Origin of the sequence: Burkholderia sp. KBS0801, assembly GCF_005937855.2 — a bacterium.
Lineage (GTDB): Bacteria > Pseudomonadota > Gammaproteobacteria > Burkholderiales > Burkholderiaceae > Burkholderia > Burkholderia ambifaria.
Genome location: NZ_CP042179.1, coordinates 403,536 through 459,702 on the forward strand (window position 1 = coordinate 403,536; position 56,167 = coordinate 459,702).

Sequence of the window (56,167 nt, forward strand, 5' to 3'; positions counted from 1 at the left end):
GTGGGCCCAAGGTCGAAGCGGTCGATCGCGTCCGCAGTGAAATTGGCGTCGGGTGAGGCCTGTCCCGGGCCTGCGACGGAGACGATCCGGCCGCCGAGCGTATCGCGTGCTTCCAACAGCACGTAGTCCCGGATGCCCTGGCGCTCGAGCAACGAGGCGGCATAAAGGCCGCTCAATCCTGCGCCGATGATGGCAATGCGAGCTGTTTGCATGGCTATACTTCCGCTCCGATGGCGACCGGAAGACCAGTCTTGAGATAAACAGTGGCTCCCTGAGAAGCAGCAACGACGTGGAGGGAGTCCTCGGCGGGAAGGCGGATCCAGCTGCCGCTACCGTAAATTTCGCCCTCTGCCACCACGGCACCCGTCAGGACGAGTAGTTCGGCACCGTCTCCCTGCGCCGTGACGAGAGCATCGTTCGGCGCCACGCGGTGCAAGCAGACTTGTTCGGTCTCGCCGGCAAACAGTGGACAGACCTCGCGGCCGTTCTGCCTGCGCCAAGCGGCGGGATCACGGGTGTCCACGCGGACACGGCGCGCCTCATGTAACGGCATCTGACGTAGCTTGACGAAGATAGTGGCGCCGTCACGACTCGAGGGCTGATGACAGGAGCCGGGCGGATTACGGAGATACCAACCGGCCGGATAGTGGCCGCCTTCGTCAGAGAAAGTGCCTGAGAGCACGAGGATTTCCTCGCCGGCTGGGTGCTGATGTCGCGGGAAATGTGAACCTGGGGCGTAACGTACGATACTCGTTGCTCGCGCTTTCTCTGCGCCCACACGATCCAGCATGACGCGTTCGACGCCCCCTTGGGGCGACGCGACCCATTGGTATTCATGTGGCGTGACGATCGCGCGGCGCGAGAAATCGGCGTTGATTAGCATGGATTCTTCCAGACATCGGATCGAAAAATGTGGGCTGGCCGTCTCATCGTCGAGCGGCCAGCTCATTTTCGTACGGCTTACTTGTTGGGCAATTGCTGATAGGTCTCGATGACGCGTGCCGAATAGGTCAGCGCAGCACCTGCGTTGAGGGCGATCGCAACGCCGAGCGCCTCGGAGATCTCCTCCAGCGACGCACCGGCCTCGACGGCCTTCTTGGTGTGAACAGAAATACAGCCGTCGCAACGCGTGGTCACGGCCACGGCCAGCGCGATCAGCTCGTGCATCTTCGCTTCCAGATGGCCGGTCTTCGCGGCGGCGTTGTCGATTGTCATCAGACCGCGCACGACCTCGGGGCTCTGCTTGGCATAATCGCCCACGCGCTCGAGCAGGTCGTCACGGTAGGAATTCCAGTCTTGCATCATGGCTTTTGCTCCTGTTGAGAATTGAGACGCCGGGTGTCAGCATGGCCCGGCGACATGGAATTACACCGTCTGGTAAATGCGCACATCGGGTGCGGCATCCAGCAGCGGTTTGAGGGCGCCCACGACGTCGGCGTTGAACAACTCGCTTTGCAGATAAGCGCTCGCATGCGCTTCGGTATCGAAGCCGTGCAGCACCTGGACATCGTCGTCACGCACCAACAGTTCCTTGGATTTCGCACCCTCGATGGTCTCGAGGAACGGCGCCTTGTATTTCTGATAAATACCGGCAGCTGCAGCGCGATTGCCTTGGGCGACCTTCAGCGTAATTTGCAGATAGACCATTTGCAGTTCTCCTTGATAAGTGGAAGTTAATGCGAACCTGCGCGGCGCTCGTGTGCGCCGTACTTCAATTGCGGCCGGCCATCACGCCGCCGTCGACATCCCAGATCGCGCCGGTGACCCAGCTCGCCTTGTCCGAGAGCAGGAAAGCGACGACTTCCGCGACGTCTTGCGGCGTACCAACGCGGCCGATCGGATGGAACGTGTTGAACCCTTGCAGTGCGGTGTGGACTTCGGCCTTCGGGATGAAGCCCTCGTAGATGGGGGTCTGCACGACCGCCGGCGACACGGCATTGACACGGATGTGCTTGGGCGCGAGTTCCATCGCGAGGTGCTGTGTCAGCGAGTGCAGACCGGCCTTCGCCATCGAATAGGCGGACGACGGCGTGGCTGCGATGGCCTGCTTTGCCCACATCGAACCGATGTTGACGATGGCGCCCGGCTTCCCGTTGGCGACCAGGTTGGCGGCGACCTTCTGCGTGATGAAGTAGAACGCCTTGTTCAGCTTCATGTATTGGTCATAATCCGCGCCGGTATGCTCGAGGAAAGGCTTGGGGAAGAACACACCCGCGGCATTGACCAGCAGATCGATGTCGGCGTGCTGTTCGTCGATGGTTTTGAGCAGCGTCGCTACGCCGTCGTCGCTGGACAGGTCTGCGGTCACTGCCCATACTTTGCCGAGCTTGGCCAGTTCCGCTCGCGCTTCTTCCGTTTTCTCCGGACGATTGCCGACGATTACTGCGCTGCCACCTTCGGCCAGCACCATGCGCGCCGACTGCATGCCCATGCCGCTGGTACCGCCGACGACCAGCAGTTTCTTGCCCTTGAATTGGTTGCTCATCTCGAAACCTCTGTTGTATACCCGCCGATGGGCAGGTGTTGGACTAGAAGAAAAACTCGCACGGCGCGGGTGGCTCGCTACTTCGATGCCCCGCCGGTGCGGCAGACTGCGACTGTCCGGGCTTCCGCCAACCCGCCATCGGCACCAATGCGAACGGATAAAAGGGTGCTGCTTTTTCCCGTATTTGCATTGCGACCACGTCGCGGGCGGAAGCCACTGACCGTCGACATGGGCATAATTCTTTGCCTGTTTGCATCCGCCGACAAACGAGATAAAGTGTCCGACGTTGAAAGAAAAACTTTGTCTCCATGAAATCTCCCGTCCATCTCAACGCATTACGGGCCTTTGAAGCCAGCGCTCGCCATCAGAGCTTCTCTGCGGCTGCGGTGGAACTGAACGTCACACCGGCAGCGGTCGGGCAATTGGTGCGCACACTCGAGGATTGGTTGGGCACGCCGTTGTTCCTTCGAAGCACCAGCGGGCGAGCGAGGCTCGTCCCGACGGAGATGGCCGCGCGCGCGTTGCCGGATATCAGGGCGGGTTTCGACCGCCTGACGCTGGGTTTGGAGCGGTTGCAGGAGATCTCGACCAGCGGTGTGCTCACCGTGACGGTCAGCCCGGCCTTTGCCGCCAAGTGGCTGTTACCCCGCATCGATCGGTTCCAGGCCGCATGGCCCGACACGGACGTGCGCCTGGATACGAACCATAAGTCAGTCGATTTCGTGGCCCAGCGGATCGATATCGGTGTGCGCTATGGGATGGGAAGCTGGTCGGGCCTCAAGGCGGACAAGCTGATGGACGAGGAGGTTTATCCGGTCTGCTCACCGGAATTGCTGCGGCAGCGTTGGCGTCTGCGCAAACCGGCAGACATCGTGCGCGAGACCTTGATCCACGACTTGTCGATGGACGGCCACGCAGGCTTTCCGACCTGGGAGGTATGGATGAAGAAAGCCGGTGTGACGAACGCGCCTCCCACGCGCGGCATGCAGATCAACAATTCCGCCGCGGTGCTCCAGGCTGCGATCGAGGGACACGGCATTGCGCTCGCACGCAGCGTCATGGCGCGGGATGATCTCGCGAGCGGACGATTGGTTCGATTATTCCCGGATGTCAGCGTTGCATCCGAGTTGGCCTACTACGTCGTTTATCGGCCGGAGTGCGCCAGCTTGCCGAGATTGGTCGCCTTTCGTGACTGGTTGCTCGCCGAGGCGACGCAGCATGACGGAACAAGTCCCTGATCGAAAGAGCCAGCACTTACCTGCGTCCACATCCTTCCATCGGCGCATACCGTGGCGGCGGGTTTATTGTTTGGGCGATCGGCGATTACAGCTTTCCACCGAAAATCCGAAAAACCGTAACCACGGAGCAGCGGCACAAATCACGAGGCGCATAAAACGGTCGCGCCTGAATGCCAATTACCTCGCGGTCGCCGGAAACCGACATCTCAGTTTGGAGCGCAGCGTTCTTGTATGCGCGCGCAATCGTCGAGTGTTTTTGGTTTTAACCAATCCAAACTGAACTTAATGAAACGAAGATCCGGATAATTCCATATTCCTGCCTCCAACGCCAATGAGGCTCAGTTGCGGCGCGATCCGCGGGGATAATGTTAAATATAGATTCAATCGCGATCTTTTCATAAAGAATTAAAAAAGCAACGCCGATTACTTATCTGTCAGGATTTACAGGTTTATTTGAGTAACCATTCTGTGTAAATTTCAAATCGCGGGACAACTTGATGGGTCAAGTTTTCATACGCATCGTCAACTGCTCGACGATTGAGGATCGTTTTGAAAAGTCCGCGCAATGGCCGACCCATTTATTTCAATTGGAGATACTATGTCACGCGTTACCGATGTGCTCGTTTCGATCGATACCGAAACAATTCTCCAGAAGTATCCGAACCCCAGCCGGGATCCGAAAAATCCGACGCTGATCGACTGGAAGCACGTGTACATGGTCACGAACCAGGACAACGTGGTCTCCGGGCAGGCGGGCGGCGAACTGGATCTGAAAGCGCAAGTCGGCGACCTGATCCGCTGGCGCGAAACGAGTCTGTCGCTGGGCTTCGAAAAGCAGGTGGTCTTCTATGGCTTCATCGCCAATCAGGGCAAGGACCTGATCTCGACGCCGACGCCGCGCAAGGCCACCGCATCGATCCCGATTCCGAACCCGAGTTCGCCGTCGACGCCGACCTGCCAAAAAGTCGACAACTACTACTGGTCGTCGGAAACGCTGTCCGAAGGGCGCGTTACCTACCACTTCTACTTCCAGATCATCGACCGCAATTGCCAGTCGCTGGGATGCTATCAATGGGATCCGTTCATCTCGATCCATAACTGATCGCGGCACGCGGGTGGCCGCATGGCGGTCGCCCGTGTCAATGTCTTGTCCCGGAGGAAGCGCCCATGTCTGGACTTCGTTGCGATGTGCTCGCGATCGTCGACGCAGCCACGTTGCTGTCGGCTTACCCCGAGGCAAGCCGGAACGCGGACAAGCCGACTGTGATCGACGGCCGGCACATTTACGTTGTGAGCCCCGGCGATACCGGAGCGCTCGGCCACAACGACAGCCGGCTCTTTGCCGGCCTGCAGCCAGGCGACCAGCTCAATCTGCGCGAAACGGCGCTGGCGCTGCGTGCCGAGCTGAGTGTCCTGTTCATCCGGTTCACAGTGAAAGACGCCGGCATCGTCGCGCCGATCGTCCCGGAGGTGCGCGACGGAGCGGTGCCGGTGCCGAATGCCGACGATCTGCTCAATCCGGAGTGCCGCCCACAGCAAGACCACTATTGGCGCAGCGACGTGCTGGCTTCGGGCGCCACGTCGTGTACGGCTGATTTCGCCGTACTTGACCGCGACGGTGCCGTTTCGGGTTATTACCGCTGGGAGACGTCGATCGAGATCGGCGGCGGCAAGCAGGCTGCCACGCGGCCCGACCCCAACTAGCCGGATTTCGAGCCGTCGCCTCACCGCGGCGGCAATTTCCATCTGCCGCCCGATACCGACGTCAGCTCGCTCGGAGATCGGAGATCGGCGCAGCACTCCCATGCCCGCAAGATGCTGACATCGTCGCCCGGATCATCGACAATCCGGCGTGTGCGCCGCGCCACCCGCGCGCGCCAAGCCGCCCGAGAGACGCTTCCATGTCCGGACTATCCATCCGATCCGCCAGCCTCGCCGATGCGCAGGCGATCGCCGATTTTCACGTCAACGTCTGGCGCCATACCTATCGCGATCTCGCGCCGGCGCAAGCGCATGCCGTCCTCGACGCGCACTATCGCGGCCGGAAATGGCGGGAGAAGCTGGCGTCGAACGATGGCGACCAACTGGTGCTCGTCGCGGAAATCGACGGCACGATCGTCGGAATCGGCGCGGCCGGCGCACCGTCGGAGCCGATCTTCGGCGGCCGTGGCGAGATCAAGTTCCTGTATGTCGACCCCGGGTTCAAGCGTCGCGGCATCGGCCGCACGCTGCTCGCCCGGCTCGCCACGCATTTGCAGACGATGCGGTATCGGGGTGCGGCGTTGAGTGTCGTCAAGGGAAACGATGCCGCGATCGCCTTTTACGCGTCGCTGGACGGCCGGTTGGCGGGCGAGTATGTCGATCCGGGGCCGATCTGGCGATCGCACAACATCGTGATGGTATGGGACGACCTGGCGAGCCTCGCTACCTGAATCCGCCCGCTGCCGCGCGCCCGCGCGTCACGCGAGGCAGGCGCGCAACCACGTCGTGAACGCGGTCACGAGCGGCGAATCGGCCAGCTCGTGACGCGTGACCAGATAGTACGCATGACGCGACGGCACCGCCGCACTGAACGGCCGCACGAGCGTGCCGTCGATCAGATCGTCGCGCACGGAGAGGCTGTCGCCGAGCGCGACGCCTTGCCCGTGCACCGCGGCTTCGACGCCGATGTGCGCGTTGCCGATTTCCAGAATGCGGATGCCCGGCAGCTTGTCCGCGTTCGCTTCCGCCAACCAGCGCATCCACGAGCCCGCGTGCTCGCAGAACAGCGTACGCCCCGCGAGATCCTGCACCTTGCGGATGGCATCCGGCCCGTTCATCAACGCCGGGCTCACGACCGGGAACAGCGCCGGATGCGCGAGCAGCTCGACGCGCCGGTTTCGCCAGTTGCCTTCCCCGTAGCGAATGCACACGTCGACGTCGGGCGAGTAGGTCTCGCGATCGTCGTTCGACGGAATCACTTTCAGGTGGATCCCCGGATAGCGCTCGAGAAAATCGCCGATGTGCCGGGCGAGCCAGCGCGACGTCAGCGACAGCGGCGTCGACACGACGAGATCGCCTGCGGCCGCCGGCGAATCGAGCCTGACGGTGGCGTTCGCGATCATGTCGAACGCGGCGCCGACCGGTTCCAGCAACGCCTCGCCTTCGGGCGTGAGCTTCACGCGGGCTTTTGATCTGACGAATAAGGCGACGCCGAGCGTGCTCTCGAGAATCCGGATCTGATGGCTGACCGCGCTCGCGGTCACGTGCAGTTCGTCGGCGGCGGCCGACACGGTGCCGCACCGGGCGGCAGCCTCGAACGCGCGAAGCGGGTTCAGCGGGGGCAGGCGGTTGCGCATCGGCGGGCGCGTCGCAGGCGACGGTGCTGAGAAAAATTTCATTAAAGCGGATTCAATTTCTCGCTACAACAAAAAAAATTGAATGCCTACAGTAGGGGCAATCCAACCGAGTCGAGGTCGACCGCAATGAGCCTTACCGAACCGATCGAGCGCCTGTGGGGCGGCCGCTTTGAGTCGAAACCGTCCGACGCGCTGCAGAACCTGTCGCGCTCCGATCCGAGTTTCTTCCGTCTCGTGCCGTACGACCTCGCGGGCTCCCGCGCGCATGCGCGCGAGTTGAATCGCGCCGGCATCGTGAATGACGACGAGCTCGCGCAGCTGCTGGCCGCCATGGACGGCATCGCGCGCGACCACGCGGCCGGTGCGATCGCGCCGTCGCTCGCCGACGAGGACGTGCACACCTTTCTCGAACGCGTGCTCACGCAGCGGCTGCCGGCTCTGGGCGGCAAGCTGCGCGCCGGGCGCTCGCGCAACGACCAGGCGGCGAACGACCTGCGCCTGTACCTGCGCGACAAGGCGCGCCAGCTCGTGCGCGGCGTGCTCGACGTGCAGGATGCGTTGATCGGCCAGGCGAGCCGGCACGTCGACACGGTAACCGCCGGATTCACCCACCTGCAGCCCGCGCAGCCGATCGTGTTCGGTCATCAGTTGCTCGCGCACGCGCAGTCGCTGTATCGCGACGTCGACCGCCTCGTCGACTGGGATCGCCGTACCGCGCGTTCGCCGCTCGGCGCGGCCGCGCTCGCGGGCTCGGCGATCTGCGTGCGGCCGGAGCTGTCCGCGCGGGAACTCGGTTACGACGCGCCGTGCGAGAACTCGATCGACGCGGTGGCCGCGCGCGATCACGTCGCCGAATTCGTGTTCGTCACGAGCATGCTGGCCGTGAACCTGTCCCGGCTGTCGGAAGAAGTGATCCTGTGGACGTCACGGCAATTCCGCTGGGTGGAACTCGACGATGCGTATGCGACCGGCAGCTCGATCATGCCGCAGAAGAAGAACCCGGACATCGCGGAACTCGCGCGCGGCAAGGCGGGGCGCCTGATCGGCAACCTGACGGGCCTGCTCGCGACGCTGAAGTCGCTGCCGCTCGCGTACAACCGCGATCTCGCGGAAGACAAGATCGCGGCGTTCGATTCGATCGACACGCTCGAACTCGTACTGCCCGCGATGGCGGGAATGATCCGCACGATGCGCGTGAACGTCGACGAGATGCGTCGCCAGGCGCCGCTCGGCTTCACGCTCGCGACCGAGGTGGCGGACTGGCTCGCGCTGACGGGCGTGCCGTTCAGCGAGGCGCACGAGATCACCGGCACGCTCGTGCGCGCGTGCGAGCGGGACGGCATCGAACTGGCCGACGCGAGCGCGGAACAGTTGCAGGCCGTCGACACGCGCCTCGCGCCCGCGGTGCGCGCGCATCTGACGCTCGACGCGGCCGTCGCCGCGCGCGGCGGTGCGGGCGGAACGTCACCCGCGCGCGTGCGCGAGCAGATCGATCGCCTGAGCGACGCGATCGAACGTCAGTCCGCGTGGGCGGCCGACTACCGGGGGCCGTCATGCTGAGCGCATCCGAATCGGGCCATCTCGATGACACGCCGGAGCCGGCCACCCGCGCCGCGGACGATATCGCCGGGTTCGTGCGCGTGCGCCGGCGCTACTGGGGCCGCTATGTCGCGTCGATCGCGATCATTGCCGCGCTTGCGTATGTGGCGGTCGCGTTCGCGCGCGGACAGATCGAATGGCGCGTCGTCGGCCAGTTCCTGACCGCACGCTCGATCCTGACGGGGCTCGGCAACACGATCGTGATGACCGTCCTCGCGATGACGCTCGGCGTCGTGCTCGGAGTCGTCACCGCGGTGATGCGGCTCTCGTCGAACCCGGTGCTCGGCGCGATCGCGCAGGGTTACATCTGGTTGTTCCGCGGCACGCCGGTGATCCTGCAACTGCTGCTGTGGTTCAACCTCGCGCTGGTGTTTCCGACGCTCGGCATCCCGGGTATCGCCGAATACCGGACCGTCGACGTGATGACGCCGTTCCTCGCGGCGGTGCTCGGGCTCGGCATCAATCAGGGGGCCTATACGTCGGAAGTCGTGCGGGCGGGGCTGCTGTCGGTCGACACGGGCCAGTACGAGGCCGCGAAATCGATCGGCATGGCGCGCCTGCAGGCGCTGCGCCGGATCATCCTGCCGCAGGCGATGCGCGTGATCGTGCCGCCGATCGGCAACGAGCTGATCGGCATGGTCAAGCTGACGTCGCTCGCGAGCGTCGTGCAGTACGCGGAGATGCTGCACAACGCGCAGAACATCTATTACGCGAACGCCCGCGTGATCGAGCTGCTGATCGTCGCGGGCATCTGGTATCTCGCGGTTGTCACCGTGCTGTCGCTCGCGCAGGCCCGCGTCGAGCGGCGTTTCGCGCGCGGCGCGGGCCGGGCGGCGGGCCGCACATGAACGACACGACCCTCAACCCTCGGGAGAACGTCATGACGAACGCGGTCGTTCGCGCGGTCGACGTACGCAAGTCGTACGGCGATTTCCAGGCGCTGCACGGCATCACGCTCGACGTCGAGCCGGGCGAAGTGCTGTGCATCATCGGGCCGTCGGGCTCGGGCAAGAGCACGTTCCTGCGCTGCATCAACCAGCTCGAGACGATCAGCGCGGGTGCGCTGTGGGTCAACGGTGAACTGGCCGGCTACCGCCGCGCCGGCGACCGGCTCCACGAACTGTCGGAGCGCCAGATCGCGCGTCAGCGGCTCGCGACGAGCATGGTGTTCCAGCGCTTCAACCTGTTTCCGCACAAGACCGCGCTCGAGAACGTGATCGAAGGCCCGGTGCAGGTGCTCAAGCGCCGGCGCCCGCAAGCGGAGGAGGAAGCGCGCGCGCTGCTCGCGCGCGTCGGGCTCGCGCACAAATGCGACGCGTTTCCGGTCGAGCTGTCCGGCGGCCAGCAGCAGCGCGTCGCGATTGCGCGGGCGCTCGCGATGCATCCGCAACTGATCCTGTTCGACGAACCGACGTCGGCGCTCGACCCCGAACTGGTCGGCGAAGTGCTGGCCGTGATGCGCGACCTCGCGAAGAGCGGGATGACGATGATCGTCGTCACGCACGAGCTCGGGTTCGCGCGCGAGGTGGCCGACCGCGTGGTGTTCATGGACGGCGGCCGCATCGTCGAGAGCGGGCCGCCCGACCAGGTGCTGTCCGCGCCGACACATGCGCGCACGCGCGAGTTCATCTCCGCCGTGATTGCATGACCGGGCCGGGCGCCCCGTTTTGCAGCGCCCAACGATCGAGCCGTCGACGCGCGCGGCATCGTCCCCATTCCTTCACCATGACAAGGCGACACATGAAAGCATCCGTCCTGACCCGCACGCTGGCCGCCGTCGCATTCGGCGCACTCGCGCTTCATGCATCGTTCGCCGCCGCGCAATCCGCCAGCGCGAAACGCACGCTGAACGTCGCGATCGTGCCGAACTATCCGCCGTTCGAATACAAGGATCCGGCGACCGACAAGCTCGCGGGCTTCGACGTCGATCTCGGCGAGGCGCTCGCCGCGAAGATGGGCGCGAAGCTGAACTGGGTCGAAACGAGCTTCGACCAGATGATGAGCGCGGTCGCGACGCAGCGCGTCGACATGATCCTGTCCGGCATGACCGACCTGCCGACGCGCCGCGATGCGGTGACGTTCGTCGACTACATCGAGACCGGCCCGCAGTTCTATACGCTGAAGACGCGCGCGGGCGAGTTCGCGCAGATGGGCGCGCTGTGCGGCAAGCGCGTCGGCTCGAGCCGACGCACGTCGTTCCCCGACAACACCACCGCGTGGAGCGCCGAGAACTGCGTGAAGGCCGGCAAGCCGGCGATCATCGTCGTCGGTACCGACGGCTCGTCGGACGCGCGGATGCAGTTGCGCCAGAACCGCATCGACGCGGCCGTGCAGGGCGGCGAGACGCTGCCGTACCAGAACAGCCTCGAGCAGAACGCGTATGCACCCGTTGGCAAGCCGTTCCTGTCGCAATACACGGGCATCGGCGTCGCGAAGAGCAATACCGCGCTGAGCGGCGCGCTGACGACGGCGCTCAACCAGCTGATCGCGGACGGCTCGTATCAGAAGCTGCTCGCGAAGTGGGGGCTCCAGGAGCATGCGGTCGCGAAGGCGATGGTTAACGGCACCCACTGAGCGAGCGATGACGGACCTGCCTCCCCGCTGGCCGGACGCGAAGCGCGCGTGCGTCGCGCTCGCGTTCGATCTCGACGGCCCGACCGGCGACGCGATGCTGAACGGGTCGATCTGGCGCAACCCCGCATATTTCACGCTCGGCAGCTACGGGCCGTGGCGCGCGCTCGGACGGCTGCTCGACATGCTTGCGTCGTTCGGCCTGCCCGCGACGTTCTTCGTGCCCGCGTGGGTCGCGCGGACCTGGCCCGACCATTGCGCGGTCATCGTCGAGCGCGGCCACGAGATCGGCTATCACGGTGATCGGCACGAAGCGTTTTGGACGCTCGAGCCCGGCCGGCAGCGCGAGATCATGGCGGAGTCGGCGGACGTCTTCGCGCGCACGCTCGGGGTGCGGCCGGTCGGGTTCCGCACGCCGTCCGGCGACTGGAGCGACGCGACGGTCGCGGTGCTGCGCGAAGCGGGCGTGCGCTATTCGAGCTCGATGCGTGGCGACGACCGTCCGTACCTGCTGCCCGGCGCGGACGGCGAACCGCCGCTCGTCGAGATTCCCGGACGCTGGGAGACCGACGATTACGCGTCGCTTGCGTATCACCGCAACCCCGACTATCCGGCCGGGCTCGACCGGATCGCCGGCTACGAGGCGACGCTCGACAACTGGACGCGCGAATTCGACGGGATATACCGCGAAGGGTTGTGCCTGACGACGCTGCTTCATCCGAAGGTCTGCGGCAAGCCGGGGCGCATCGCGCTGCTGGAGGCGTGGCTCGGCCACATGTGCGCGCAGGACGGCGTCTGGTTCGCGCGCTGCCGCGACGTGGCCGACTGGTGGCTCGCGCAGCACGCGCATGGCGCGCAACCCACGCACCGGAGCGACATGTGAACACACCTTGTGCGTGGCCGGGCGGCGCGCGATGCGCGGTCGCGATCACGGTCGACTTCAACGACATTCATGGCATCCAGACACGCGAGCCGCGCATCGTCGGCCGGGAAAAATCGTTGTCGGTGTGGCGCTACGGCGCGACGCGCGGCGTCGACCGGCTGCTCGCGGCGTTCGACGAATTCAGCGTACCGACGAGCTGGTTCGTGCCGGGCCGCGTCGCGCAGACGCAAGGCGGCGCCGTGCGGGCGATCGCCGCCGCCGGGCACGAGCTCGGGGTGAGCGGTTTTCTCTGCGAGGATTTCGACGCACTGCCGCTTGCCGCGCAGATCGACGCGTGCTGCGCCGGGCGGGCGGCGCTCGCGGACGCAACCGGACGCCGCGCGGAAGGCTTTCGCTCGTTCACCGGTAACTGGGCCGACGGCTTTGCGGACTTTCTCGTGGCGGAAGGCTTCACGTGGTCGTCGTCGTGGCGCGGCGACGATTTGCCGTACCGGCATCCGCGCGCCGACGCAGGCGCGGCCGACCCGCGGCTCGTCGAGCTGCCGCTGCACTACGAACTCGAGGACGAGCCGTACTTCGAGTTCAACCTGTCGCCACCGGTGCCGGCCGGTCAGCCGCGCATCGCCGCGTACCGTGACGTGCTCGACAACTGGCGGCGCGATGTCGACGGGTTTCGGCGCTTCGGGCTGTGCTGCGTGCTGCGCCTGCATCCGGAGATCATCGGCACGGCAGGGCGGATCGAACTGCTGCGTGCATTGCTCGCGCACCTGCGCGATGCGGGCGACGTCTGGTTTGCGACCGGGCGCGATGTTGCGCGCTGGTGGCGCGCGCAGGTTCGCGACAATGAGCCGAACCATCCGGTCGACGTGTTTGCACGCTGCGTGGCAGACGCGTCGGCGCGATGACGATGGATACCGAAACGCGCGCCACGCGGCTCGCGACGTTTGTCGCGCAAACCCCTGCCGCCGCCGTGCCTGACGATGTCGTCGCCAAGGCCACGCGTCATGTGCTTGATACGTTCGGTGCCGCACTGGCTGGCACCTCGGCCGTCGAGACGCGCAGTGCACGGGCGCTCACAGGCGCTGTCGTGCGCGACGGCGCGTCGCTGTGGGGCACGCAGTGCATGGCAAGCGCGCGCGACGCCGCGTTCGTCAACGGGATCGCCGCACACGCGCTCGAGCTCGACGATGCCGGCGGCTGCGATCATTCGGGTGCCGTCGTGCTGCCGGCCGTGCTCGCCGCGTTGTCATGCGCGCAGCGCCCCGTGACCGGCCGGGAATGCGTGACGGCAATCGTGCTCGGCTACGACGTCGGCCGGCGCGTGCTGGAAGCCGCCGGCGGCTACTCGGCTCACAACGGTGCCGGCTGGCACTCGACGCTCAGTTGCGGCGTGTTCGGCGCGGCGGCCGCGAGCGCACGCGTGCTCGGACTCGACGCCGCGCGCACGCGCGACGCGCTCGGCCATGCGGCAAGTTTCTCCGGTGGTCTATGGGGCTTCATCCACGACGGCTCGCAGACGAAGCGGCTGCATGCCGGCCGGGCCGCGGAGGGCGGCGTGCTCGCGGCGCTGCTGGCACGCGAAGGTGTGACGGGTCCGGCCAGGGTGTTCGACGACGTGTGGGGTGGCTTCTTCAACACGTTCGCCGCGCAGTCGCATGCGCCCGACGCACTGACCGACGGCCTCGGCGCGCAGTGGAAACTGATGCGCTGCTCGATCAAGCCGCACGCGTCGTGCCGCAGCGCGCATGCGGCAATTGATGCGGCGCTGCAGCTTGCGGACGGTCACACGTTCGAGGCCGGCGAGATCGAGCGGGTGGTCGTGCGGGCGAGCGCGTTCGTGGCCCGGATGTGCGGCGGGCGCGACCTGTCGACGCTGTCGTCGGCGCAGATGAGCCTGCCGTACGCGGTGGCGGCGGCACTTGCGTACGGCGACACGGGGATCGACGTTTATCGCGACGACAGGCGGACGGATTCGCGCGTCACGGCGTTGCTCGCGCGTATCGCGATCGAGGTCGATCCGGCGCTGGGCGACCTCGACGAGCCGACTGTGAGCGTGCATCGCGCGGACGGGCGGCGGGACTCGCGTCACGTACCGATCGCGCTCGGCGATCCTCGCAATCCGTTGTCAGATGCGGCGCTGCTGGCGAAGTATCGTGCGCTGGCGGGCATGGCGCTCGAGCATGCGCAGGTCGATGCGTTGAGCGGCGCGTGCCTGTCGCTGGAACGGTTGGCGGACGCGCGGGTGCTGAACGCGCTGCTCGCTGGGGATGCGCGCTAAACGCGCTCGCGAGTGTCCATGAAACGCTGGCCGGTCCAGTTCGCCTTCGACGCAAGCGTGTAAGCGAACGCACCGGCAACGGGGAAGATCGGCGTGAATCGATATGCGGTGAGCGCTCCATCGATGTTGAGCACAGTGGTGTTCGTGAACGTAGCGTGGATCAGCCGATCTGCCTGACACAGCAGGCAACCACCCGCCGGGGCGACACCGCGCGTTTTTTGGGGATTCGGCCGGATACCCGGAGCGTGGCGGGCCCGCGACAGCCCGGGTAATGTTTCCCGTGCAGGTGTTATATTGCGCGCGCATGCGCCCCGACCGATGAGCCAAGAGACGTAGTACCCGCGGACCGGTGCGCCAGAGAACGACAACAGAAACGGGTCCGTCGCGCCATCGGTCCAGCCTCTCCGTGACCAGTGCCAGGCCGACGGGTCGATGCATCGAGGGGATCAACATGAACCGGGTCTATCGGCTGGTCTGGAACCGCACCTTGCGCGCCCCGCAAGTGGTATCCGAACGCACACGCGCGTCGCACGGCGGGATCGACGCCAGCCATGGCGCCACGCCGGCGCGCCGCTGCGCGTCCATCGTTTCCATCGGCGTGTCGCTCGGTCTGGCCGGCACGGCCCTCCCAGGCTGGGCCGCCACGTGCACTGCCAGCACCATCGCGAATTGCAGCGCCCCCGGCGGCAACGGTATCCCGGACCGAAGCGGCAATGGCGGCAGCGGTAATGGCGGTGGCGGTGGTTCCTCTGCGTTGGGCGGAGGAACCACCACGATTCAGGTTCCTGGCGGGCCCACGTCGGGTGGGACCGGCGGTACCGGTGCCACGAACGACAGTGGCCAAGGCGGCCCCGGAGGGGCGCCCGACGTGGTGATCGCCGGCGATGCCGTGGTCAACGGGAACGCTCAGGGAGGCGCAGGCCAGGGCTTCGATGGATTCAATTTCGCGGGCGGCGGCGGCGGCGGTGGCGCGGGCGTGTATTCGACCGGCACCAGCGTGACCGTCAACGACGGCGTGACGGTGCAGGGCGGCACAGGCGGAAATGGCGGCGCGGGCACATCGGGGCCTGCCTCCAACGGCGGCGGGGGTGGAGGCGGGGGCGGTGCGCTGGTGATCGTGACGCCTGCGGCCGACGTGACGAACCACGGCACGCTCATTGGCGGAAATGGCGGCAACGGGGGAGGTGGCGGAAACCCGGGAGGAGGCGGCGGTGGCGGCGACGGGCTGCTGACCGTGGGACCGGGTTCGCAGGTGACCAACCTTGGGACGATCGTCGGTGGTATGGGCGGTGCCGCTGGCGGTGGCGGAAGCACGGCCGGTGCCAGCGGCGCGGGCGTCAACCTGGCTGGTGGGTTCACCGTGCTGTCCAACGTCGGCACGATCACGGGCGGTGCCGGCAACGGAGGGGCCGCGGGAGCGGGTGTCATCGCCAATGGCGGCGATGTCATCGTCAACGGCGGCACGATTGCGGGCGGCTTGTTCGCGGACGGCGTGACGCGCGCGGCAGCCATCCGTTTCAACGGAGCGAACGATACGCTGCAGTTGGTCGGCGGGTCCAACATCATCGGTGACCTCGATGTGGCGGCGGGTGCGTCGGCCACCATCACCGCGGGCACGCCGGGGCTTGCGCTGTCCAACAACATCACGCTCGGCGATGCCGCATCCCGCGTGACCTTGAACTCAAACACGACGGATCTCGCGGTATCAGGCGTCATATCGGGGACGGGCAACGTGGCCGTGAGCGGCAGCCACACGATCACGCTGACGGGTGACAGCACCTATACCGGCGGCACCACGATCAGCGCCGGCACGCTGCAGATCGGCAATGGCGGAGCCACCGGCTCCGTCGTCGGCGACATCGTCAACAACGGCACGCTGGCTTTCAATCGCAGCGACACGGTGTCGTATGGCGGCACCATCAGCGGGACGGGCAGCCTCGTGCAGGCGGGTACCGGCACGCTGGCGATAGCCGGCGCCGCCGGCTATGCGGGGAGCACCACCGTCAACGCCGGCACGCTCGCGCTGATCGGCGCGGGCAGCATTGCCGCTTCCAGCGGGCTCGTCAACAACGGCACGTTCGATATCTCGGGGACTACCTCCGGGGCCACGATCAATGCGATCACTGGCACGGGCACGGTCGCGCTGGGCGATCGGACACTGACGCTGGCCAATGCGGCCGGCACGTTCGCCGGAACCATCGGCGGTACGGGTGCGGTGACCGTCGGCGGCGGTACGCAAACGCTGTCGGGGGTGAACACCTACACGGGCGTCACTACCGTCAATGCCGGCACGCTGGCGTTGACTGGCGCCGGCAGCATCGCCGCTTCCAGCGGGGTCGTCAACAACGGTACGTTCGATATCTCGGGGACTACCTCCGGGGCCACGATCAATGCGATCACTGGCACGGGCGCGGTTGCGCTGGGCGGCCGGACGCTGACACTGGCCAATGCGGCCGGCACGTTCGATGGCGCCATTGGCGGCACTGGCGGGCTCACCGTTGCGGGCGGCACGCAGACGCTGTCGGGGACCAACGGCTTTACCGGCGCAACGTCGATCAGCGCTGGCACGCTCGCGCTGTCAGGCGCCGGCAGCATTGCCGCTTCCAGCGGGGTCATCAACAACGGCACGCTCGATATCTCGGGGACCACCTCCGGCGCAACGGTCAACGCACTGACCGGCACGGGCACGGTTGCGCTGGGCGGTCGCACGTTGACTCTGGCCAATGCGTCCGGCACGTTCAGTGGCGCCATTGGCGGCACGGGCGGGCTCACCGTGGCGGGCGGCACGCAGACACTGTCGGGCGCCAACGGCTATACCGGCACAACGTCGATCAGCGCCGGCACGCTCGCGCTGTCAGGCGCCGGCAGCATTGCGACCTCCAGCGGCGTCGTCAACAACGGCACGTTCGACATTTCCGGGACGACCTCCGGCGCAACGGTCAACGCGCTGACGGGGACGGGCACGGTTGCGCTGGGCGGCCGCACGCTGACGCTGGCCAATGCGGCCGGCACGTTCAGTGGTGCCATCGGCGGTACCGGCGGGCTCACCGTGGCGGGTGGCACGCAAACGCTGTCCGGCGTGAACACCTATACCGGGGCGACGATGGTCAACGCGGGCACGCTCGCGTTGTCGGGTGCCGGCCGGCTTGCCTCTTCCGCGTCAGTCACGCTGGCCGGCGCAACGGCCGCGCTCGACCTGTCCGCCGGCGGCAGCCAGACGGTCGCGCATCTCTCCGGCGTGGCAGGCAGCCGCGTGGTGCTCGGCGGCAATGCGCTCACGCTGTCTGATGACTCGTCGCAAACATTCGGCGGCAGCCTCGGCGGTACCGGCGGTTTGGTCAAACAAGGCGCGGGCACGCTGACGCTGAACGGTGTCAGCAGCGCGTTCTCCGGGACGACGACGGTGGCTGGCGGCACGTTGGCCGTGGGCGACGCGGCCAATGCCGGTGCGGTGTTGGGCGGCAATGTCCTGGTGAACGCGCTTGGCACGTTGCGCGGCCATGGCACGGTATCGGGCGACGTCAGCAGCAGTGGCGTGGTCGCGCCGGGCGGCTCCATCGGAACGCTGTCCGTGGGCGGCAACTATACCCAGGCGGCGGGCGGCACCCTGTCGATCGAGGTCAGCCCGACGGAGGCATCGCAACTGCGCGTGGGCGGTGCCGCGACGCTCAACGGCTCATTGGCCGTGCTGTTCGATCCCGGCACCTATACCGCACGCCGCTACACCGTGCTGAGCGCCGCCAACGGCGTGACGGGCCGCTTCGCGAACGTCGGCACCACCACGGCCGGCGCGAATCTCGGCGCGTTGCAGTCATCGGTGGACTACGGTGCCAATGGAGTCGACTTGCTGCTCGCCGATGCCACCGGGCCCACGCCGGCCGGCCCGACCGTAATTGCGCCGACCAAGACCTCCATCTACACGGCGCTCGGCACGGCAGCATTGCTTCAGGCGCAGGGCGCGAGTTCGACGCTGCTCGGCCGTCTGGCGGACCCGCGGGACAACGCGGCAGGTTCCCGCAACGTGTGGGCCGTTGCCAGCGGTTCCAGCACCAAGGTGGGCGGCACGGGCGGCGCGCCCGGCTTCCTCACCCACGCATACGGGTTCCTGGCGGGCGCGGGCGGGCGGCTCGGCGATGCCACGGTCGGTGCGGCCGGCGGCTACACGCACACCACGCTGGGTGAAGACACGACAGGTGCATCGGGTGCCATCGATACGCTGCGTGTCGCCCTGTATGGCGCGCAGCCCGTGGGTGCCGTCAACCTGTCGGCCACGGTCGGGTATGGGCTCGATTTCCTGTCGCAGAAGCGGCCGTTCGGCAGCGCGGGTACCGCAGAAGGCGATCATCTCGGCCACGAGTTCACCGCCGCGACGCAGGCCAGCCTGCCCATGGACGCCGGCGGCCTTCGGATCGCGCCGCACATCGGGCTCCGGTATGCGTACGTGCGCGGCAGCGGCTTCGGCGAGAGCGGCGCCAACGGCCAGAACCTGCACGTCGGCCCCGACAGCGCGAGGAGCCTCCAGCCTTACGTGGGTGTCTCGCTCGACAAGGCCTTCGGCGATGCCCTGCGCCCCGTCAACGTACAGCTTCGCCTGGCCTATGCGCACGAGGTACTGGGAGCCGGCCGCGTCGTCCAGGTGCAGAGCCAGGACGGGACCGTGTTCGCCGCGCCAGGCACCGATCTGCCGCGTTCATTCCTGACCACGGGCGCCGGCGTCACCCTTCAGGCCGCCAAGGCGACCACGGTATCGCTCGGGCTGGATGCGACGATTGACACGAGCCATGTGTCGGCGCAGTCGGCATATGTGCGAGTCAATCACAGGTTCTGACTGCATGGGCGTGGATTTTGCCGTTTGGGCTGCCCTTCGGCCCGGCGCATGCACACCAGCACCCGCACTGGCAGGTTCCGCCGGTTCGGGTGCACCGGCGACACCGGGCATCGGCGGAGGCCGGAAGTCGTGCGGCACCACATGGTTTTGACCACACATATTTTTGTCCGTCGGCACGTTCGACTCGGCACGACGAGAAAATCTATGTGGTCGGGATGTGCGTCTTTGGAGCGGCCCACGTATCTGCGGACACAAGGACTCTCTTGAAATAAGGGATAGTCTCCTCGCTTTCCAGTTGCAGCAGGTCGCTTCCAAGCTGCCGTCCTTGCGGCAACGCTCCGCCGGCTTCTGGCCAGCTTCGGCTTCCTTCAAGATGCCGATGATTTGCTCTTCGGTAAATCGCTTTTTCATCGCCGTTCCTCTCCGGAACGGACTCTACACAGTCACCGTAATTTTGTTCCCGTGGTGCCCGCGCCTGCTTGTATCACATATCGGCAGCGGGTATTTCGCAATTTCCGTAAGGGACTGCTCCAGGATCGACTGCTAATCGCGCTCGATCTCCGGCCGTTATCTGCAAGTATTCCGTCGAAGCTGCACTCTGCAGAGTGCAGCTTCGCACCTTCTCCTACCCATTCGTCAATCTGCAAGGTCGGTAAGCACATGAAGCTGTCATTTGCGCAGAAACTCTGGTTGCCACTCATCCTGAGCCTGCTGTGTCTCGCCGGGGTATCGATCTACAACGCTTGCCAGACTCGGGAAATGCGGCTGGAGGAACGCAAGGCGGACCTGAAACACGCATCGGAGATCGCCCTGAGCGTGGTCAAGACCTTTGGCGATCAGGTTGCCGCCGGCGCCATGCCAGTAGCGGAAGCCCAGAAGCGGGCCTTGGACAGCGTCCGGAATATGCGGTACGGCGAAGACGGTTATTTTGTGGTACTGAATTCTCAACCGACGGTGCTGATGAACCCCGCAAAACCGGAACTGGAAGGCAAGGACGTCAGCGATTTCAAGGATCCGAACGGTGTCTACTTCTTCCGGGACACGGTCGCAGTCATCAAGCATGACGGCCGGGGTTTTACCGCGTATTCCTTTCCGAAACCGGGGAGAACCGAAGCCTCTCCGAAAATCGTCTACAACGTGCGCTATCAGCCGTGGGACTGGATTCTCATGACGGGGGTGTATGCCGACGACCTCGATGCCGCATTCCACTCGACGCTGTACCAGAGTCTCGGCATTCTGGTGGTACTGGCCGGCGCCCTGTCGGTTGTCGTGTTGCCGCTCAACCGCGGCATCTCGCGCTCACTGGGCGGTGAACCGTCCTACGCTGCCGAGATTGCAAACCGGATCGCCAGCAACGATCTGACCGCCGTGGTGAAGACCGCACCGGACGATCGCTCGAGCCTGATTTTTTCGATGAAGCGCATGCAGGATCAGCTCACGCAGACGATCGGCACGATCAAGGTTTCGGCTGACTCGATCGCTACCGCCACCCACCAAATTGCGGCGGGCAACCAGGACCTGTCGCAGCGCACCGAAGAACAGGCCGCCTCGCTCGGGGAAACGGCTGCCAGCATGGAGCAATTGACCTCTACGGTCACCCGGAATGCCGACAATGCCAGTCAGGCCAGCCAACTCGCCGCGCAGGCGGCCGAGGTGGCGGAGCAGGGCGGCACGGTCGTATCGCGCGTGGTGGAAACCATGGATGGCATCAACGCCAGCTCGGACAAGATCGCCAACATTGTCGGTCTCATCGAGGGCATCGCCTTCCAGACCAATATCCTCGCGCTGAATGCGGCTGTCGAAGCGGCGCGGGCGGGCGAGCAGGGACGGGGTTTCGCCGTGGTCGCCTCTGAAGTACGTTCGCTGGCACAGCGCTCCTCAGCGGCGTCCAAGGAAATCAAGGAGCTGATCCACGATTCCGTGGAGCGCGTGCAGGCAGGGGCCGGCCATGTACGGGAAGCGGGTGCGAAGATGCGCGAGATCACGTACGAGATCAGGCGCGTGACGGACATCATGGGGGAAATCACAGCCGCATCACAGGAACAGAGCAAAGGTATCGGCCAGGTCAACCAAGCCGTCACGCAGATGGACGAAGTCACGCAGCAGAACGCGGCGCTGGTCGAACAGGCCGCCGCCGCCGCCGGCTCGCTCGAGTCGCAGGCGAACGATCTGAAAGCGGCCGTTTCAATGTTCAGACTGAACGCCTCACGCGACGCCGAAGTCAGCCGCCCTGTCGCGCCCGCCTGGCATCCGCGAGACCTCGACTCAAAGGGAATCGTTCAAGCTTGAATACAAGCACACCGTTGCCCGGGCGGATTCCGAACCTCGTCATTCAACTTCTGATGCTGCTCAATTCGAGCGCGGTCGGGTTTAGCCCAGCAGTTTCATCGTTGCGAGAGGCGATCATGCTGGTCGGCACGCGGCAAATCACGCGCTGGGCCCAGTTGCTCCTGTTTGCCGATGAACGTGCGGACGCGTTTCGTTCCGATCCGCTGGCACAGCTGTGTGGCACGCGTGCGTGATTCATGGAACTTGCCGCCGGCCGGCTGCGGCCCGATGACGATCGGTTTGCAGACACCGCGTTCAGCGAGCGTCGCAATAAGGGGGTAATGGCCGCACCGTCGACCTCGCCCTGCCCGCAGCCGCTTGACTTGCCGCCGCGCAGCCCGGATGTCGTCATGGCACTCAACTCCCGTCCGAATCTGCCGTTAACTCAGGGCGACTGCCCTGAGAGGGCGGTGCTCCGGCGTGTGGATTCGCTGGACAAGAGGGCGTCGACCGTGGTCTTGCGGCCAGAGTGCCGCGCTCGTCGCCGCGACGCCGCGACGATGAGTCATTCCCCGTTTGCGAATTCGATGAGTACGCAACCATTCGACGCAAGTGACATCCTGTCGTGCCGGCCGCCGCAGGTGAGCCCGAAGGTTGCCGGACCGAAGTGCGCCGGCGAGGATTTTTGTGTTGGTTAGAGAATGTATCCGAACAGCTATGATGTTCCGATTGCGCGCCTCGTTGCGCGTCAGATTCTGTCCTGCGCGCCGGCCACGCCGGTGCGGGAGGTCGCGCGACGCATGTTCGCCGAACGTTGCAGCTCGATCGTCGTGATGAAGGATGAACAGGTCGTCGGGATCTGGACCGAACATGATGCACTGTCGGCCGGCGACAATCCGCGCGACCTCGACCGGCCGGTCAGCGAGGTGATGAGCCATCCGGTGCTGACGATCGAGGCCAATACGCCTCTGGGTGAAGCCGCGTTGAAGTTCAAACAGTCGGGGGTACGGCACTTCGTGGTGGTGCGGGACGGCACCGCGATCGGCGTGCTGACGCAGACCGACATCGTCGTGAACCAGGGGGCGGAATTTTTCCTGCACCTGAAGCCGATCGAATCGATCCGCGTTCATCCGCCCGTTGTGGTGCCGGAGCAGGCCACGTTGCACGAAGTCATCGCGCTGATGCGTGCGCAACGGCTCGATGCGATTCTCGTCGGCTATGACGACGGCGAGCACGGCATCCTGACGGAACGGGACATCGTCCGTCTGTTGGCAGACGGCGGTGCCGACGGCGCGGTCGGGGCCTACGCGAGCAAGCCGCTGCAGATGCTGACAGCGAAGCAGAGCCTGTATGCAGCGCAGCGCTTCATGACCGAGCACAATATGCGGCACGTCGGCATCCAAGACGAGGGAGGCAGGCTGACCGGGCTGCTCTGTTTCGCGGACGTGCTGCAGAGCATCGAGCACGAATACGCGAACGAGCTGCGCAGCGCGTTGCGTGAGCGCGACGAAGCGCTGGGTCTCGCGCGCTTCAACCTGCGCATGGCGGACCGGGTGTTCGAATCGGCGCTCGAAGGCATCATGGTGACCGATCGGCACGCGAAGATCGAGCGCGTCAACCAGGCCTTCACGCGCCTGACAGGGTACACCGAGGACGAAGTGATCGGGCGCAACCCGGGCCTGCTGAGTTCGGGGCGCCAGACGCCCGATTTCTACAAGCAGCTGTGGCATTCGCTCACGACCGATGGCCACTGGCAAGGCGAAATCTGGAATCGCCGCAAGACCGGCGAGCTGTTTCTCGAATACCTGACGATCACCAGCATTCGCGACAGCGAAGGCGAGATCTCCCACTACGCGGCGATTTTTTCCGACATCACACAGCGGCGCCAGGCGGAGGAGCGGCTGGGCTATCTCGCCACGCACGACGTGCTCACCAATCTCGCGAACCGGATGCTGTTCGAGGAGCGGCTCACGCATGCGATCGTTCACGCGAAGCGGCTCGGTCGCAAGGTCGCGGTGATGTACCTCGATCTCGACCGCTTCAAGCTGGTCAACGATACGCTCGGGCACAACGCCGGCGACGAGGTGCTGAAGATGGTCGCGGAGCGCATCGTCGCGAACGTGCGCGCGAACGACACGGTGGCGCGCATGGGCGGTGACGAATTCGCGCTCGTGCTCGAGGAGGTCGACGATGTCCGCGACGTCGGGCGAGTCGCGCGCAAGCTGCTTGACGAAGTGGGACGGGCGATCGATATCGTTGATCGCCAGATCTTCGTGACGCCGAGCATCGGCATCAGCATCTATCCGGACGACGGCACCGAGGCGGAGGACTTGATCCTGCTCGCGGACCAGGCGATGTACGGCGCGAAGAACCGCGGCAGGAACGTGTTCCAGTTCTTCGAGAGCAAGATGACGTCGTCGGCGATCGAGCAGCTCGAGACGCTCGGCGAGTTGCACCGCGCGCTTGAGCAGAATGAATTCCGCCTGTTCTACCAGCCGCAATACGATCTGGCGAGCGGCCGGATCGTCGGCGTGGAGGCGCTGCTGCGCTGGTTGCATCCGCGCAGGGGTTTGGTGCCGCCGGGCGACTTCATCGGGCTGGCGGAGCGATCCGCGCTGATCGTCCCGATCGGCAGGTGGGTGCTGCACGAAGCCTGCCGCCAGGCCCGCCGCTGGCTCGACGAGGGCTTCGAGTTCGGGCGTGTGTCGGTGAACGTATCGGCGCGACAGTGTTTTACCGACCATTTCCTCAGCGACCTGACGACCATTCTCAGCGAAACCGCATTGCCGGCCGAATACCTGCAGCTCGAGTTGCTCGAAAGCATGGCGATGAACACCCGCGAGGAAATCGGCATCCTGCTGCGCGAACTGGCGACGCGGGGAATCAGCCTCGCGATCGATGATTTCGGTACGGGTTACTCGTCGCTGGTGTATCTGAAGGACCTGCCCGTCGATACGCTGAAGATCGATCAGTCGTTCCTCACGGACTGCGGCTCGGGTAGCACGGACGACGCGATCGTGCGCGCGATCGTTGCAATGGGGCGCGCGCTGGGCCTCGATGTCGTGATGGAGGGCGTCGAGACGGCAAAGCAGCTGGCCTTCCTGCAGGAGATCGGTTGCCACCAGGGGCAGGGCTTCCTGTTCGCACGGCCGCAGCCCGCCGACCGACTGGTCGGCATCTCGTCGCGCCGCGGCGCTGAGTTGCTTGCAGAGTGAGCCGGTCGCGCCCCGGCCGTTCCGGCTGCGGCGCGACTATCCCGCAAACAGTTCGATCGACGGGCACACGGGGCCCAGGGCCTGCTCGGAAATTTTCCGGAAATGGTTGAGCAATCGCTTTATCCGATTGACATATATCAAATGTTGTGAGTCTCAAGATCGCACGATAGATCTGACGAGCGTGCAGTGCTCAGTTCAGACAAGGAGACCAACCATGGAAATCTCGTTGCGCGACCTGCTTACGGTCCTGCATGGCATGGGATTCGGCGCGTTGTTCATGCTGGCGTTTTCCGGTGCGCTCGCCGAACTCTACCGGATGTCGGCTCCCGGTGCGCCGGTAGTCCCACCGACTCGCGAGCACAGACTGCTCATGCTGTACCTCTCGGCGATGGTGATCCTGGCTTGGGCGGCCGTGCTCTCGGGTGCCTACATCGTTTATCCGTGGTACCGGGCGATTCCGCCGGCGGGGCTGATCGATCTGGCGAACTACCCGCAACGGCTGCTTCTTGCCAGCCCCAACACTTCAGGTTGGCATAGCCTCGGCATGGAATGGAAAGAGCACGTTGCGTGGCTCGCGCCGATCTCCATGACGATGGTTGCGTACGTATTCGCCAAGTATGGCCCGTCGCTCGTCAAGTTGCCGCAGATCCGCCATGCGGTTCTCGCGTTTGCCGTTGTCGCGTTTGTCGCGACCGGCGTCGCCGGTGCGTTCGGTGCGTTCCTGAGCAAGTACGCACCTGTGCGCGGCGGCACCTCCATTCATCTCATGAGGGGAGAGTGATATGGGACCGACCGAAACCCCGACCTCCGCGCACAGCAGTGCCGAGCGCGGACAGCGTCAAAATGACTTGTCACCGGAGCGTGCAGCACGATCAACACAAAGCGCAGTCGGCGAATCGATGGACAATGGCCCGGCCGCCGCGGCGATTCTTGCCGCCGGCATTGGTTGCTTTGCTGTCGGGCTATTTGCGCTGGCTGGCGATGCATCCAAAGCTGTTGCGCACTTTTTCACGTTCTACAGCCCCACGGGGCCGCTTTCGGGCGTGACGACAAGCGCGATCGTCGTCTGGCTGTGCTCATGGTTTGTGCTGTCGCGCCAGTGGGGCACGAAATCGGTGGCACTCGGACGCATCACCCACGTGTCCTTCGTCCTGCTGGCGCTGAGCGTGATGCTCACTTTCCCGCCGTTCATGGACCTGTTGCAAGGGAAGTAGCTGCGGCGTTGTCCGGTTCACGTGAAAAAGGCGCCACCCAGCGTGGCGCCTTCCATCATTGACGACCTTTCCGCATCGAACGACAGAGTCATGAGTTGCAGTGGCGCAGGTGCGAAGAACCGCCGGGGATCCGGACAAGTCTACTGTCGCCCGATCGTGCGGCGACAGGTTGACCTGAATCATCGTCGCCCCGATCGCCGGCTTGCCGATCGCGAACGCGACGTGAATGCGGCGCGGGCCACGTAACGTGCGCGCGCGGCGTGCCTGGCCCTCTGGATCGCCGGCGAACAGCCACGCGCACACTGACGTTCATGATACGGAAACCTCATGCCCGCATTGTTCACGAACACGTCGAATCGCCAGATCAGTTCCCGTTCCGATGCTGCGGCCCTGACGGTGGCCGGTGCCACGCCACACCCGAAGCCGGTCGAGGCCGATGGCGGCCGATTGCTGAGCCCCCACGAAATCGCGGCGCTGATGGTGCTCGCCAGCGAACCGCGGCACCAGCAGGCCGATCCGGCCGACCTTCGCTGCCTCGTCGATCGGGGGCTCGTTCGCCTGGATGCCGCGCCGCTTGCGGAAGCCCCGTCGACCTGTCGTCCGACGGGCGTCAGATGGTGTTGCGTCTCGGCAGACGAGATCGCGCCGGGCACGGTCGCAACGTTGAATTCACGGCCGTGCGTCGCATGTTCATGGGCGCGACAGCGATTGGCGCGTTGCGCTGACCTACGTCAATTCCGTACGGCGAAGTCGCACCTACCGTTGTTGTTATCGGATGCGGACAGGAGCATGGCCATGAAATGCGGCCGCGAGCCGAAGAAGGGTGTCGAGCAGGCGCTCGAGAGGGAGGGAGCCGCGGATCGATGCGGTGGGCATCGGCGCGGACGTTTCCGTTGCGTGATGGTCCAGGCGGCGACGGGCGTCGATCGACGTTTCGCTGCGCCCCGGCCGGGAGAATGAACATGAATGCCGCGATGCTCTGCACCCGCGATGTCGCCATGTGTTCCACGCGGGCAACCGTCGTCGAGGCGGCCGAAATGATGCGCGGCACCCACGCCGGCGATCTGGTCGTCGTACGTGAACAGGACGGACGACGTGCGCCGGTCGGCATGGTGACCGATCGAGACATCGTGCTCACCGTGGTGGGCGCTGATGCCGAGGCCGGCTCGCTGTTCGTCGGCGACATCATGTCGACGCCCGTTGCGATTGCGAACGTCGACGACGACATCTGGCTGCTCGCGAAGCGGATGCGCCAGCACGGTGTCCGCCGGCTGCCGGTCGTCGATGGCGACGGTGATCTGGTCGGTGTTGTCTCGCTCGACGATCTGCTTCGCGCGGCCGCGGCGCTGCTCGACGAGTTGCGCCTCGTGGCGGCCCGCCAGACGTATTTCGAGGAGAAGCAGCGTGGCTGATCCGGTGTGTCCCGGCGTGCGCCGCGCACGACGTAGCGGCGGGCATGCGTTGATCGCGGTCAATGCCGCGCGGTGCCGCCAATACGATGGATCGCATCTCGGTGAGGGATGGTGACCATGAACAGGATCACAGCCGCATGCCGCGTGCTCGTACTCTGCGCGGCGGCGTGCTGCGTGCCGACGCAGCCGGCACATGCGCAGCATGCGCGCCATGTCCCCCGCCAGGATTTTCACGGCCGCGACTTTCATCACTTCGCGCCACGGGAGCGCGCGCACTGGAGGGGCGGCCACTGGGTGCAGGACTGGCACGGCGGGCGTTACGCGTGGTGGTGGATCGTCGACGGCTACTGGTATTTCTATCCGGAACCCATGTATCCGTTTCCGACGTACATCCCACCTGCGGTGATCATGCAGCGGCCGCCGCCGACTCCCAGCCGGCTTCCACCGGCACGTGCGTGGTACTACTGCAACGACCCGCGCGGATACTATCCATATGTCGCGTCGTGCAATGGCGTCTGGACCGCGGTTCCGTCGAGCCCGGGGCCGGCGCCGCAATGAGGAAGCGACGCTTGTCCGCACCGGAGCGACCGGGCACCGGCCGCACGATTGCGCGCAGGCGGCGCGGGAGGGCACATGATGAACGGATCTTGGCTGGATGCGGACGTCGACGACGTACTGCTGACGGATTTGTATGAGCTGACGATGCTGCAGGCCGCGTTCGATGCTGGAATGAACGAAGCGGCCAGCTTCGAGTTCTTCGTACGGGCGCTGCCGGAGCATCGCGCATTCCTGATGGCGGCGGGACTGGAACTGGTGCTCGACTATCTGGAGGGCCTGCGCTTCAGTGCCGCCGCGCTGGAGCGACTGGCCGCAACCGGGCGCTTTCGCGCGGATTTCATTGCATCGCTCGCCGGCTTCCGCTTTACCGGCACCGTCGACGCGATGCCGGAAGGCACGGTGTTCTTCGCCGACGAACCGATTCTGCGGATCACGGCCCCGTTCCGCGAGGCACAGTTCGTCGAGAGCCGCGTGATGAACCTGCTCCACTACGCAACGCTGGTCGCAAGCAAGGCCGCGCGCGCCACGCTCGTCGCGCACGGCAGGTTGCTGGTCGATTTTGGCCTGCGGCGCGCTCATGGCGCGGAGGCGGCGATGCTGTCCGCGCGTGCCAGCTACCTGGCAGGATTCTCCGGTACGGCGACCCTGCTCGCCGGGTTGCGCTACGGCATTCCCGTGTACGGCTCGATGGCGCATTCATACGTCCAGGCACACGACGACGAAGCGCTCGCATTCGAGCACTTCGCGCGCTCGCAGCCGGATGACGCATTGCTGCTGATCGACACGTACGATACAGAGCACGCGGCGGACAAGGTCGTCGAGCTTGCGCGGCGGCTCGGGCCCGAAAACGTGCGCATCAAGGGCGTCCGGATCGACAGCGGCGATCTGGCGGCGCACGCGCGCAATGTCCGCGCGATTCTCGATCGCGGCGGCCTGACGGATGCGATGATCTTCGCGAGCGGCAATCTCGATGAAATCCGGCTGCAGGAGCTCGTCCGCCAGCACGCACCCATCGACGGCTTCGGAATCGGTACGCAGATCAGCACGTCGGCGGACGCACCGTGCCTCGACTGCACGTACAAGCTCGTCGAGTATGCGGGCCGGGCGCGCTGCAAACGCTCGGAGGGCAAGGCGACGCTGCCGGGCCGCAAGCAGGTATTCCGGCAATACGACCCGGATGGGCGAATCAGCGCCGACTGCATCGGTCTCGACGGCGAGCGCATCGACGGAGCGCCGCTGTTGCGGCCCGCCATGACCACAGGGACGCGGCTCGCGGCCCCCACGCTTGGCGAGAGCCGCATTCACGCAATGCGCGAACTGTCCACGCTACCCGATCCGATGCACGCGCTGATGCCCGTCGTGGCGCTGCAGCCGCTGATTTCTCCGGCGCTGGCGGCACTCGTCGCGCAGTCGAATGCAATGCCGGGCGCGCATTCCGGGGAGCAAGCGGCATGAACGATGGCCGTATCCCGGACGGCCGCGCGATCGGGCTCGCGTGCAGGGACGCGGTGCGTGTCCCATGCGGTGCTGATGTTATCGGCAGCGGGCGGTTACACCGTTAGCGTTCGCGCGCCGGTCGTCGCGCCGTACGGCGCCGATCGTCTGTGCCACGCATTTCCGGAAGGCGGCGGCCGCGACGGGGGCGGCCGGCATCAACCGGCTCGCGCCGGATCGTCTCGACGCGTTCGTCGACGCACTCTCGAACGCGTACCCGGCCGCGTGAGCCGGCGCAGGCGTGCTCGTCGGCGCGATACCGCGTGGCCGGAACGAGTGCCATCGCGAGGCGCCTGAGCCGGGGCCATTGCCCGGCGGTAGGCGCCGCAATCGTGGTCCCGCCCGTTGCAGGACGGTTGACGCAGGTCAAGCCCACCGGCCGGCCAGCCCGGGAAGATGAACCGCCATCATCGCCGGGGGAGGCGTCGTGGAGCACCATGCGGAGGTATTGCGGGGCGGGCGCTGGACGCTGCCCGCGCCGGGCTGGCGGGATCTCGTCGCGACGCTGATCGTCGTCGGCTTCCTGCTGCTGGCCGGTATCTGGGCGCATCAGATGGCCGGCCCGCTGACGGTGGCGCATCCTCCGGCCATCTCGCTGTCCCCGGCGGCGCTGCCCGGCTATACGCTGCGCACCGTCGCGCGCATGTTCGCGGCACTGCTCGCGTCGATTGCCTTCACGTTCGTCTTCGCGACCGCGGCGGCGCGCAGCCGTCGCGCCGAGCGCGTGCTGATCCCGCTGCTCGACGCGCTGCAGTCGGTGCCGATCCTCGGCTACCTGTCGTTTACCGTGCTGTTCTTTCTCTCGCTGTTCCCGGGGCGGATCCTCGGCGCCGAGTGTGCTGCGATCTTCGCGATCTTCACGAGCCAGGCGTGGAACATGACGTTCAGCTTTTATCAGGCGCTGCGCACGGTGCCGCTCGATCTCGACGAGACCAGTCGCAGCTTCCGGCTGTCCGCGTGGCAGCGCTTCTGGCGCCTCGACGTGCCGTTCGCGATGCCCGGCCTGGTCTGGAACGCGATGATGTCGATGTCGGGCGGCTGGTTCTTCGTGGTCGCATCCGAGGCGATCGCGGTCGGCAACCTGCACGTCGACCTGCCCGGCGTGGGCGCCTACGTCGCGCAGGCGATCGCGAACCGCGACCTGGCTGCGGTGGGCTGGGCGATCGTCGCGATGATCGTCGCGATCGTCCTGTACGACCAGTTGCTGTTCAGGCCGCTGGTCTCGTGGTCGGAGCGGTTCCGGTACGGCGATGCGGCGCCCGCGATCGCGTCGCGCAGCTGGATGCTCGACCTGTTCCAACGATCGCGATGGGTCGCCCGCGCGAGCGGCCCGGTCCGCGCGCTGCTGCACCGCGCGGCGCGTGCGCGGCTGCGCGGGTTCACGCCGGCGTGGCGCGGCCGAATCGCGCTGCCGCGGCACACGGGCGACGTGCTCTGGTTCGCGATGTGCGGCGCCGGATGCGCGTACGCGGCGTACGAACTGTTCCGGCTTGGACGCGCAACGCTGACGTGGACGGACCTGCGCGTCGTGGCCGGCGCAGGGGCGCTCACATTCGCACGCGTGACCGTGCTGGTCATGCTTGCGTCGGCGCTCTGGGTGCCGATCGGTATCTCGATCGGCCTCCGGCCGGACGTGGCTGCCCGCATCCAGCCGGTCACGCAGTTCCTCGCCGCGTTTCCGGCCAACCTGCTGTTTCCTGTCGCCGTCTTCGCGATCGTGCGCTTGCGGCTCGCGCCCGACATCTGGCTGTGCCTGCTGATGATATTGGGCGCGCAATGGTATGTCCTGTTCAATGTGATCGCCGGTGCGAGCGCGTTCCCCGCCGACCTGCGCGAAGCGGCGGCGTGCTTCCGGGTGCGGCCTGTTACGTGGTGGCGTCGCGTCATGCTGCCGGGTGTGCTGCCATATTTCGTCACTGGCGCGATTACCGCGTCGGGCGGCGCATGGAACGCGAGCATCGTCGCCGAAGCGGTGAGCTGGGGCAACACACGCCTGAACGCCGGCGGACTCGGCGCCTATATCGCGCGGATGACCGACGCCGGCGATTATCCGCGCATCGCGCTCGGCGTCGCCGTCATGTCGCTGTTCGTGATTGCGACCAATCGGTTCGTGTGGCGCCCGCTGTACGCGTTCGCGGAGCGCCGCACGCGGCTCGATTGAGCCCTCGCTCTATCCTTTGGCATCCATTACTCACGGGAGACACGCGTGTCGAATCTCGACGAATCCACGGAACGGAATGTCGCGAACGCGACCGTTCCGCCTTCGGACACGGCGGCGATCGTGCTCGAGATGCAGGCCGTATGCAAGTCGTTCACGAAGCCGTCCGGCGAACCGCTGCACGTGCTGGCCAATATCGATCTCGCGCTTCACGAAGGCGAGATACTGGGGTTGCTGGGCCGCTCCGGCTCGGGCAAATCCACGCTGCTGAGGATCGCCGGCGGCCTTGTCAAACCCTCATCCGGCGCGGTGACCTATCGCGGTGCACCGCTCTCCGGTCCGACCGACGGCATAGCCGTGGTGTTCCAGACCTTCGCGCTGTACCCGTGGCTGACCGTTATCGAAAACGTCGAGCTCGGCCTCGACGCGCTGGGCCTCGCCGCGCGCGACGTGCGTGCCCGCGCGGCTGCCGCGATCGAGCTGATCGGGCTCGACGGGTTCGAATCGGCATTTCCTCGCGAACTGTCGGGCGGCATGCGCCAGCGGGTGGGTTTCGCCCGCGCGCTCGTCAGCGAACCCGTGCTGCTGTTGATGGATGAACCGTTCTCCGCGCTCGACGTACTGACTGCGGAAACGCTGCGCACAGACTTTCTCGACCTGTGGGATGCGCGCCAGCTGTCGACGCGTGCGGTGCTGATGGTGACGCACAACATCGAGGAAGCCGTGCTGATGTGCGATCGCATCCTGGTGCTCGGCGCCGCTCCGGCGCGCATCGAGGCGATGCTGAACGTGCCGCTGCCGCATCCGCGCAGCCGGCATGATCCGGCCGTTCAGGCGATCGTCGGCAAGATCTATGCGACGCTGACCACACGCATCGCCGACGCGACGGCAGGCCAGGAAGCGACGGGCAGTGCGCTGGCCATGAAGCTGCCCGACGTGTCGAGCCACCATCTCGCCGGGTTCGTCGACACGCTCGCAGCCGCGCCGTATGACGGCCATGTGGAGCTCGGCACGATTGCGTCGGCGCTCGCGCTGCGGGTCGATGCGTTGTATGCGACCGCGGCCGCACTTCACCTGCTTGCCTTTGCTGAATGGCACGGTCGGTCCATCCGCCTGAGCGCCGCGGGCCACGTGTTCGCGCAGAGCGCCGATGATGCGCGGCGACGCCTGTTTCGCGAGCATGTCGTCCGGTTCGTGCCGCTCGCCGCGCATATCGATGAAGTGCTGGGCGAACGCGCAGGGCATCGCGCGCCGCGCGCACGTTTCGAGCTCGAACTCGAGGATCACCTCGATCCGCGCAGCGCGGAGCAGGCGCTGCGTGTCGTGACCGACTGGGGCCGCTACGCGGGACTGTTCGACTACGACGACCATACCCGCACCTTCGGCCGCTGATCGTCAGTTCCAACGCACTGCATTCGGCCGTGCACGCGATTCGACCGGCCGGGTACTGATTTTTCCGCGGTGCGCAGGCGGCCGGGCCGCGTGCCGACGAGGCTCGCACTGCGAGTTTACGTACGCAGCGCGGCGAGCAATGGCGCCCAGAATGCGTGGCTCCCATACGCCGCGACATCGCAATCGGTGTCGAAACGAATCGCGATCGCCGCTTCGAGTTCGGTCAGCGGGTCGGCATGCTCGATCTGTCGTGCCAGCACGGCGGCGTCGGCATCGGAGGCATCGCGTCCGCATGCCGCCCGCGCCGCGACACGTGCGGCGAGCGTCGCCTGGCCCGCGACGAAATCGAGAATCGCGACGCGCACGCCGAGCCGTGCGGCGAGCGAGATGAACGCCGCGCGGTTGCGTTCGCGCAGGAACGTCGCGTCGACGATCGCCGTATAGCCGCTGTCGAGCACCACGCCGGCGTCCGAAAGCAGCCTTTCGTAGATCCTGTCGATCGCCGTGTCCGAATAGGTGTCGCGCGGCAGGCGGGTGTTCCCCGGGACACCGGCACTCCGCTTGCGTTCGACATCGCTGGACAGCCGGATCGCCCCGAGCCGCCCCGCCAGCTCACGGCTTGCCAGCGATTTGCCCGAGCCGGAAACCCCGTGACATAGGAGCAGTACCGGTTGCGCATCGCGCCGCGCATCGGCCATGGTCGAACCAATGCGCAGATAGCGGGCACGCGCCGCTTCGTCACCGCGCAGACTCGCGGTCAGCGCGCGCACCAGTGCCCGATAGACGAAGTAGCACGGCAGCACGCCCAGTGCAGCATGGTCGCCCGTGCGTGCCAGCCATCCGGAAAGGAGGCGGTGGGCGCAATCCTCGCGCCCGTGGGCGGAGAAATCCATCAACGCGAACGCGAGATCGCTCGCCACGTCGATCCAGCGCAGCGTGTCGTCGAATTCGATGCAGTCGAACATCAGGATCCGGTTGCGCCAGCGGACGATATTGTCGAGATGCAGATCGCCGTGGCACGCGCGCACGAATCCATGCGCGTGCCGATCGGCAAGCCGCGGTGCGATGCGGGTCAACTCGGCTTCGTACCAGGCCCGCAATGCGGCTTCGTCCGTCACGGCGACGTCGAGCGCGTCGAGCAACGGCCGGCACTGGGCCGCGACGCACTCCGCACTGCCGGGATAGCCCCTCGGGGCACGGCGCGGCGCATGCAGATGATGGCGGGCCAACATGGCGGCGAGGGCGTCCGCATCCGCCAGCCCTTCATCGAGCGACGCGCTGCGGACCGACAACATCCGTCGTGCGTCGAACCGGCGCATGCGCACCACGTACTCGCCAGGTGGTGCCGTCTGCTGCCGATGCCGGCGCCCGCCGATCCGCACCGGCGCGTCGAACGCGCATCGCCGGCCGCGTGCGACGAGCGGCCAGACGCCCAGGTACAGCGGGCCGGCGAACGGTCGATTGAGCGTGCACTCCGCGAGCGCGCAGCGGCGCCGCCGCGCAGCGCGCACGAGATCGACGAACGCGAAACGCACCGGCTTGATGCGCTTGTACGCGTAGCGCCCCGCCAGATAGACGACGGACAGATGCGTTTCGATCCGCTCGATGCGGCCCGCGGGGTGCGGATACGTGACGGGCCGACTCAATGCGCGATCGAATTGCATCGCCTTTCGTGCATTTCCGCGGCCCAGCGCAAATGGTACGTGAGACGTTCGGGACATGGTGGACGGATCGGTATGGCGGGCGGGCGCGTCGTTGCCGCACCGCGCAGGTTGGATTCGAACGAGAACGGCACGTTCCCGTCTGCTCGATTTTGTCGGATCGGTGTGGCAGGCCACGCACCACCGCTCGACGGACTCCATTGCAGCCGAGCAGCGCGCGTGCCGACTTGATACGCGTCAAGCCTGCAACGAAAGAGGACGCTTGACGCAAGTCAACCGCGCTCGCGGGCGCGGCAATACAGTCGGTTCCAGCACCCGTGAAGGCGTGAGAGCGCGCGTCATGCTGCATGCGCGCCGCGACATGGCGGGATTGGCGGCCGCCGGGCGCGGTCATGTCGCTCGATTACGGGCGGAACTCACGGGCCGACGAGGCATTCACGATGAAACAACGAGCATTGACGGTCGGTGTGCTGCTCGCGCTGGGCGCATGTGCGGGGGCAGAGCGGGCCGGAACATTCAGGACCACTGAAACGCAACTGCTTGCGATGCGTCAGGCAGCATCGCTGCAGTGCGCGACGCCGTCGGAATGCGATCGCGCGTGGAGTCGCACGCGCCGCTACGTCGAAGCCCATTCGTCAACCCGAATCACGCGAGCGAGTGCCGACCGGATCGAAACGGCGCAACCGTATGTGGCCGGAGAAGTCTATCTCTGGGCGTCGCGCACGGCGTCGGGCGAGGGCGGCGCGGTGATCCGGCTCAAGGCGATGTGCAAGGGCATGTACGACAGCAATGGCGGCCCGGGGTGGCAATACGATGCGTGCGCCAGGAAAATCCTCGAGATAGGGAACGGTTTTCAATCGGACGAGAACCCGCCTGGTTAGCGGCCAACGCGGCCGCCCCGCGCCAATACGGCCTCTCACGTCGCGGTTGCCCGGATCCGGCGCAACCGCGGCTGGCGGCCGGCAGACGGCTTCGGCCGGCACGCGGCGATGGCCGCCCGTGAGGTCGCGGGCCGATTTCGATGCTGTTCCAAACCGTTGACCTCGGTCAACGCGGGCGTGCGTCGAGTGCCGATGATGGAAACGAATCCGGACGCGCAAGCGCGTTCGTTCTTTCCGCGAGGTTCGCATGTACACGAATATCATGGTCGCGACGGACGGCAGTCCTTCCGCGAAACAGGCGCTCGACGAAGGTCTCAGGATGGCCAGGCTATGCGGCGCCCGTCTGTTCGCCGTTTTCGTCGTCGACAAATCGACCCTGTTCGCTTACGGCGGCCGCGTGGAGCCCGAGGCCTTGCTCGACGAGATCCGGCGGCATGGCGCGGCAATCCTGCGGGATGCCGACCGGACGATCTCGCGCGCGTCAGTCAACGGCGAGACGGAAATCATCGAGACCGATTTCGGGCAGGATGTCGCTGAGCGACTTCAGCAATACGTCGCCGACCATTCGACCGATCTGGCCGTGATCGGCACGCACGGTCGACGCGGTGTCCGGCGGCTGGTGCTTGGCAGTGTCGCCGAACGCTTCCTCCGCACCTCGAGTTGCCCGGTCTTGCTCGTGCGCGGCGACGATGGCGCACACACCACCGTCGCGGCGGCCTAGCGTCGCTGCCATGCCACCCGCCCAGGTGATCATCATGCAGATCTCGTTTCCTTCCGAACATCCGATGTATTGCGGCATCGATCCGGCCCTGAGCTTTCCGGCGCTCGTCGAAGGCCGCCGCGTGCACTGTGCGATCACCGCGGCAGCGCTGGAAGATCACTTCCGCGCGGCGTCGCCTCGCGAGCAGGATCTCGTCGACGCCTTTGCGCGTCATCGTCCCGCCATCGAACGCGCGGCGCGCTGTCTGCTCGAGGAAGTCGGCGGGCGGCCGATCCTGCTTCACAGCGGCTATTTCCGGTTCTGCACGTAATCGGCGTCCGCCCTTGACGCTCATCAAGCGCGTGCCTGGGCGGGGGGGTACGCTCGATTTTGAAAGATCATTCGTCCCTTGCGCGGCTCGCGGCGTCGCGCCATCCGATCTTCCTTGCAGCCGATGCCGTCGGGACGAAGGCGACGGCCGCACGTCAACTGTCAAAGGAGTCCGAACCATGAGCAACATGACGCGTTACGATCCGTTTTCGCTCGAGCCAGTTTCCGACCTGTTCCAGGGGCTGTTCAGGCCGCTGCGCGGCATGGCGTTGGCCGACGAACCCGATCTTGCGTCGATGAAGATCGACGTCACCGAAAACGACAAGGCGTATACGGTCAACGCGGAACTGCCCGGCGTCTCCAAGGACGACATCGACGTCCAGATCACGGGAAATACCGTATCGATCAACGCGAAGATCGAGCGCAGCAACGAGCAGAAGGATGGCGAGCGCGTGATCCGGCGCGAGCGCTACAGCGGTGCGATCAGCCGCTCGTTCTCGCTGTCCAGCGACATCGACGACGCGAACGCGACGGCGACGTATCAGGATGGCGTGCTGTCGCTGACGTTGCCGAAGAAGGCGCTGATCGGGCAGAAGAAGCTCACGATCAGCTGATCGGGTGACAAGCGGCGGGCGATGCCGACACGCATCGCCCAACGTGACGAGCCGGCGCGCGGAGCGATCCGCGCGTCGTTTCGTTGAAGCGGTCGCATGTGCGCCTACGCATGCGATGGTGTACTGCCGATCCGATAGCCGACCGTCTGCGCGAGGATCGGCAACTCGTCCTCGTTGAGTCGCAATGCGTCGGCGAGCATGCGGTGATTGATCCAGCCGCGCACGACCGTGCCGAGGCCGGCCGCCGCGCAGTAAAGCGAGACGTTCTGCGCGATGGCGCCGGCCGCGATTGCCGAGAACACGTCGCGTTGTCGCGGCGGCATGTCGAGTATCGCGGCAGTCCGGACGACGTAGACGAGATCCAGCGGCGCGCGGCCGACGAAGTCCTGATAGCCGGTCAGATTGCGCGCATCGACCGCGTGCTTCAGCACGAGCCGGTGCGCGGGCGCATCGTAACGATAGACACCGTACGGCAGCGCAACGTAGATGTCGATTTCATTGAATGCGCGCGCGGACGGCGCGGTACGGCCGCCGCTTGCCGGCCGGTTGATGCCATCCGCCGCCCACAGGATCGTGCCGAGCGTCGCGGGCGACAACGGTGTGGCGGCGAATTCGCGGGAACTCATCCGGGTCGCGAGCGCCGCCATCAGCGGCACGCCGTTATCGAGCATCGGGCGCGGCAGGTCCACGATGCCCGGCGATTCTCCTTGCGATGGCCCCGGGGGTGCCGTAGGCACTGGCGAGTAGGCCAACAGCTGCTGTTCGGTCATTTTAGTCTCCTTGAAGCGTGACTGCGCGTACCTGGAACGTCGTGCATCGGCGATCTCACGATAAGGCGGCCGGCCCGCATCGGGTTGACTTCCGTCAAGCGATGCATCGACCGGCCACGCCGTGCGGCACGAAGTATCCGTTGACCTGCATCAGCGATCGGGGGCCGCGCGTGTGCAACTCTGGCTGTGTGCGGCGAACAGGCGCGCCGCGGCTCACAGGAGAGCAGACGATGAAAACCGACAAGCAGTTGAAGCAGGACGTTCACGATGAACTGGAATCCGACCCTTCGATCGATTCGACCCGCATCGGTGTCGAGGTGAGCGACAGCATCGTGACGCTTTCGGGGCACCCGCCTAGCTATGCGGAGAAGCTGGCGATCGAGCGTGCGGCGAACCGCGTGGCCGGCGTCAAGGCGCTCGTTGTCGACATGACCGTGCATCTGCCGGATGACGACGTGCGTACCGACGAGGACATCGCGAAAGCGGTGCGCTCGGTGCTGCACTGGACGGTCGGTCTGCATGACGATGCGGTCAAGGTGCAGGTCGAACGCGGCTGGATCACGCTGTCCGGCAAGGTCGATTGGGCGTATCAGAGCCATCTGGCCGTGCGCTCGATCTCGCAGATGCGCAGCGTGACCGGCGTGACCGACCACATTGCGGTACAGGGAACGATCGGTGCCGACGACATCGGCAGCAACATCAAGCGCGCGATCATGCGTCACGCGGAACGCGAAGCGAAGCACATCGCGATCGACGTGCACGACGGCACCGTGCGGTTGTCCGGCAAGGTCGGCTCGTTTTCCGAGCGGAAGGCCGTGCGCGGTGCCGCGTGGTCGGCGCGAGGCGTGCGCGCGGTCGTCGACGATCTGGTGGTGGAGTAAATCAGACGGGCGGCCGGGGCGCATGTGCGGTCCGTCCAGATACATAGGAAGTCAGATGACACTGTCGGGTGAGCTTCACGATGCGGACTGGTCGGTCGCGATCGAGACGGTCGCGGCCGAAACGGGCGGTTTCCGCTGTCGAATCCACGTCACGCTCAAATCGCCGGATGGCGTATGCGAGCGGACGTTCGCAAATAGCAGGATCCATGCAACCGAGCGCGAAGCCGCGATCGATGCGCTGCGAGCCGGGATGACGTGGATCGAGATGAAGAAATCGAACACCTTCACGGTCTGAACCGGCGGGTGACGCGGCTACGCGCAACTTCATGCGGCCTTGAGCACCGAAAGCTGCAGCGCCTTGGCGAAGCGGGCGAGTGTGGCGATCGATCCCGTCACGCTTTCGTAACGCTCGCGCCCGATCTGTCCGTCGAGTATCACGAGCATGCCGGCATCGCGAGCGAGAGCGACGAGTACCTGCGTATCGAGTGCGGCTGTATCGGACGCGTTGTCCGGGTTGGTGAGGTGGTCGGCGTGTGACATGACAGCTCTCCTCGTGCCTGCGATCGGTATGTGGTGCAACCGTTCTTGGTGATTTCAGTATCGTCGTCGCCACGGGACGATTCAATCAGCCTTGCCCGAAGTTGCGGTAGGAATCGTGCAGAGGCCGTCGGCGGATTCCTACACGGCGCGCCGCTTCGGAGCGGCATCGCCGTGTGCCGGCACGCGCTGTCGACGCCGCGCGTACCAGCTTCCGATCGCGTGCCAGATCTCGGCCGCGGATTCGCAATACGTGAACAACTCCAGGTCGCGACGGTCGATCATCCCTTCGTCCGCGAGAAACGACAGGTCGACCGCGCGGAGCCAGTACGCCTCGCCGACGAGGATGACCGGCAACGGCGCGATCTTGCGCGTCTGTAGCAGCGTCAGCACCTCGAACAACTCGTCGAACGTGCCGTAGCCGCCGGGAAAAAATACCGCCGCTTTCGCGCGCTCGAGCAGGTGCAGCTTGCGGATCGCGAAGTAGTGAAACCGGAAGCAGAGATCCGGCGTCAGGTACGGATTCGGCGCCTGTTCGCGCGGCAGTTCGATGTTGAAACCGATGCTCGGTGCGCCGCGCTCGTAAGCGCCGCGGTTGGCGGCTTCCATGATGCCGGGGCCGCCGCCGGTCACGATCGCGAGCCGCGCGGTGCGCGTGCATCGGTCGGCATGCGCGACGATACGCCCAAATTCGCGCGCGACGCGGTAATACACGCTGTGCTCGACGAGCCGGCTGGCGACCGCGACGGCGCGGCGCCGAGCCGCGTCATGCGGACGCTCTGCAAGCAGGCGATTCGCTTCGTCCAGTCGTGCATTCGCGACAGACGGTGCGGCGATGCGCGTGCTGCCGTAGATGACGACCGTGTGGCCGATGCGTTCAATCTGCAGGCGCTCCTCGGCTTTCCAGTAGTCCAATTGCAGCCGGATGCCCCGCATGCTCGCGCGCTGCAACAGCGTCGCGTCGTCATCGACAGCGGGACGGTTCGGGCGTTTGGCGACGCGCCGTGTGCGACGCGGGATGCACCGGCTGCCGTCGTTGGCGACGAGCGCATCCGGCCGTGTCCGTAGTCGTTTGCCGCGCGTCTTTGCCGCCGACGCGTCGGGTACGGTGCGGGGGCGTGCGCCGCGTTTCGCGACGCCCGCGGGAACGCGTTTGACGATGGTCGACATGAACGGAAGGGGCTAGCGCCGGCTACTGGCTCAACACCCATCGCACGAGCCGATGCGCGTCGTCGGCAGACAGCGGCCCGCCGCGATCGATGGCGGATGGCATCGGCGTGTCGCCCCAGTGCGCAGGACCGCCGACGCGCAGCTTGCGTTCCAGTTGCGCGCCGGCGTTCGGATCGTCGCGGTAGCGGTCCGCGATCTCGTGGAATGACGGCCCGAGGAACGTTACGTCTGGCGTATGGCAGAACATGCAGTGCTGCGCGTTGACGAGTTCGGTCGGCTCGGGCACGGTCGTTTGCGCCGCGGCCATGCCGGCGGTCGCGGCAATGAAGCAGACGGCGGCGCAACGCATGATGCTCATGTTGGTTTCCTCGTCGGGATCAGGAGAAGGAGATCACTTCGTCGAGCGGGCGACGCGGCGAATGCGACGTGTGCGGGCCGCGCCCGACACGCAGCAGCAACTGCGGTTCGCCGCGCAGCCCGAGCATGTGGCACAGATGGGCGCGCAGTCCGGCCGTCTCGATCGGCTGGTTCAGGTACGACGCGGTATAGCCGGCGCGCGTCGCGACGAGCAGGATCCGCTCGAGCGCCTGGCCGGCGGCGAGCCAGGCTTCGCGATCGTCGCGCACGGTCGCGATGCACACGATCAACGGCGATGCGCCGACGAGCTGGTGATGCAGCGCGGCCAGCCCGTTGCCGAGATCGAAGGTCCGTACCGCCGTCGTCACGACCGGCGCCGCAAAATCCAGCAACGCCGGCACACCGGCCGCGAACGCCGGCATGCCGTCGACGTGTCGGCGCGGATCGATCCAGCTCGCCAGTTCGCGCCGGAAGCGCGGATCGGCGAACTGCTGCCGGTCGGCCTCCGCGACCAGTTCGGCGACGCGTGCTCGATGCGCGATCGAGTCGACGCACGCGATGTCGGCGCCTTCCGCGACGCCCGCCGCAATCAGATCGCGCTGGATTTCTTCAGGAACGGCGCTCGATTCGAACGGTGCGCGTGTCGTGACGCGGTCCGTAATCGCATCGAACAGTGCGCCGAGGGAGGCATCGGAATAGCCGTCGTCGCAGACGCGCACGAGCGCAAGCAGATCGGGGTCGACTTCGGAAGGAAACGTGCTGATCGTGTGGGCGAGCCCGGCATGATTGAGCGCGACACGCAGATTGAGCAACGCCGCGCCGCAACTGATGATGAGTTCGCGATCGAACGGATCGACCACGGGCAACGCACGAAGGCGGTCCGCACAGACCGAGATCGTGGCGCCGTTGACCAGGAAGCGCCACGGCTGGGAGTTATGGCTGGACGGAGCCAGCACCGCGTAGCCCAGCAATGACCTTAGCTGATGGTCCGGATGGGCACTGGCGGCAAGCGGCGGAACGGATATCATTCGATCATCTCCAGGTCGCCGCTCTGGCGGCGAATCGCCACTTCATCGTGTCAGCAACCGTCCGGCGGCCGTTGACCCACATCAAGCGCCCGTCACCGGGCGGTGCGGACGCGATGCGCGACGAGTAGTCTGGGAACGTGAAGCGCCGCCGGAGCCACTCGACGCCGCGCCGCTTTTCGCGCCGCTGCGTGTCGAGTCAGTGCGCTACGCGCTGACCGATGCCAACCTCGCACTCGACGACTTGCGCAGCGGGCGCGTGTCGGGCGCCGCCGTGCTGGGCATGCGCGGTTGATCTCCTCGACGGAGCCAGGCGGCGCGATCAGATTTGCCGCAGGCCTTCCAGATCGACGATCCGGATCTGCTTGCCCTGCGTCGCGACGAGCCCCTTGTGCTGGAACTTCGACAGCATGCGGCTGACCGTTTCGAGCTTCATCCCGAGATATTCGCCGATCTCGTCACGCGTCATCCGCAGGACGAATTCCGCGGCCGAATAGCCACGCGCCTTGAAGCGCGCGGAAAGATTCAGCAGGAACGCGGCCACGCGCTGTTCGGCGGTCATCGTGCCGAGCAGCAGCATCTGCGACGATTCGCGCACGATCTCGCCGCCCATCATCCGATACACATGATGCTGCATCGGCCGCACTTCGCGGCACATCTGCTCGAGCTGGCCGAACGGAATGATGCAGACGGTGCTGTCCTCGAGCGCGATCGCGTCGCCGTTGTGGTGCCCGGTGTGCACGCCATCGAGCCCGAGCGACTCGCCGACGATCTCGAAGCCGGTGATTTGCTCGTCGCCGTCGCGATGCATCATGATGGTCTTGAACGACCCGGTTCGCACCGCATAGATGCTGTTGAACGTGTCGCCCGCGCGAAACAGCGTTTCGCCGCGCCTGATGTGGCGCGTCGTGCAGATCATCGCGTCGACGCGCGCGAAATCGTCAGGCGAGAGATCGGATGGCATGCAGACGGTACGCAACGCGCACGTCGAACAGCGGGACGCGGCGCGCTTGGGCTGATCCGCCGGCTGGACCGGATGCAGCGGGATGAACGGGCGTGACGGCATGCTCGTCGAGACTTCGGCACTGCTCTGCATGGTCGGCTCCAGTTGGGGCAGCGGCGGCCCGCCGTCGGGCGGAATCGCGCTGGCCGTTGTACCGGCGGACTTGTTCTCTGCCGCCTTCCTGTCGGGAAAGCCTCATCGGACGCGCAGGAAGACCGATTACGCCGGTCTCGGCGATGCTGCTGCTCTGGCTCCGGGAGGCACGCTGGGTTGTTTTTCTTGATATGCAGTATGGATGTTGCGCGCCGTCAAGAAAATCAGCGGGAATTGAAGTTGCGGTAGGTGAAAGGGAAGTCTTGTAGGGAGATTCCTACATGGGCGCGGCAACTTGTCGCGATCGGCGCGGGCATGCGCCGTACGCGGATGACGGGCGTTGACCGGTGTCGAGGCAACGGTGCGACCGCGATCTCGGACGCGGAAACCGCGTTCCGGCTGTCCGGCATACGCGGCATCGCGAAAACGATCGATGCGTGCGGAGCGGACATTTCGGATGTGCTGGCGCGCGCCGCCGCCGAATGCGATGCGGACCTGATCGTGATGGGCACGCATGGTCGTCGCGGGCTGCGCCGGGCGTTGCTCGGCAGCGTTGCCGAATCGCTGGTGCGCATCGCGGACCGGCCGGTGCTGGTCGTACGGGAGGGGCCGGGCGGGTGCGCCGGCGTGTTGTGACGGTCGTGACAGGAAGCGGGCAGCCGCAAGCGGCGGCCCGCTTTCACGCGCTCAGTGGGACAGCAGGACCGGCACCGTCATCGTCTCGAGGATCGTGCGCGTCGCACCGCCCAGCACGCGCTCGTGCATGCGGGCGTGGCTGTACAGGCCCATCACCAGCAGATCGGCATGCACGTCGGTCACCCGGTTCAGCAGCGTCGCGCCCGCGCTCACCGACCGCTCGCGCGGCGTGGTGGAGAACGACGCGCGAATGCCGTGCCGTTCGAGATACGCGGCGACATCGACGCCGGCCGGCGTTTCGTCCGGATCGGGATGCCCGCGGGTGACCGTCTCGACGTGGACGAAGCGCGCGCGGGTGAGCAGCGGCAGCGCGTCGGCCGTCGCGCGGGCGGCCTCGCGTCCGCCGTCCCAGCCGATCAGCACGTTCTCGCCGAGCGTTCTCACGTCGCCCGCGTACGGGACGACGATCGCCGGCCGGCCGCTGCCCATCACGACATCCTCGACGAAATGGCGCGCCACGTAGGTCATGCGGTCGTCGGGATCTTCCTGACCCAGGATCAGCAGATCGGCGTGGCGGGCATGCAGGATCGCGGCAGCGGTCACGTCGCCGGCCGGCGCTTGCCATTCGACGCTGCGTCCGGCGCGCTCGGCGGCCATCAGGAATCGTTCTTCCGCATCCTTGCGCCGCTGCTCGCACAGGCGTTCGTAGACGGCCAGCTTGAGCGGCTCGTCAGGCCGCCGCAACGGCTCGAAGAGATCCTGGCAGACCGCGTAGAGGCCGATCAGGTGCGCATTCCAGCGTCCCGCGAGTTCGAGCGCGAGGTTGACGCGCGCATTGCAGCGGTCGCTGTCGTCGAGATGGACGAGCAGGGTCTTGTAGCTCATGACGGCTCCTTTTCGGTTGATGCGGCGGATGCACCGGCCGCGCAACGCGCCGGAATCATCAGCACTGGACACGTGGCATGCCGCAGCACGCGTTCGGCCACGCTGCCCAGCACGAGGCGGCGAAAGCCGCGCCGGCCGTGCGTGCCGAGCACGATCAGGTCGGCATCGATCTCGCCGGCGAAGCCGACGATCCGTTGCGCGACGTCTTCGCCGGCCGGCGCGACATTGGCGATCTGCGGCGTGCCGGCCACGTCGCGCGCCTTCATGCGTGTTGCCGCGTCCGCCGTGACGCGCAGTCCTTCCTCGCGGAATGCATCGATCAGGATCGATGGATCGTATCCATACATGTCATAGGCCGGCACCAGGAAATCGACGACGTAGACGGGCGTCAGCCGCGCATGCGTGTCCGACGCGAGCGTCAGCGCGGCGTCGAGTGCGCGGGACGACGTATCGCTGCCGTCGAGCGCAACCAGAATGTTCGAGTACATGACGTTTCTCTCGAGCGGATGTCGATGGAATCATCATCGGCGCACGTGTGCCGGTCGCGCTGATCTGGATCAACCGTCGCGGTTGCCGCGCAGCACGCGCACCGCGGCGCGCGCTTCATTAGTCAGCTCCACTGCGATGGCCAGGTGGCGCGTGCCGGGAACCTGGGGCCGAGCCCGCTTCCCGTCACGTGCGTTCGGCAATTTCACCCGCATCGCCCTCAGATCAGTCGGGACGCTATCGCGGCGGATTCCTGCGCGCTGCCGGTTGCAACTTCATCCAGATCGACGCATTGCGCGTAAGCCGGCACCTCGCACGGCCAATGCAGGCGCTCCGCAATACGCCGCCGCAACGCATCCGCGGCAGCGGGTTCGCCATGCGTGATGAAGGTCCGGACGGGGGCGCACTGCATCGTGCCGAGCCACGTGAGGATCTCTTCATAGTCCGCGTGGGCCGAGAGCGCCGCGATCGACTCGACCTGAGCACGCACGCGGACGTAATCGCCGTGAATCTTCAGCGTTGGCTCGTGCGCGGCCAACGCCGCGCCGCGCGTGCCGGCGGCCTGGTAGCCGACCAGCGCGATCGTATTGCGCGCATCGGGCGCATAGCGGCTCAGGTGATGCAGCACGCGCCCGCCTGTCGCCATCCCGCTGCCGGCGATGATGACCATCGGGCCATGGTGTTCGGCGATCGCCTTCGACTGGTCGACCGAGCGGACCATCGTCGCCGCATGGCCGAGCGTATTCGCTTCGGAGACGGTCAGACGATGTTCGAGGATATGGTGGCGATAGATCTCGGTCACGTCCGTCGCCATCGGGCTGTCGAGGAAGACCGGGACGCGCGCCATGCGGCCGGATGCTTTCAGCCGCGCGATGTAGTGCAGGATTTCCTGCGCACGGCCGACGGTGAAGCAGGGGATCACGACGACCCCGCCGCGCGCGAAGGTCTTGTCGAACATGGTGGCCAACTCGTCCTCGGGATCCGACGCCGGGTGCAGCCGGTCGCCGTACGTCGATTCGACGACGACGTAGTCCGCATGCGCAGGCGGCCGCGGCGGCTGCATGATCGGGTCGTGATACCGGCCGAGATCGCCGGAGAAGGCGAGCACCTTGTGATCCCAGTGCATCACGACGCTCGCCGCGCCAAGGATGTGCCCGGCCGGCAGCAGGCGGAACGCCAGGTCGCCGCCCAGCGCCGTGCATTCGTCGTACGCAACGGGCTTGAGCAGGCGCAGCGCGCGCTGCGCGTCGTCCAGCGTGTAAAGCGGTTGCGCCGGATGATGCTTCGAGTAACCGTGCCGGTTCGCGAAGTCGGCTTCCTCTTCCTGCAGCCGCGCGCTGTCGCGCAGCATGATGTCGCAGAGCTCGGCCGTGGCCGCCGTGCAGTACACCGGCCCGCGATAGCCTTCGCGCACCAGCACCGGAAGATAGCCGGAGTGATCGAGATGCGCGTGGGTGAGCACGACCGCGTGCAGCGTGTCGGGCGCGAGCGGCAGCGGCTGCCAGTTGCGCAGTCGCAGGTTCTTCGTACCCTGGAACAGGCCGCAATCGACCAGCACGCGCCGGCTGCCGTGCTCGATCAGGTACTTCGAGCCGGTCACGGTTTCGGTCGCGCCGAGAAAAGTCAGTTTCATGGATCGCCTCAACGGGGTCGACGGGACGGTAATTCGATTACAGCCCGAACGTGCGAGAGACGGTTGACCGAAATCAGCAAGTGGGGGGATTTCGTGGCCGACCGAGGTTCCGGGGCGGCGCGGCACGCCGCTCGTGCCTTTGACGACGATCAACCCTCGGCCGCCGGCGGCGGCAGGATAGTGATCCGATGCGCGCAGGCGATGTCATGACGGCGTTATCCGCGCATGCTGTGCGCGCCGCGCATCGGCACCATGAGCCGTTCGGGACGAATCCATCATGACGCTGATCGCCAATCTGGACGGCGCCGGGGCCCTTTACCGACTGTGCTTCGTTACCGGCTTGCCGCTCGATGAGCAATGCGGCGCGGGCTGGGCGGACGTGCCCTGCCAAAACGTCGGCCGGGTTCATCACCCCGGATTTTCGCGCCGATATCGATGACAGCTTGAACGCGAGGCGCAGGATGCCGTTCATGATGTCGAATGCGACGCGTTCGGCCGTGTCGTTATTGCTCTGTCGACGCCGGAGCCAGCTGCGTGACGAATGCGAGGAGGCCCGAAACCAGCGTGACGATCGCATACGGGACGACCCGCGCCTCGATCAGCACCGCATGCACGACGCACAGCAGCGACGCGAGCGCGATGAACATGCAGAACGTCGCAAGGGTGCTTTGGTACGGCGGTCGGATCATGACGTTCTCCCGCGAAGTGGCTGCCGGTGACACGGGTTTGTCGCAAGCGGCGCCCCCGCTGCTTGCGCAACGCATGACGTCATGATCGCGTGCGGTGCCGCGGCACGGTTGACCTGAATCAACGAGCGAATGCTGAGGTCACGGGAGCGCCGCGCGGCTCAAGTCATCTGGCCGATCGTGTTGCGGAATCGCTTCAGTGACAGCAGGAACAGCACGCATCCGATCGCGAACAGCGCCGCGAACTGGGGCCACACCGCGTCAAGCCCGGCACCGCGATACAGGATGCGCTGCGCGAGTTCGACGAAATGGGTGGTCGGTGCGGCCAGCATGATGTCCTGTACGACGCGCGGCATGCTTTCGCGCGGCGTCAATCCGCCCGACAGCAATTGCAGCGGCAGCAGCACGAGCACGAGCAACATGCCGAACTGCGGCATGCTGCGCACGAGGGTCGCGAGAAAGATCCCCAGCGACGTCGTCGCGAACAGGTGTAACGCCATGCCGGCCACGAACAGCGGCACGGACCCCGGAATCGGCACGTGCAGCGCGCCGCGGACGACGAACGTGAGCGATGCGACGGCCGCCGCGGCGACGACGAGCCCCATCGACCAGACCTTCGCGAGCATGATGTCCGCCGCGGTCACCGGCATCACGAGCAGATGCTCGATCGTGCCATGCTCGCGCTCGCGAATCAGCGCGGCCCCGGTGAGAATCAGCGACAGCATCGTCACGTTGTTGATCAGTTCCATCAGTGCGCCGAACCGGACTTCGTCGAGATTGGGGTTGAAGCGCATCCGCATCGCGAGATCGACGGGCGGCAAGGCCGTGCCGCGATTGCGCCGCACGAATGCGTCGATCTCTCCCAATACGATCTGCTGCACGTAGCCGCCGCCGGAGAATGCCTGCGTCATGCGGGTTGCATCGACGTTGAGCTGGACCGTCGCATGGTGGCCGGCAAGCACGTCGCGCTGGAAGTCCGGCGGAATGTCGAGCGTGAACGTGTAGTCGCCGTTGTCCAGGCCGCGGCCGGCCGTGCCGGCGTCGACGATCGGGGGCGATGCGAACTGCGGCGGGAAGAACGCCGCGGCGATGCGCGCGGACAGCGGCGACGCGTCCTCGTCGACGATCGCGATCGGCACCTTGTGCAGCGTTTCCGGGCGGGCGGTGGCCGCGACGTAGATCGACGCGCTGAACGTGTAGACGATGAGCGCGAGCAGGATCGGATCGCGCGCAAGACTCCAGAGCTCCTTGACCCCGAGCCGGAAGATGGCGGGCAGGCGCGACATGGTCAGCGCTCCTGCTTGCGCAGCAGCACGCCGGTCATCACCAGGATGACCGGCACGGCCGCGAGCATCGGCCAGAACTGGGACGACAGGTCGCCCAGGCCGAGCGCCTTGTTGTAGACGCCGCGGCTGATCGCGAGCATGTAGGTGGCCGGATAGACCGTGCCGACCCACTTGCCGCTGCCTTCGAGCGACGACAACGGCGTGAGCAGGCCGGAGAACTGCACGACGGGAATCAGCGTGCCGACGATCGTCATGAAGATCGCGGCGATCTGGCTGCGGGTGAACGTCGACGCGAACAGGCCGATGCCGGTGGCCACGACATTGAATATCAGCACCGCGGCCGCCAACGTCGCGAAACTTCCCTTGATCCGCACGCCGAACACGACGTCGGCCAGCACGACCATCAGCAGGAAGTTCAGCATGGCCAGCATCACGTACGGCGCCTGCTTGCCGAGCAGGAATTCGGCGCGCGTGACAGGTGTCACGTACAGGTTGACGATCGACCCGAGCTCGCGTTCCCGCACGACGGCGAGCGCCGTCAGCATCGCGGGCAGCATCAGCAGCAGCATCGGCATGATCGCCGGAATCATCGCCGGCAGGCTCTTTACGTCGGGGTTGTAGCGATAGCGGATCGCGATGTCGACCGTCGGGACGAGCGACACGCCGAGCCGGCGCTTCGCCTGGTCGCGCAGCCAGTTTTCATGCATGCCGGCCACGTAGCCGCGGATCGTCTCCGCGCGCATCGGCATCGCGCCGTCGACCCATGCGCCGATTTCCACGCGCCGGCCGCGCGCGACGTCGCGCGCAAAGCCGGGCGGAATCTCGAGCGCGAGCGACAATTGGCCGTTGCGCAGGCGGCGTTCGATATCGCGGTCGTCCGCGAGCGGCACGAAGTAGCGGGAACCGGCGAGATTCTGCGCATAGTCCTGGCTCAGGATCGACTGATCGCGGTCGAGTACCGCGAACGTCAGGTTGTCGACGTCGAGACTGATCCCGATACTGATCACGCACATCAGCACGAGCGAACCGAACAGCGCCAGCGTCGCGCGCAATGGGTCGCGCCGCAGTTCCAGCACTTCGCGCCACAGGTAACTGCCGGCGCGCGCCGGGCTGAACCATGCGGCCGCATGGCCCGCTCCGGCCGATGCGGGCGGCGAGGGCGGCGCGGCGAGCCAGCCGGCGTCGGCCGCCGCGTCGCCGTTGCCATCCGCGCGTTGTGCGTCGCTCAGGTAGCCGATGAACGCGTCCTCGAGCGTAGCCGCGCCGCGCCGGCGTACCAGTTCCGCCGGGGCGGCGCTCGCGAGTACGCGGCCCGCATGCATCAGCGAGATGCGGTCGCAACGCGCCGCTTCGTTCATGAAGTGCGTCGAAATGAAGATGGTGACGCGATCATTGCGCGCGAGCTCGATCATCAGCCGCCAGAAGTCGTCCCGCGCGACCGGGTCGACGCCTGACGTCGGCTCGTCCAGGATCAGCAACTCGGGCTTGTGCACCATCGCCACCGCGAGGGACAGCCGCTGCCGCATGCCGAGCGGCAGGCGCTCCGGCAGCGCATCGAGCGCGTCGGCGAGCCCGAAGCGCGCGACCATTTCGGTCACCCGCGCGGGCACGTCCGGTTCCGGTACGCCGAACAGGCGCGCGTGCAGCACGAGGTTCTGCCGGACGGTCAGCTCCCCGTAGAGCGAAAACCCTTGCGACATGTAGCCGACACGACGGCGCGTGTCGATGTCGTCGGCGGCGACCTGCCTGCCGAACAGCGTCGCGGTGCCTTCCGACGCGGGCAGCAGGCCCGTGAGCATCTTCATGGTCGTCGACTTGCCGCAGCCGTTGGAGCCGAGAAAGCCGAAGATTTCACCGCGGCGGATCTGCAGGCTCACGTGATCGACCGCGACGAAATCGCCGAACCGCATCGTCAGCGCGTCGGCCTCGATCGCGTAACCGGCAGCCTCGTCGAGCTGGAACGGCGCGATGCGGACCGGCTGGTGTCCGCGCCGGCGCTCCTCCGGGAGCAGCCCGATGAACGCGGCCTCCAGCGTGTCGCACCCGGTGCGTTCCAGCAGTTCGCCGGGGCTGCCCGTTGCAAGCACGCGGCCCGCGTCCATCGCGATCAGCCGGTCGAAACGCCGGGCTTCGTCCATGTACGCGGTGGCGACCAGCACGCTCATCGCCGGGCGCGCGGCGCGAATGCGCCCGATCAGTTCCCAGAACTGCGCGCGCGACAACGGATCGACGCCGGTCGTCGGCTCGTCCAGGATCAGCAGGTCAGGATCATGGATCAGCGCGCAGCACAGGCCGAGCTTCTGCTTCATGCCGCCGGACAGCTTGCCGGCAGGTCGATTCAGGAACGGATACAGGCCCGTGCTGCGCGTAAGCGTATCGATCCGGCGGCGCCGCTCCGCCGCATCGTGGCCGAACAGTCTCGCGAAAAACTGCAGGTTTTCCTCGACCGACAACGTCGCGTACAGGTTCCGGCCAAGGCCTTGCGGCATGTACGCGATGCGCCGGCAGACGCGCGCGCGATGGTGACGCAACGACAGGTCGCAGTCGAGCGTCCACACCCGGCCCTGCTGGATCGCCCGCGCGCCGGACACGAGCGCGAGGAGGCTCGACTTGCCGACGCCGTCCGGCCCGATCAGCCCGATCATGCGGCCGGCCGGGATATCGAGTGTCACGTCGTCGAGTGCGTACGTGCCGCCGTAGCACAGCGAGACGCCGGCCAGCCGCGCGACCAGGCACGGGCCAGGCGACGTCGGCGGACCGTCGATACGGCCGGCATCCGGGCGGCCAGGTGCCGTCGCCTTCATTTCGGCACCTTGATCGCGAGGCGATCCGGCCAGCCGGCATGCGGGTCGGTCTTCAGCCACGCGACGCCCGGCAACCCGGTCTTGACGAGTTTCAGGTGGCGCTGCAACAGATCGCGGTCGATGCGGGCCTTGACCCGAAACATCAGTTTCTGCCGCTCGGTGGCCGTCTCGACCGTCTTCGGCGTGAACTGCGCAGTGCTCGACACATAAGACACGCGTGCCGGAATCACGTATTCCGGCGCGGCATCGAGCACGATCCGCACGTCGGCGCCAAGCGGAACCCGGCCGACGACCGCTTCGGGCAAAAAGAACGTCATGTAGACGTCGGACAGGTCGACGACATTGAGCACCTTGCCGCCCGCCGGCAGCACTTCGCCCGACTCGGCAATCCGGTACTGGACGCGCCCGTCACGCGGCGACGTCAATTCGCTATCCGAGATGTCGGCCCGCACGCGCGCCACGGTCGCCTGCGCGGCCGTCACGGCCGAGCGCGCCGCGACCAGCTGGGCCCGCGTTGCATCGACGGCGGCCTGGGCGGCTTCCACCTGCGCGCGCGCGGCATTCACCGTCGCGCGCAGGCTGCCGGCACGTGCGCGATCGTCGTCCAGTTCCTGCAGCGACGACGCGCCATCGCGCGACAGCGTTTCGGAACGCGCGAGCCGCCGCGTGGCCGCGTCCAGCTCGCTTTCGCGCTGGACGACGACAGCCGCCGCTGCTGTCTTGTCGCTGCGGCGCTGCGCGACCTGCGCGTCGATGCTCGCCGCGTTGTTCACCGCCTGTTGCTCCCGGGCCTGCGCTTCGTCGAGCTGCGCCTGCAGCACGACGACGTCCATGCGCGCGAGTGGCTGGCCGGCCGTCACGAAGTCACCCTCATCGACGAGCATGGCGGTGACGCGCCCCGGCAGCTTGGTCGCGACGTCGATTTCGGTCGCCTCGATGCGGCCGTTGCCGCTGACGAGCCCCGCATCCGTCTGGCCGTCGCGCCAGCGTGCCCATCCGTAGTATGCGAGGCCGATCGCGAGCACGGCCGCGCCGATGCCGATCAGAAGAGGGCGCGGGATGGTTTTCATGGTGTGTGTTCCGAATCAGTCGAAAGAGGAGTGGGTGCCGCGGCAGCCGTGCCGGTGTCGGTCATCCCGCCGCCAAGCGCGCCGTATAGCGCGACGCGGCTCGACAGCAGCGCGCGGCGCGTCATGACCAGTTGCTGCTCGGCGTTCATCAGGTCCCGTTGTGCGTCGAGCACTTCGAGGAAGCGCGTTGCCCCGCTGTCGTAGCGCAGCTTCGCGAGGCGCGCCCGCTCGGCCTGCGATGCCAGCGTCGCACGCTCGATCGCGACCTGAGCGGCGAGCCAATGACGCGCCGCGAGCGCGTCGGACACGTCGCGGAACGCACGCTGCAACGTCTTTTCGTACTGCGCGAGCGCCTCGTCGCGCTGCGCGCGCGCGAGCGCGAGATTCGACTGGTTGCGGCCGCCGTCGATGAGTGGAAGCGTGACGTTGGGGATGAGCGACCATGCGCCGGTGCCCGACGACAGCAGGTCGTGCAGCGCGCTGCTTCCCGAGCCGATCGAGCTTGTCAACGCGATGCGAGGAAAGAATGCCGCGCGCGCCGCGCCGATGTTCGCGTGCGTCGCCCGCAACTCGTGCTCGGCGGCAATCACGTCCGGGCGATGGGTCAGCAGCGAGGAGGGCAGGCCGGCGGCAAGCGTCGGCGTTACGGCGCCGTCGTCGAGCGCGAGCGGCGCGTCGGGCAGATCCGGCTGCGCGCCGACCAGCAGTGCCAGCGCATCGGCAGCCGACGCACGTGCCTGCTGTAGCTGGGTGCCGAGGGATTGCGCCTGTTGCAGCAGGATCTCGGATTGCGTCAGGTCGAGCCGCGAGATCGCGCCGGCCGCATGGCGAAGCCGGAAAATCCGCAATGACTCGCGGCGTGTATCGATGGTCGCGCGGGTGAGCGCGATGCGTTCATCGATCTCGCACAGGGTCAGATACGCGTCGGCTACGCCGGTGACGATGCTGAGCGTCACGGCCTGCCGGGCCGCGTCGCTCGCGAGGTAGCGCTCGAGCGCCGCTTCTTTCATGTTGCGCACGCGGCCCCACAAATCGAGCTCCCATTGCGTCTCGGCCAGCTGGATTTCGTAGACCTGCCCGATCATGGGCGCCGGCGTGAGAAAACCGCCCGGTGTGCGAAACCGCGCATAGGCCGCGCCCCCATCGACCGTCGGCCATTGATCCGCGCTGCGGATGCCGTAAACCGCGCGTGCCTGCGCGCCCCGTGCAACGGCCGCGCGCAGATCGCGATTGTTGGCGAGCGCCTGCCCGATCAACGCGCGAAGGCGGGCGTCGACGAAGTAGGCCTGCCACTCGGGCACTTGCGCGGCCGGTGTCTCGTCGGCGGCCGGATCCGGAAACGACGCGGGAATCGGTGCGGCGGGATGCTCGTCCGATGGCGCGAGCGACAGACATCCCGAAAGGGACACCATGCCCGTCGCCAGCGCAATGGCACACGCGTGTCGAGCGACGGCAACGTGAAAGCGACCGGGAAGCGCGGCTGCGCGCATGGGGATGCCTCGTCGAATACTGGAATACGGGATGGCGCTGCCCCTCAGGGCGTCGCCGCATCGGATCCACTTATATCCGACGATTGCCGGGGCTCCCCTTGATCTGCGTCACCCGGGCGGTAAAGCATTTTCGAGCGGCCCCTCACTTGACCCTGCCGTCAGTCCGCCGTTGATTGATCCTCGTCAAGCCGGCCGCGCCGCGGTGCGCGATGCTGGCTGCAGTGCGGCACGCTGACGGGAGACCGACATGAAGTCCGATGCAGTACTCAAGCAGGATGTCGAGCAGGCGCTGTTCTGGAACCCGGCGATCGATGCGCGCCGGATCGACGTCGAGGTCCACGATCGGATCGTGACGTTGCGCGGCACCGTCGACAGCTGGGCCCAGAAGCTCGAGGCGCAGAAAACGGCGCTGCATGTATCCGATGCGCGCGCGCTGGTGCTGGAAGTGAACGTCACACCGCCCGAGAATGCCTGCGCGGACCAGGAGCTGGCGATCGCGATCACGTTCGCGCTCGGTTGGCAGGAGGCGTTGCGTGATCACAAGATCAGCGTCGAAGTCGATCATGGCTGCGTGACGCTCGACGGCGAAGTGGATCACGCGTTCCAGAGCCGCGCGGCGGAAGCGATGGTGAGCCGGATGATCGGCGTCGTCGGCGTGGCGAACCGCATCCGGGTGCGCACCGACCATACGGTGCCGGACGTCGGCACCCGGATCGCCGAAGCGCTTGCGCGGCGCGCGCAGCGCGAATCCGCCGGAATTTCGATCGAAGCAGCCGACGGCATCGTCACGTTGACGGGTACGGTCGCCTCGCTCGCCGAACGGCGCGCCGCGTGCGGCGCGGCAGGGTCGGTGAGGGGCGTCCGGGAAGTCGTCGACCGGCTGACCGTCGCCTGAGAAGCTTGCACGTGCTGTCTACTGCCAGGAGAAACAGCGATGAACCGCTCGAATTCAGGTGCCGGCCGACCCACTTCGCGCCACGACAAGCGCATGCAGCCGCATACGAAGGACAGTTACCGCGATCCGAAGCGGCCGAAAGGTGACCGGATCTGCGAAGGCTGCGGCGCTGTCTGCGACGCAGGCCGGTGGACCTGGTATGCGACGCCGCTCGACCGGCGCCAGCTCGAATGCCCGGCCTGCAAGCGCATGCGGGAAAACATCCCGGCGGGTGAACTGGTGTTGCAGGGCAGGTACCTGCGCGCGCACCGTTCGACGATTCTCGAACTGCTCGAGCGTCAGGCCGATCGCGAGACGAGCGAGCACGCGCTCGAACGAATCATGGAGATCGAGAGGTCGGCCGATACGCTGGTCATCAGGACGACGGGCGTGCACATGGTCCGGCGGCTGGGTGAAGCGTTGCTGCATGCGCATCACGGCGATCTCGCGATCAACTATCGCGGCGGCGAAGACATGCTGCGAGCGCGCTGGAAGCGCGACGATGCGTGAGCGGACGGCTGACTGCCGCGCAGGTTCGATGCCATGAAAAAAACATTCGATTACTCCGGGCTGCTGATCCCGATCGCGTTCGCCGTGCTGGTCGCGGTTCAACTGCTCGCGTATCACCCGGCCGCGACGTCGATTTCCTACAGCGATTTTCACCACCTGATCGACGCACGCCTCGTCGATGATCTGGAAATCGGCCCGTCGTCGATCTCGGGCAAGCTGCGCATGCCTGAAGCGGGCGCCGCGCTGCCCGCTTCCGACGCGGCGGAGTTGAAGGGGGCCGGACCGCCGTGGCGCTTCACCACGAACCGGGTGAGCGACGAAGGTCTGGTCGCCGCGCTGACGGCTGCCGGGATTCGCTACCGCGGCGCGACGGATACGGGCTGGATCGGGACGCTCGCGGCATGGATTTTCCCGTTGATCGGCTTCGTCGTGATCTGGAGTTTCATGCTGCGAAGGCCGGGCGGAATGCGGGATATGAGCGGCATGGGAAAGAGCCGGGCCCGCGTGTACATGCAGAAGGAAACCGGCATCACGTTCGACGATATCGCGGGCATCGACGAGGCGAAGGCCGAATTGCAGCAGATCGTCGCGTTTCTGCGCAACCCCGAACGCTACCAACGGCTCGGCGGCAAGATCCCGAAGGGCGTACTGATCGTCGGAGCGCCCGGTACCGGCAAGACGCTGCTGGCCCGTGCGGTCGCCGGCGAGGCCGCGGTGCCGTTCTTCACGATCAGCGGCTCGGCGTTCGTCGAGATGTTCGTCGGCGTCGGTGCTGCGCGCGTGCGCGATCTCTT

General features: G+C 66.3%; 54 protein-coding genes and 3 pseudogenes (2 of these 57 only partly in view). 35 read left to right on the plus strand and 22 right to left on the minus strand.

Going from position 1 to position 56,167, the window contains the following annotated elements; genetic code table 11:
* The 5 genes from FFI87_RS31245 to FFI87_RS31265 all read right to left on the minus strand — a co-directional run.
* Nucleotides 1-212 carry the 5' portion of a flavin monoamine oxidase family protein gene (locus FFI87_RS31245; protein WP_186381777.1) on the minus strand. The gene continues 952 nt to the left of window position 1, outside the view, so the window shows 212 of its 1,164 coding nt (coding positions 1-212); it begins with the start codon at nt 210-212; its stop codon lies off the left edge, out of view.
* A 2-nt stretch (nt 213-214) separates the two neighbouring features.
* Entirely contained in the window at nt 215-883 is a 669-nt protein-coding gene (locus tag FFI87_RS31250) for a cupin domain-containing protein (RefSeq protein ID WP_105823352.1), read from the minus strand.
* A 77-nt stretch (nt 884-960) separates the two neighbouring features.
* Nucleotides 961-1,305: a carboxymuconolactone decarboxylase family protein gene (locus FFI87_RS31255; RefSeq protein WP_105834166.1), complete on the minus strand. Its 345-nt coding sequence runs from the start codon at nt 1,303-1,305 to the stop codon at nt 961-963.
* Nucleotides 1,306-1,365: 60 nt separating this feature from the next.
* Nucleotides 1,366-1,647: a hypothetical protein gene (locus FFI87_RS31260; protein WP_012372478.1), complete on the minus strand. Its 282-nt coding sequence runs from the start codon at nt 1,645-1,647 to the stop codon at nt 1,366-1,368.
* 64 nt (nt 1,648-1,711) lie between these two features.
* Nucleotides 1,712-2,485, minus strand: coding sequence for an SDR family NAD(P)-dependent oxidoreductase (locus tag FFI87_RS31265; protein WP_138850389.1), 774 nt, complete (start codon nt 2,483-2,485; stop codon nt 1,712-1,714).
* A 308-nt stretch (nt 2,486-2,793) separates the two neighbouring features.
* On the opposite strand from FFI87_RS31265, the gene gcvA reads away from it, so the two are divergent.
* From gcvA to FFI87_RS31285, 4 genes are all read left to right on the plus strand, one after another.
* Nucleotides 2,794-3,723: a transcriptional regulator GcvA gene (gene gcvA / locus FFI87_RS31270; RefSeq protein ID WP_138850390.1), complete on the plus strand. Its 930-nt coding sequence runs from the start codon at nt 2,794-2,796 to the stop codon at nt 3,721-3,723.
* Between the two features lie 598 nt (nt 3,724-4,321).
* On the plus strand, nt 4,322-4,825 hold the full coding sequence (locus FFI87_RS31275) for an inclusion body family protein (RefSeq protein ID WP_126224699.1): 504 nt from the start codon (nt 4,322-4,324) through the stop codon (nt 4,823-4,825).
* A 65-nt stretch (nt 4,826-4,890) separates the two neighbouring features.
* Nucleotides 4,891-5,427, plus strand: a complete 537-nt coding sequence (locus tag FFI87_RS31280; RefSeq protein WP_138850391.1) for an AidA/PixA family protein — start codon at nt 4,891-4,893, stop codon at nt 5,425-5,427.
* Nucleotides 5,428-5,624: 197 nt separating this feature from the next.
* Entirely contained in the window at nt 5,625-6,155 is a 531-nt protein-coding gene (locus FFI87_RS31285; protein ID WP_012372485.1) for a GNAT family N-acetyltransferase, read from the plus strand.
* A 27-nt stretch (nt 6,156-6,182) separates the two neighbouring features.
* Here FFI87_RS31285 and FFI87_RS31290 read toward each other — a convergent pair whose 3' ends face one another.
* Nucleotides 6,183-7,061 (minus strand): LysR substrate-binding domain-containing protein, encoded by an 879-nt coding sequence (locus FFI87_RS31290; protein ID WP_105788001.1) that lies wholly within the window; start codon nt 7,059-7,061, stop codon nt 6,183-6,185.
* Between the two features lie 126 nt (nt 7,062-7,187).
* Here FFI87_RS31290 and argH point away from each other — a divergent pair, with 126 nt between their 5' ends.
* From argH to FFI87_RS31335, 8 genes are all read left to right on the plus strand, one after another.
* Nucleotides 7,188-8,621, plus strand: coding sequence for an argininosuccinate lyase (argH, locus tag FFI87_RS31295; RefSeq protein ID WP_138850392.1), 1,434 nt, complete (start codon nt 7,188-7,190; stop codon nt 8,619-8,621).
* Nucleotides 8,615-9,508 (plus strand): amino acid ABC transporter permease, encoded by an 894-nt coding sequence (locus FFI87_RS31300; RefSeq protein ID WP_012372488.1) that lies wholly within the window; start codon nt 8,615-8,617, stop codon nt 9,506-9,508. The genes argH and FFI87_RS31300 overlap by 7 nt, the downstream gene beginning before the upstream one ends.
* The gene (locus FFI87_RS31305) at nt 9,505-10,308 is read left to right on the plus strand and encodes an amino acid ABC transporter ATP-binding protein (RefSeq protein WP_012372489.1); all 804 of its coding nucleotides are present in this window, start codon (nt 9,505-9,507) and stop codon (nt 10,306-10,308) included. The genes FFI87_RS31300 and FFI87_RS31305 overlap by 4 nt, the downstream gene beginning before the upstream one ends.
* 92 nt (nt 10,309-10,400) lie before the next feature.
* Nucleotides 10,401-11,234 (plus strand): ABC transporter substrate-binding protein, encoded by an 834-nt coding sequence (locus FFI87_RS31310; RefSeq protein ID WP_012372490.1) that lies wholly within the window; start codon nt 10,401-10,403, stop codon nt 11,232-11,234.
* A gap of 7 nt (nt 11,235-11,241) precedes the next feature.
* Nucleotides 11,242-12,114, plus strand: a complete 873-nt coding sequence (locus FFI87_RS31315; protein ID WP_138850393.1) for a polysaccharide deacetylase family protein — start codon at nt 11,242-11,244, stop codon at nt 12,112-12,114.
* Nucleotides 12,111-13,019, plus strand: coding sequence for a polysaccharide deacetylase family protein (locus FFI87_RS31320; RefSeq protein ID WP_138850394.1), 909 nt, complete (start codon nt 12,111-12,113; stop codon nt 13,017-13,019). Before FFI87_RS31315 ends, FFI87_RS31320 begins: the two co-directional genes overlap by 4 nt.
* Nucleotides 13,016-14,392, plus strand: coding sequence for an MmgE/PrpD family protein (locus FFI87_RS31325; RefSeq protein WP_138850395.1), 1,377 nt, complete (start codon nt 13,016-13,018; stop codon nt 14,390-14,392). Before FFI87_RS31320 ends, FFI87_RS31325 begins: the two co-directional genes overlap by 4 nt.
* 451 nt (nt 14,393-14,843) lie before the next feature.
* Nucleotides 14,844-19,220 (plus strand): autotransporter domain-containing protein, encoded by a 4,377-nt coding sequence (locus tag FFI87_RS31335; RefSeq protein WP_138850397.1) that lies wholly within the window; start codon nt 14,844-14,846, stop codon nt 19,218-19,220.
* A gap of 282 nt (nt 19,221-19,502) precedes the next feature.
* Here the strand turns inward: FFI87_RS31335 and FFI87_RS35100 are convergent.
* A pseudogene (locus tag FFI87_RS35100) lies at nt 19,503-19,631 on the minus strand (transposase); the annotation flags it as partial.
* Nucleotides 19,632-19,880: 249 nt separating this feature from the next.
* Here FFI87_RS35100 and FFI87_RS31340 point away from each other — a divergent pair.
* From FFI87_RS31340 to FFI87_RS31395, 11 genes are all read left to right on the plus strand, one after another.
* A complete protein-coding gene (locus FFI87_RS31340) occupies nt 19,881-21,509 on the plus strand; it encodes a methyl-accepting chemotaxis protein (protein WP_138850398.1) in 1,629 nt (542 codons plus the stop codon).
* Entirely contained in the window at nt 21,506-21,742 is a 237-nt protein-coding gene (locus FFI87_RS31345; RefSeq protein ID WP_186381778.1) for an HDOD domain-containing protein, read from the plus strand. The genes FFI87_RS31340 and FFI87_RS31345 overlap by 4 nt, the downstream gene beginning before the upstream one ends.
* A gap of 447 nt (nt 21,743-22,189) precedes the next feature.
* A complete protein-coding gene (locus FFI87_RS31350) occupies nt 22,190-24,703 on the plus strand; it encodes an EAL domain-containing protein (RefSeq protein ID WP_138850399.1) in 2,514 nt (837 codons plus the stop codon).
* A gap of 214 nt (nt 24,704-24,917) precedes the next feature.
* On the plus strand, nt 24,918-25,484 hold the full coding sequence (locus tag FFI87_RS31355; protein ID WP_138850400.1) for a hypothetical protein: 567 nt from the start codon (nt 24,918-24,920) through the stop codon (nt 25,482-25,484).
* Nucleotide 25,485: 1 nt separating this feature from the next.
* The gene (locus tag FFI87_RS31360) at nt 25,486-25,917 is read left to right on the plus strand and encodes a hypothetical protein (protein WP_012372498.1); all 432 of its coding nucleotides are present in this window, start codon (nt 25,486-25,488) and stop codon (nt 25,915-25,917) included.
* Between the two features lie 327 nt (nt 25,918-26,244).
* Nucleotides 26,245-26,877, plus strand: a complete 633-nt coding sequence (locus FFI87_RS35105) for a hypothetical protein (protein ID WP_261378671.1) — start codon at nt 26,245-26,247, stop codon at nt 26,875-26,877.
* Between the two features lie 2 nt (nt 26,878-26,879).
* Nucleotides 26,880-27,329 (plus strand): CBS domain-containing protein, encoded by a 450-nt coding sequence (locus FFI87_RS31370; protein ID WP_012372500.1) that lies wholly within the window; start codon nt 26,880-26,882, stop codon nt 27,327-27,329.
* A gap of 117 nt (nt 27,330-27,446) precedes the next feature.
* Entirely contained in the window at nt 27,447-27,887 is a 441-nt protein-coding gene (locus tag FFI87_RS31375; protein ID WP_012372501.1) for a hypothetical protein, read from the plus strand.
* Between the two features lie 78 nt (nt 27,888-27,965).
* Nucleotides 27,966-29,342 (plus strand): nicotinate phosphoribosyltransferase, encoded by a 1,377-nt coding sequence (locus tag FFI87_RS31380; RefSeq protein WP_138850863.1) that lies wholly within the window; start codon nt 27,966-27,968, stop codon nt 29,340-29,342.
* Between the two features lie 466 nt (nt 29,343-29,808).
* Nucleotides 29,809-31,542 (plus strand): ABC transporter permease, encoded by a 1,734-nt coding sequence (locus FFI87_RS31390; protein WP_138850401.1) that lies wholly within the window; start codon nt 29,809-29,811, stop codon nt 31,540-31,542.
* Between the two features lie 129 nt (nt 31,543-31,671).
* Nucleotides 31,672-32,931 (plus strand): nitrate/sulfonate/bicarbonate ABC transporter ATP-binding protein, encoded by a 1,260-nt coding sequence (locus FFI87_RS31395; protein ID WP_186381780.1) that lies wholly within the window; start codon nt 31,672-31,674, stop codon nt 32,929-32,931.
* A 116-nt stretch (nt 32,932-33,047) separates the two neighbouring features.
* Here the strand turns inward: FFI87_RS31395 and FFI87_RS31400 are convergent, their stop codons facing one another.
* A complete protein-coding gene (locus FFI87_RS31400; RefSeq protein ID WP_138850403.1) occupies nt 33,048-34,652 on the minus strand; it encodes an AAA family ATPase in 1,605 nt (534 codons plus the stop codon).
* 380 nt (nt 34,653-35,032) lie between these two features.
* Between FFI87_RS31400 and FFI87_RS31405 the strand changes: the two genes are divergently transcribed.
* The 4 genes from FFI87_RS31405 (at nt 35,033) to FFI87_RS31420 (ending at nt 37,117) form a co-directional block, all read left to right on the plus strand.
* A complete protein-coding gene (locus tag FFI87_RS31405) occupies nt 35,033-35,473 on the plus strand; it encodes a hypothetical protein (RefSeq protein ID WP_012372507.1) in 441 nt (146 codons plus the stop codon).
* Nucleotides 35,474-35,720: 247 nt separating this feature from the next.
* Entirely contained in the window at nt 35,721-36,194 is a 474-nt protein-coding gene (locus tag FFI87_RS31410) for a universal stress protein (RefSeq protein ID WP_012372508.1), read from the plus strand.
* Between the two features lie 34 nt (nt 36,195-36,228).
* Entirely contained in the window at nt 36,229-36,504 is a 276-nt protein-coding gene (locus FFI87_RS31415) for a DUF1488 domain-containing protein (RefSeq protein ID WP_041490313.1), read from the plus strand.
* Between the two features lie 178 nt (nt 36,505-36,682).
* The gene (locus FFI87_RS31420; protein WP_138850404.1) at nt 36,683-37,117 is read left to right on the plus strand and encodes an Hsp20/alpha crystallin family protein; all 435 of its coding nucleotides are present in this window, start codon (nt 36,683-36,685) and stop codon (nt 37,115-37,117) included.
* A gap of 104 nt (nt 37,118-37,221) precedes the next feature.
* Here FFI87_RS31420 and FFI87_RS31425 read toward each other — a convergent pair whose 3' ends face one another.
* A complete protein-coding gene (locus FFI87_RS31425; RefSeq protein ID WP_138850405.1) occupies nt 37,222-37,887 on the minus strand; it encodes a nitroreductase family protein in 666 nt (221 codons plus the stop codon).
* A gap of 230 nt (nt 37,888-38,117) precedes the next feature.
* On the opposite strand from FFI87_RS31425, the gene FFI87_RS31430 reads away from it, so the two are divergent.
* Entirely contained in the window at nt 38,118-38,768 is a 651-nt protein-coding gene (locus FFI87_RS31430) for a BON domain-containing protein (protein WP_138850406.1), read from the plus strand.
* A 55-nt stretch (nt 38,769-38,823) separates the two neighbouring features.
* Entirely contained in the window at nt 38,824-39,063 is a 240-nt protein-coding gene (locus FFI87_RS31435) for a hypothetical protein (RefSeq protein ID WP_138850407.1), read from the plus strand.
* A gap of 29 nt (nt 39,064-39,092) precedes the next feature.
* Here FFI87_RS31435 and FFI87_RS31440 read toward each other — a convergent pair whose 3' ends face one another.
* The 4 genes from FFI87_RS31440 to FFI87_RS31455 form a co-directional block, all read right to left on the minus strand.
* Nucleotides 39,093-39,308 carry a hypothetical protein gene (locus FFI87_RS31440; protein WP_012372514.1) on the minus strand — a complete coding sequence of 72 codons (216 nt, stop codon included), beginning with the start codon at nt 39,306-39,308 and terminating at the stop codon, nt 39,093-39,095.
* Nucleotides 39,309-39,446: 138 nt separating this feature from the next.
* Nucleotides 39,447-40,475 carry a TIGR00730 family Rossman fold protein gene (locus FFI87_RS31445; RefSeq protein WP_012372515.1) on the minus strand — a complete coding sequence of 343 codons (1,029 nt, stop codon included), beginning with the start codon at nt 40,473-40,475 and terminating at the stop codon, nt 39,447-39,449.
* A gap of 22 nt (nt 40,476-40,497) precedes the next feature.
* Nucleotides 40,498-40,833, minus strand: coding sequence for a c-type cytochrome (locus FFI87_RS31450; RefSeq protein ID WP_138850408.1), 336 nt, complete (start codon nt 40,831-40,833; stop codon nt 40,498-40,500).
* 19 nt (nt 40,834-40,852) lie between these two features.
* On the minus strand, nt 40,853-41,860 hold the full coding sequence (locus FFI87_RS31455) for an Acg family FMN-binding oxidoreductase (protein WP_138850409.1): 1,008 nt from the start codon (nt 41,858-41,860) through the stop codon (nt 40,853-40,855).
* A gap of 181 nt (nt 41,861-42,041) precedes the next feature.
* Between FFI87_RS31455 and FFI87_RS35110 the strand changes: the two are divergent.
* Nucleotides 42,042-42,152: pseudogene (locus tag FFI87_RS35110) on the plus strand (alcohol dehydrogenase); the annotation flags it as partial.
* Between the two features lie 27 nt (nt 42,153-42,179).
* Here FFI87_RS35110 and fnr read toward each other — a convergent pair.
* Complete coding sequence (fnr, locus tag FFI87_RS31465) at nt 42,180-42,953, minus strand: fumarate/nitrate reduction transcriptional regulator Fnr (protein ID WP_138850410.1); 774 nt, start codon at nt 42,951-42,953, stop codon at nt 42,180-42,182.
* A gap of 363 nt (nt 42,954-43,316) precedes the next feature.
* On the opposite strand from fnr, the pseudogene FFI87_RS31470 reads away from it, so the two are divergent.
* Nucleotides 43,317-43,589 (plus strand): annotated as a pseudogene (locus FFI87_RS31470) (universal stress protein); the annotation flags it as partial.
* Nucleotides 43,590-43,640: 51 nt separating this feature from the next.
* Here FFI87_RS31470 and FFI87_RS31475 read toward each other — a convergent pair.
* The 3 genes from FFI87_RS31475 to FFI87_RS31485 all read right to left on the minus strand — a co-directional run bounded on the left by FFI87_RS31475 (nt 43,641) and on the right by FFI87_RS31485 (nt 46,593).
* Nucleotides 43,641-44,474: a universal stress protein gene (locus FFI87_RS31475; RefSeq protein ID WP_138850411.1), complete on the minus strand. Its 834-nt coding sequence runs from the start codon at nt 44,472-44,474 to the stop codon at nt 43,641-43,643.
* A complete protein-coding gene (locus tag FFI87_RS31480; RefSeq protein WP_138850412.1) occupies nt 44,471-44,962 on the minus strand; it encodes a universal stress protein in 492 nt (163 codons plus the stop codon). The genes FFI87_RS31475 and FFI87_RS31480 overlap by 4 nt, the downstream gene beginning before the upstream one ends.
* 218 nt (nt 44,963-45,180) lie before the next feature.
* A complete protein-coding gene (locus tag FFI87_RS31485) occupies nt 45,181-46,593 on the minus strand; it encodes an MBL fold metallo-hydrolase RNA specificity domain-containing protein (RefSeq protein WP_012372525.1) in 1,413 nt (470 codons plus the stop codon).
* Nucleotides 46,594-46,870: 277 nt separating this feature from the next.
* On the opposite strand from FFI87_RS31485, the gene FFI87_RS34650 reads away from it, so the two are divergent.
* Complete coding sequence (locus FFI87_RS34650) at nt 46,871-47,032, plus strand: hypothetical protein (RefSeq protein ID WP_012372526.1); 162 nt, start codon at nt 46,871-46,873, stop codon at nt 47,030-47,032.
* 64 nt (nt 47,033-47,096) lie between these two features.
* On the opposite strand, the gene FFI87_RS31490 is transcribed toward FFI87_RS34650, so the two are convergent.
* The 5 genes from FFI87_RS31490 to FFI87_RS31510 form a co-directional block, all read right to left on the minus strand.
* Complete coding sequence (locus FFI87_RS31490; protein WP_012372527.1) at nt 47,097-47,282, minus strand: DUF2964 family protein; 186 nt, start codon at nt 47,280-47,282, stop codon at nt 47,097-47,099.
* A 158-nt stretch (nt 47,283-47,440) separates the two neighbouring features.
* Nucleotides 47,441-48,565 (minus strand): ABC transporter permease, encoded by a 1,125-nt coding sequence (locus FFI87_RS31495; protein WP_012372528.1) that lies wholly within the window; start codon nt 48,563-48,565, stop codon nt 47,441-47,443.
* 2 nt (nt 48,566-48,567) lie between these two features.
* A complete protein-coding gene (gene rbbA / locus FFI87_RS31500) occupies nt 48,568-51,369 on the minus strand; it encodes a ribosome-associated ATPase/putative transporter RbbA (RefSeq protein WP_138850413.1) in 2,802 nt (933 codons plus the stop codon).
* Complete coding sequence (locus tag FFI87_RS31505) at nt 51,366-52,439, minus strand: HlyD family secretion protein (protein WP_138850414.1); 1,074 nt, start codon at nt 52,437-52,439, stop codon at nt 51,366-51,368. The genes rbbA and FFI87_RS31505 overlap by 4 nt, the downstream gene beginning before the upstream one ends.
* Entirely contained in the window at nt 52,436-53,929 is a 1,494-nt protein-coding gene (locus FFI87_RS31510) for an efflux transporter outer membrane subunit (protein WP_138850415.1), read from the minus strand. The genes FFI87_RS31505 and FFI87_RS31510 overlap by 4 nt, the downstream gene beginning before the upstream one ends.
* Before the next feature lie 247 nt (nt 53,930-54,176).
* Between FFI87_RS31510 and FFI87_RS31515 the strand changes: the two genes are divergently transcribed.
* The 3 genes in view from FFI87_RS31515 to ftsH are tightly spaced (at most 39 nt apart) and all read left to right on the plus strand, a layout consistent with a single transcriptional unit that may run on beyond the window.
* The gene (locus tag FFI87_RS31515; RefSeq protein ID WP_138850416.1) at nt 54,177-54,824 is read left to right on the plus strand and encodes a BON domain-containing protein; all 648 of its coding nucleotides are present in this window, start codon (nt 54,177-54,179) and stop codon (nt 54,822-54,824) included.
* A gap of 39 nt (nt 54,825-54,863) precedes the next feature.
* Nucleotides 54,864-55,373 (plus strand): BCAM0308 family protein, encoded by a 510-nt coding sequence (locus tag FFI87_RS31520; protein ID WP_138850417.1) that lies wholly within the window; start codon nt 54,864-54,866, stop codon nt 55,371-55,373.
* A 33-nt stretch (nt 55,374-55,406) separates the two neighbouring features.
* On the plus strand, nt 55,407-56,167 hold the 5' end (the start) of the coding sequence (ftsH, locus tag FFI87_RS31525; RefSeq protein WP_138850418.1) for an ATP-dependent zinc metalloprotease FtsH. It continues 1,147 nt past the right edge of the window; 761 of the gene's 1,908 nt are visible here — the first part of the coding sequence; it begins with the start codon at nt 55,407-55,409; the stop codon falls past the right edge of the window.

Excerpts from the sequence above, each read along its gene's own strand:
- FFI87_RS31475 (WP_138850411.1), bottom strand. The coding sequence starts at position 44,474 with ATGAGCTACAAGACCCTGCTCGTCCATCTCGACGACAGCGACCGCTGC.
- FFI87_RS35105 (WP_261378671.1), top strand. The coding sequence starts at position 26,245 with ATGCCCGCATTGTTCACGAACACGTCGAATCGCCAGATCAGTTCCCGT.
- FFI87_RS31305 (WP_012372489.1), top strand. The coding sequence starts at position 9,505 with ATGAACGACACGACCCTCAACCCTCGGGAGAACGTCATGACGAACGCG.
- FFI87_RS31430 (WP_138850406.1), top strand. The coding sequence starts at position 38,118 with ATGAAAACCGACAAGCAGTTGAAGCAGGACGTTCACGATGAACTGGAA.
- FFI87_RS31380 (WP_138850863.1), top strand. The coding sequence starts at position 27,966 with ATGAACGGATCTTGGCTGGATGCGGACGTCGACGACGTACTGCTGACG.
- FFI87_RS31440 (WP_012372514.1), bottom strand. The coding sequence starts at position 39,308 with ATGTCACACGCCGACCACCTCACCAACCCGGACAACGCGTCCGATACA.
- FFI87_RS31340 (WP_138850398.1), top strand. The coding sequence starts at position 19,881 with ATGAAGCTGTCATTTGCGCAGAAACTCTGGTTGCCACTCATCCTGAGC.
- FFI87_RS31445 (WP_012372515.1), bottom strand. The coding sequence starts at position 40,475 with ATGTCGACCATCGTCAAACGCGTTCCCGCGGGCGTCGCGAAACGCGGC.
- FFI87_RS31255 (WP_105834166.1), bottom strand. The coding sequence starts at position 1,305 with ATGATGCAAGACTGGAATTCCTACCGTGACGACCTGCTCGAGCGCGTG.
- FFI87_RS31285 (WP_012372485.1), top strand. The coding sequence starts at position 5,625 with ATGTCCGGACTATCCATCCGATCCGCCAGCCTCGCCGATGCGCAGGCG.
- FFI87_RS31335 (WP_138850397.1), top strand. The coding sequence starts at position 14,844 with ATGAACCGGGTCTATCGGCTGGTCTGGAACCGCACCTTGCGCGCCCCG.
- FFI87_RS31280 (WP_138850391.1), top strand. The coding sequence starts at position 4,891 with ATGTCTGGACTTCGTTGCGATGTGCTCGCGATCGTCGACGCAGCCACG.
- rbbA (WP_138850413.1), bottom strand. The coding sequence starts at position 51,369 with ATGAAGGCGACGGCACCTGGCCGCCCGGATGCCGGCCGTATCGACGGT.
- FFI87_RS31250 (WP_105823352.1), bottom strand. The coding sequence starts at position 883 with ATGCTAATCAACGCCGATTTCTCGCGCCGCGCGATCGTCACGCCACAT.
- FFI87_RS31505 (WP_138850414.1), bottom strand. The coding sequence starts at position 52,439 with ATGAAAACCATCCCGCGCCCTCTTCTGATCGGCATCGGCGCGGCCGTG.
- argH (WP_138850392.1), top strand. The coding sequence starts at position 7,188 with ATGAGCCTTACCGAACCGATCGAGCGCCTGTGGGGCGGCCGCTTTGAG.
- FFI87_RS31510 (WP_138850415.1), bottom strand. The coding sequence starts at position 53,929 with ATGCGCGCAGCCGCGCTTCCCGGTCGCTTTCACGTTGCCGTCGCTCGA.
- FFI87_RS31485 (WP_012372525.1), bottom strand. The coding sequence starts at position 46,593 with ATGAAACTGACTTTTCTCGGCGCGACCGAAACCGTGACCGGCTCGAAG.
- gcvA (WP_138850390.1), top strand. The coding sequence starts at position 2,794 with ATGAAATCTCCCGTCCATCTCAACGCATTACGGGCCTTTGAAGCCAGC.
- FFI87_RS31400 (WP_138850403.1), bottom strand. The coding sequence starts at position 34,652 with ATGTCCCGAACGTCTCACGTACCATTTGCGCTGGGCCGCGGAAATGCA.
- FFI87_RS31360 (WP_012372498.1), top strand. The coding sequence starts at position 25,486 with ATGGGACCGACCGAAACCCCGACCTCCGCGCACAGCAGTGCCGAGCGC.
- FFI87_RS31260 (WP_012372478.1), bottom strand. The coding sequence starts at position 1,647 with ATGGTCTATCTGCAAATTACGCTGAAGGTCGCCCAAGGCAATCGCGCT.
- fnr (WP_138850410.1), bottom strand. The coding sequence starts at position 42,953 with ATGCAGAGCAGTGCCGAAGTCTCGACGAGCATGCCGTCACGCCCGTTC.
- FFI87_RS31370 (WP_012372500.1), top strand. The coding sequence starts at position 26,880 with ATGAATGCCGCGATGCTCTGCACCCGCGATGTCGCCATGTGTTCCACG.
- FFI87_RS31325 (WP_138850395.1), top strand. The coding sequence starts at position 13,016 with ATGACGATGGATACCGAAACGCGCGCCACGCGGCTCGCGACGTTTGTC.
- FFI87_RS31375 (WP_012372501.1), top strand. The coding sequence starts at position 27,447 with ATGAACAGGATCACAGCCGCATGCCGCGTGCTCGTACTCTGCGCGGCG.
- FFI87_RS31480 (WP_138850412.1), bottom strand. The coding sequence starts at position 44,962 with ATGTACTCGAACATTCTGGTTGCGCTCGACGGCAGCGATACGTCGTCC.
- FFI87_RS31490 (WP_012372527.1), bottom strand. The coding sequence starts at position 47,282 with ATGATCCGACCGCCGTACCAAAGCACCCTTGCGACGTTCTGCATGTTC.
- FFI87_RS31415 (WP_041490313.1), top strand. The coding sequence starts at position 36,229 with ATGCAGATCTCGTTTCCTTCCGAACATCCGATGTATTGCGGCATCGAT.
- FFI87_RS31450 (WP_138850408.1), bottom strand. The coding sequence starts at position 40,833 with ATGAGCATCATGCGTTGCGCCGCCGTCTGCTTCATTGCCGCGACCGCC.
- FFI87_RS31455 (WP_138850409.1), bottom strand. The coding sequence starts at position 41,860 with ATGATATCCGTTCCGCCGCTTGCCGCCAGTGCCCATCCGGACCATCAG.
- FFI87_RS31405 (WP_012372507.1), top strand. The coding sequence starts at position 35,033 with ATGAAACAACGAGCATTGACGGTCGGTGTGCTGCTCGCGCTGGGCGCA.
- FFI87_RS31495 (WP_012372528.1), bottom strand. The coding sequence starts at position 48,565 with ATGTCGCGCCTGCCCGCCATCTTCCGGCTCGGGGTCAAGGAGCTCTGG.
- FFI87_RS31420 (WP_138850404.1), top strand. The coding sequence starts at position 36,683 with ATGAGCAACATGACGCGTTACGATCCGTTTTCGCTCGAGCCAGTTTCC.
- FFI87_RS31300 (WP_012372488.1), top strand. The coding sequence starts at position 8,615 with ATGCTGAGCGCATCCGAATCGGGCCATCTCGATGACACGCCGGAGCCG.
- FFI87_RS31395 (WP_186381780.1), top strand. The coding sequence starts at position 31,672 with ATGCAGGCCGTATGCAAGTCGTTCACGAAGCCGTCCGGCGAACCGCTG.
- FFI87_RS31520 (WP_138850417.1), top strand. The coding sequence starts at position 54,864 with ATGAACCGCTCGAATTCAGGTGCCGGCCGACCCACTTCGCGCCACGAC.
- FFI87_RS31435 (WP_138850407.1), top strand. The coding sequence starts at position 38,824 with ATGACACTGTCGGGTGAGCTTCACGATGCGGACTGGTCGGTCGCGATC.
- FFI87_RS31515 (WP_138850416.1), top strand. The coding sequence starts at position 54,177 with ATGAAGTCCGATGCAGTACTCAAGCAGGATGTCGAGCAGGCGCTGTTC.
- FFI87_RS31350 (WP_138850399.1), top strand. The coding sequence starts at position 22,190 with ATGTATCCGAACAGCTATGATGTTCCGATTGCGCGCCTCGTTGCGCGT.
- FFI87_RS31290 (WP_105788001.1), bottom strand. The coding sequence starts at position 7,061 with ATGCGCAACCGCCTGCCCCCGCTGAACCCGCTTCGCGCGTTCGAGGCT.
- FFI87_RS31275 (WP_126224699.1), top strand. The coding sequence starts at position 4,322 with ATGTCACGCGTTACCGATGTGCTCGTTTCGATCGATACCGAAACAATT.
- FFI87_RS31425 (WP_138850405.1), bottom strand. The coding sequence starts at position 37,887 with ATGACCGAACAGCAGCTGTTGGCCTACTCGCCAGTGCCTACGGCACCC.
- FFI87_RS31315 (WP_138850393.1), top strand. The coding sequence starts at position 11,242 with ATGACGGACCTGCCTCCCCGCTGGCCGGACGCGAAGCGCGCGTGCGTC.
- FFI87_RS31310 (WP_012372490.1), top strand. The coding sequence starts at position 10,401 with ATGAAAGCATCCGTCCTGACCCGCACGCTGGCCGCCGTCGCATTCGGC.
- FFI87_RS34650 (WP_012372526.1), top strand. The coding sequence starts at position 46,871 with ATGACGCTGATCGCCAATCTGGACGGCGCCGGGGCCCTTTACCGACTG.
- FFI87_RS31355 (WP_138850400.1), top strand. The coding sequence starts at position 24,918 with ATGGAAATCTCGTTGCGCGACCTGCTTACGGTCCTGCATGGCATGGGA.
- FFI87_RS31265 (WP_138850389.1), bottom strand. The coding sequence starts at position 2,485 with ATGAGCAACCAATTCAAGGGCAAGAAACTGCTGGTCGTCGGCGGTACC.
- FFI87_RS31410 (WP_012372508.1), top strand. The coding sequence starts at position 35,721 with ATGTACACGAATATCATGGTCGCGACGGACGGCAGTCCTTCCGCGAAA.